54 protein-coding genes and 1 pseudogene (2 of these 55 only partly in view) are annotated in these 55,608 nt (G+C 71.8%); 25 read left to right on the top strand and 30 right to left on the bottom strand.

Features of this window, described 5'->3' with window-relative positions:
• The 4 genes and pseudogenes from IEZ27_RS24640 to IEZ27_RS55295 all read left to right on the top strand — a co-directional run.
• Window positions 1-770, top strand: partial view of a thioesterase family protein gene (locus IEZ27_RS24640; protein WP_189649397.1) — the 3' portion only. The gene continues 40 nt to the left of window position 1, outside the view; 770 of the gene's 810 nt are visible here — the last part of the coding sequence; its start codon lies beyond the left edge, outside the window; its stop codon occupies window positions 768-770.
• An 85-nt stretch (window positions 771-855) separates the two neighbouring features.
• Entirely contained in the window at window positions 856-2,694 is a 1,839-nt protein-coding gene (gene ilvD / locus IEZ27_RS24635; RefSeq protein ID WP_189649396.1) for a dihydroxy-acid dehydratase, read from the top strand.
• Window positions 2,695-2,769: 75 nt separating this feature from the next.
• Entirely contained in the window at window positions 2,770-3,267 is a 498-nt protein-coding gene (locus IEZ27_RS24630; RefSeq protein WP_125636413.1) for a helix-turn-helix transcriptional regulator, read from the top strand.
• Window positions 3,268-3,330: 63 nt separating this feature from the next.
• Window positions 3,331-4,089 (top strand): annotated as a pseudogene (locus tag IEZ27_RS55295) (hypothetical protein); the annotation flags it as partial.
• Between the two features lie 102 nt (window positions 4,090-4,191).
• On the opposite strand, the gene IEZ27_RS24625 reads toward IEZ27_RS55295, so the two are convergent.
• The 3 genes from IEZ27_RS24625 to IEZ27_RS24615 are packed head-to-tail and all read right to left on the bottom strand — an operon-like array spanning window position 4,192 to window position 5,798.
• Complete coding sequence (locus IEZ27_RS24625; RefSeq protein WP_189649395.1) at window positions 4,192-4,407, bottom strand: FmdB family zinc ribbon protein; 216 nt, start codon at window positions 4,405-4,407, stop codon at window positions 4,192-4,194.
• A gap of 10 nt (window positions 4,408-4,417) precedes the next feature.
• The gene (locus IEZ27_RS24620) at window positions 4,418-5,245 is read right to left on the bottom strand and encodes a GNAT family N-acetyltransferase (RefSeq protein WP_189649394.1); all 828 of its coding nucleotides are present in this window, start codon (window positions 5,243-5,245) and stop codon (window positions 4,418-4,420) included.
• Between the two features lie 43 nt (window positions 5,246-5,288).
• Window positions 5,289-5,798, bottom strand: a complete 510-nt coding sequence (locus IEZ27_RS24615; RefSeq protein ID WP_125636410.1) for an HNH endonuclease — start codon at window positions 5,796-5,798, stop codon at window positions 5,289-5,291.
• Between the two features lie 280 nt (window positions 5,799-6,078).
• Between IEZ27_RS24615 and IEZ27_RS24610 the strand changes: the two genes are divergently transcribed.
• The 3 genes from IEZ27_RS24610 to IEZ27_RS24600 are packed head-to-tail and all read left to right on the top strand — an operon-like array spanning window position 6,079 to window position 9,294.
• The gene (locus IEZ27_RS24610) at window positions 6,079-8,136 is read left to right on the top strand and encodes a prolyl oligopeptidase family serine peptidase (protein WP_189649393.1); all 2,058 of its coding nucleotides are present in this window, start codon (window positions 6,079-6,081) and stop codon (window positions 8,134-8,136) included.
• Between the two features lie 10 nt (window positions 8,137-8,146).
• Window positions 8,147-8,947: a helix-turn-helix domain-containing protein gene (locus tag IEZ27_RS24605; protein WP_189649392.1), complete on the top strand. Its 801-nt coding sequence runs from the start codon at window positions 8,147-8,149 to the stop codon at window positions 8,945-8,947.
• Entirely contained in the window at window positions 8,944-9,294 is a 351-nt protein-coding gene (locus IEZ27_RS24600; RefSeq protein ID WP_189649391.1) for a VOC family protein, read from the top strand. The genes IEZ27_RS24605 and IEZ27_RS24600 overlap by 4 nt, the downstream gene beginning before the upstream one ends.
• A gap of 18 nt (window positions 9,295-9,312) precedes the next feature.
• Here the strand turns inward: IEZ27_RS24600 and purU are convergent, their stop codons facing one another.
• The 4 genes from purU to IEZ27_RS24580 are packed head-to-tail and all read right to left on the bottom strand — an operon-like array spanning window position 9,313 to window position 14,576.
• Entirely contained in the window at window positions 9,313-10,167 is an 855-nt protein-coding gene (purU, locus tag IEZ27_RS24595; RefSeq protein WP_189649390.1) for a formyltetrahydrofolate deformylase, read from the bottom strand.
• Window positions 10,164-12,548: a GcvT family protein gene (locus IEZ27_RS24590; protein WP_229824290.1), complete on the bottom strand. Its 2,385-nt coding sequence runs from the start codon at window positions 12,546-12,548 to the stop codon at window positions 10,164-10,166. The genes purU and IEZ27_RS24590 overlap by 4 nt, the downstream gene beginning before the upstream one ends.
• Window positions 12,545-13,468 (bottom strand): LysR family transcriptional regulator, encoded by a 924-nt coding sequence (locus IEZ27_RS24585; RefSeq protein ID WP_125636405.1) that lies wholly within the window; start codon window positions 13,466-13,468, stop codon window positions 12,545-12,547. The genes IEZ27_RS24590 and IEZ27_RS24585 overlap by 4 nt, the downstream gene beginning before the upstream one ends.
• A gap of 7 nt (window positions 13,469-13,475) precedes the next feature.
• Window positions 13,476-14,576: a pyridoxal-phosphate-dependent aminotransferase family protein gene (locus tag IEZ27_RS24580; RefSeq protein ID WP_189649389.1), complete on the bottom strand. Its 1,101-nt coding sequence runs from the start codon at window positions 14,574-14,576 to the stop codon at window positions 13,476-13,478.
• Between the two features lie 139 nt (window positions 14,577-14,715).
• Between IEZ27_RS24580 and IEZ27_RS24575 the strand changes: the two genes are divergently transcribed.
• On the top strand, window positions 14,716-15,666 hold the full coding sequence (locus tag IEZ27_RS24575) for an inorganic phosphate transporter (protein ID WP_229824289.1): 951 nt from the start codon (window positions 14,716-14,718) through the stop codon (window positions 15,664-15,666).
• Window positions 15,663-16,295: a DUF47 domain-containing protein gene (locus IEZ27_RS24570; RefSeq protein ID WP_125636403.1), complete on the top strand. Its 633-nt coding sequence runs from the start codon at window positions 15,663-15,665 to the stop codon at window positions 16,293-16,295. The genes IEZ27_RS24575 and IEZ27_RS24570 overlap by 4 nt, the downstream gene beginning before the upstream one ends.
• A gap of 3 nt (window positions 16,296-16,298) precedes the next feature.
• Here the strand turns inward: IEZ27_RS24570 and IEZ27_RS24565 are convergent, their stop codons facing one another.
• Together IEZ27_RS24565 and IEZ27_RS24560 are read right to left on the bottom strand one after the other, a co-directional pair.
• Window positions 16,299-17,258, bottom strand: coding sequence for an SDR family NAD(P)-dependent oxidoreductase (locus IEZ27_RS24565; protein WP_189649388.1), 960 nt, complete (start codon window positions 17,256-17,258; stop codon window positions 16,299-16,301).
• A 56-nt stretch (window positions 17,259-17,314) separates the two neighbouring features.
• Window positions 17,315-18,196, bottom strand: a complete 882-nt coding sequence (locus IEZ27_RS24560; RefSeq protein ID WP_189649387.1) for an LLM class F420-dependent oxidoreductase — start codon at window positions 18,194-18,196, stop codon at window positions 17,315-17,317.
• 33 nt (window positions 18,197-18,229) lie between these two features.
• On the opposite strand from IEZ27_RS24560, the gene IEZ27_RS24555 reads away from it, so the two are divergent.
• Together IEZ27_RS24555 and IEZ27_RS24550 are read left to right on the top strand one after the other, a co-directional pair.
• The gene (locus IEZ27_RS24555; protein ID WP_189649386.1) at window positions 18,230-18,586 is read left to right on the top strand and encodes an ArsR/SmtB family transcription factor; all 357 of its coding nucleotides are present in this window, start codon (window positions 18,230-18,232) and stop codon (window positions 18,584-18,586) included.
• Window positions 18,587-18,616: 30 nt separating this feature from the next.
• Entirely contained in the window at window positions 18,617-19,090 is a 474-nt protein-coding gene (locus IEZ27_RS24550) for a TspO/MBR family protein (RefSeq protein WP_189649385.1), read from the top strand.
• Window positions 19,091-19,130: 40 nt separating this feature from the next.
• Here the strand turns inward: IEZ27_RS24550 and IEZ27_RS24545 are convergent, their stop codons facing one another.
• Window positions 19,131-20,696, bottom strand: a complete 1,566-nt coding sequence (locus IEZ27_RS24545; protein ID WP_189649384.1) for an alkaline phosphatase family protein — start codon at window positions 20,694-20,696, stop codon at window positions 19,131-19,133.
• 113 nt (window positions 20,697-20,809) lie between these two features.
• Here IEZ27_RS24545 and IEZ27_RS24540 point away from each other — a divergent pair, with 113 nt between their 5' ends.
• The gene (locus tag IEZ27_RS24540; protein ID WP_189649383.1) at window positions 20,810-21,277 is read left to right on the top strand and encodes an NUDIX domain-containing protein; all 468 of its coding nucleotides are present in this window, start codon (window positions 20,810-20,812) and stop codon (window positions 21,275-21,277) included.
• Here IEZ27_RS24540 and IEZ27_RS24535 read toward each other — a convergent pair.
• From IEZ27_RS24535 to IEZ27_RS24525, 3 genes are read right to left on the bottom strand one after another with little or no spacing between them, the layout of a single operon-like run.
• Window positions 21,264-22,004 carry an MBL fold metallo-hydrolase gene (locus tag IEZ27_RS24535; protein ID WP_189649382.1) on the bottom strand — a complete coding sequence of 247 codons (741 nt, stop codon included), beginning with the start codon at window positions 22,002-22,004 and terminating at the stop codon, window positions 21,264-21,266. The genes IEZ27_RS24540 and IEZ27_RS24535 overlap by 14 nt on opposite strands.
• Before the next feature lie 10 nt (window positions 22,005-22,014).
• Window positions 22,015-22,794: a hypothetical protein gene (locus tag IEZ27_RS24530; RefSeq protein WP_189649381.1), complete on the bottom strand. Its 780-nt coding sequence runs from the start codon at window positions 22,792-22,794 to the stop codon at window positions 22,015-22,017.
• Window positions 22,795-22,809: 15 nt separating this feature from the next.
• Complete coding sequence (locus tag IEZ27_RS24525) at window positions 22,810-23,436, bottom strand: TetR/AcrR family transcriptional regulator (protein ID WP_229824288.1); 627 nt, start codon at window positions 23,434-23,436, stop codon at window positions 22,810-22,812.
• Between the two features lie 82 nt (window positions 23,437-23,518).
• Here IEZ27_RS24525 and IEZ27_RS55290 point away from each other — a divergent pair, with 82 nt between their 5' ends.
• A complete protein-coding gene (locus IEZ27_RS55290; RefSeq protein WP_189649380.1) occupies window positions 23,519-25,264 on the top strand; it encodes an NmrA family NAD(P)-binding protein in 1,746 nt (581 codons plus the stop codon).
• A 7-nt stretch (window positions 25,265-25,271) separates the two neighbouring features.
• On the opposite strand, the gene IEZ27_RS24515 is transcribed toward IEZ27_RS55290, so the two are convergent.
• From IEZ27_RS24515 to IEZ27_RS24495, 5 genes are all read right to left on the bottom strand, one after another.
• A complete protein-coding gene (locus tag IEZ27_RS24515; RefSeq protein WP_189649379.1) occupies window positions 25,272-26,423 on the bottom strand; it encodes a pyridoxal phosphate-dependent aminotransferase in 1,152 nt (383 codons plus the stop codon).
• Window positions 26,424-26,517: 94 nt separating this feature from the next.
• Window positions 26,518-27,336 (bottom strand): citrate/2-methylcitrate synthase, encoded by an 819-nt coding sequence (locus tag IEZ27_RS24510; protein WP_125636392.1) that lies wholly within the window; start codon window positions 27,334-27,336, stop codon window positions 26,518-26,520.
• Window positions 27,333-28,118 (bottom strand): CoA-transferase subunit beta, encoded by a 786-nt coding sequence (locus IEZ27_RS24505; protein WP_125636391.1) that lies wholly within the window; start codon window positions 28,116-28,118, stop codon window positions 27,333-27,335. The genes IEZ27_RS24510 and IEZ27_RS24505 overlap by 4 nt, the downstream gene beginning before the upstream one ends.
• Window positions 28,115-29,011 (bottom strand): CoA transferase subunit A, encoded by an 897-nt coding sequence (locus tag IEZ27_RS24500; protein WP_229824287.1) that lies wholly within the window; start codon window positions 29,009-29,011, stop codon window positions 28,115-28,117. Before IEZ27_RS24500 ends, IEZ27_RS24505 begins: the two co-directional genes overlap by 4 nt.
• On the bottom strand, window positions 28,996-30,453 hold the full coding sequence (locus IEZ27_RS24495; protein WP_189649377.1) for an aldehyde dehydrogenase family protein: 1,458 nt from the start codon (window positions 30,451-30,453) through the stop codon (window positions 28,996-28,998). The genes IEZ27_RS24500 and IEZ27_RS24495 overlap by 16 nt, the downstream gene beginning before the upstream one ends.
• 230 nt (window positions 30,454-30,683) lie before the next feature.
• Between IEZ27_RS24495 and IEZ27_RS24490 the strand changes: the two genes are divergently transcribed.
• Genes IEZ27_RS24490 through IEZ27_RS24475 form a run of 4 tightly spaced genes read left to right on the top strand, consistent with a single transcriptional unit; the run spans window position 30,684 to window position 34,523 of the window.
• Window positions 30,684-31,769, top strand: coding sequence for an ABC transporter substrate-binding protein (locus IEZ27_RS24490; RefSeq protein WP_189649376.1), 1,086 nt, complete (start codon window positions 30,684-30,686; stop codon window positions 31,767-31,769).
• Window positions 31,766-32,686 carry an ABC transporter permease gene (locus IEZ27_RS24485; RefSeq protein ID WP_189649375.1) on the top strand — a complete coding sequence of 307 codons (921 nt, stop codon included), beginning with the start codon at window positions 31,766-31,768 and terminating at the stop codon, window positions 32,684-32,686. Before IEZ27_RS24490 ends, IEZ27_RS24485 begins: the two co-directional genes overlap by 4 nt.
• Window positions 32,683-33,507 (top strand): ABC transporter permease, encoded by an 825-nt coding sequence (locus tag IEZ27_RS24480; protein WP_189649374.1) that lies wholly within the window; start codon window positions 32,683-32,685, stop codon window positions 33,505-33,507. The genes IEZ27_RS24485 and IEZ27_RS24480 overlap by 4 nt, the downstream gene beginning before the upstream one ends.
• Window positions 33,504-34,523 carry an ABC transporter ATP-binding protein gene (locus IEZ27_RS24475; protein ID WP_189649373.1) on the top strand — a complete coding sequence of 340 codons (1,020 nt, stop codon included), beginning with the start codon at window positions 33,504-33,506 and terminating at the stop codon, window positions 34,521-34,523. The genes IEZ27_RS24480 and IEZ27_RS24475 overlap by 4 nt, the downstream gene beginning before the upstream one ends.
• 6 nt (window positions 34,524-34,529) lie before the next feature.
• Here IEZ27_RS24475 and IEZ27_RS24470 read toward each other — a convergent pair whose 3' ends face one another.
• From IEZ27_RS24470 to IEZ27_RS24450, 5 genes are all read right to left on the bottom strand, one after another.
• Entirely contained in the window at window positions 34,530-34,982 is a 453-nt protein-coding gene (locus tag IEZ27_RS24470) for a hypothetical protein (protein WP_189649372.1), read from the bottom strand.
• 18 nt (window positions 34,983-35,000) lie between these two features.
• Complete coding sequence (locus IEZ27_RS24465) at window positions 35,001-36,641, bottom strand: tetratricopeptide repeat protein (RefSeq protein WP_229824286.1); 1,641 nt, start codon at window positions 36,639-36,641, stop codon at window positions 35,001-35,003.
• 249 nt (window positions 36,642-36,890) lie between these two features.
• Window positions 36,891-38,162, bottom strand: coding sequence for a DMT family transporter (locus IEZ27_RS24460; RefSeq protein WP_268246080.1), 1,272 nt, complete (start codon window positions 38,160-38,162; stop codon window positions 36,891-36,893).
• Between the two features lie 384 nt (window positions 38,163-38,546).
• Complete coding sequence (locus IEZ27_RS24455; RefSeq protein WP_125636382.1) at window positions 38,547-39,035, bottom strand: GNAT family N-acetyltransferase; 489 nt, start codon at window positions 39,033-39,035, stop codon at window positions 38,547-38,549.
• Complete coding sequence (locus tag IEZ27_RS24450) at window positions 39,032-40,588, bottom strand: helix-turn-helix transcriptional regulator (protein WP_189649369.1); 1,557 nt, start codon at window positions 40,586-40,588, stop codon at window positions 39,032-39,034. The genes IEZ27_RS24455 and IEZ27_RS24450 overlap by 4 nt, the downstream gene beginning before the upstream one ends.
• A gap of 342 nt (window positions 40,589-40,930) precedes the next feature.
• Between IEZ27_RS24450 and IEZ27_RS24445 the strand changes: the two genes are divergently transcribed.
• The 4 genes from IEZ27_RS24445 to IEZ27_RS24430 all read left to right on the top strand — a co-directional run bounded on the left by IEZ27_RS24445 (window position 40,931) and on the right by IEZ27_RS24430 (window position 44,490).
• Window positions 40,931-41,143: a hypothetical protein gene (locus tag IEZ27_RS24445; RefSeq protein WP_229824284.1), complete on the top strand. Its 213-nt coding sequence runs from the start codon at window positions 40,931-40,933 to the stop codon at window positions 41,141-41,143.
• Window positions 41,144-41,687: 544 nt separating this feature from the next.
• Window positions 41,688-42,575 (top strand): mechanosensitive ion channel family protein, encoded by an 888-nt coding sequence (locus tag IEZ27_RS24440; RefSeq protein WP_229824283.1) that lies wholly within the window; start codon window positions 41,688-41,690, stop codon window positions 42,573-42,575.
• Between the two features lie 9 nt (window positions 42,576-42,584).
• Window positions 42,585-42,965 (top strand): globin, encoded by a 381-nt coding sequence (locus tag IEZ27_RS24435; protein ID WP_185844744.1) that lies wholly within the window; start codon window positions 42,585-42,587, stop codon window positions 42,963-42,965.
• A 16-nt stretch (window positions 42,966-42,981) separates the two neighbouring features.
• Window positions 42,982-44,490: a glycoside hydrolase family 13 protein gene (locus IEZ27_RS24430; protein ID WP_189649367.1), complete on the top strand. Its 1,509-nt coding sequence runs from the start codon at window positions 42,982-42,984 to the stop codon at window positions 44,488-44,490.
• Here IEZ27_RS24430 and IEZ27_RS24425 read toward each other — a convergent pair.
• The 3 genes from IEZ27_RS24425 to IEZ27_RS24415 form a co-directional block, all read right to left on the bottom strand.
• Window positions 44,485-45,639 (bottom strand): MFS transporter, encoded by a 1,155-nt coding sequence (locus IEZ27_RS24425; RefSeq protein WP_268246081.1) that lies wholly within the window; start codon window positions 45,637-45,639, stop codon window positions 44,485-44,487. The genes IEZ27_RS24430 and IEZ27_RS24425 overlap by 6 nt on opposite strands.
• Window positions 45,640-45,689: 50 nt before the next feature.
• Window positions 45,690-46,073, bottom strand: a complete 384-nt coding sequence (locus IEZ27_RS24420; protein WP_125636469.1) for an acyl-CoA thioesterase — start codon at window positions 46,071-46,073, stop codon at window positions 45,690-45,692.
• Between the two features lie 77 nt (window positions 46,074-46,150).
• The gene (locus IEZ27_RS24415) at window positions 46,151-47,584 is read right to left on the bottom strand and encodes an MFS transporter (protein WP_189649365.1); all 1,434 of its coding nucleotides are present in this window, start codon (window positions 47,582-47,584) and stop codon (window positions 46,151-46,153) included.
• A 76-nt stretch (window positions 47,585-47,660) separates the two neighbouring features.
• Between IEZ27_RS24415 and IEZ27_RS24410 the strand changes: the two genes are divergently transcribed.
• Both IEZ27_RS24410 and IEZ27_RS24405 read left to right on the top strand, forming a co-directional pair.
• Window positions 47,661-48,560, top strand: coding sequence for an SDR family oxidoreductase (locus IEZ27_RS24410; protein WP_189649364.1), 900 nt, complete (start codon window positions 47,661-47,663; stop codon window positions 48,558-48,560).
• Window position 48,561: 1 nt separating this feature from the next.
• Window positions 48,562-49,386, top strand: a complete 825-nt coding sequence (locus IEZ27_RS24405) for a MaoC family dehydratase (RefSeq protein WP_189649363.1) — start codon at window positions 48,562-48,564, stop codon at window positions 49,384-49,386.
• On the opposite strand, the gene IEZ27_RS24400 is transcribed toward IEZ27_RS24405, so the two are convergent.
• Window positions 49,373-49,984, bottom strand: coding sequence for a TetR/AcrR family transcriptional regulator (locus IEZ27_RS24400; RefSeq protein WP_189649362.1), 612 nt, complete (start codon window positions 49,982-49,984; stop codon window positions 49,373-49,375). The genes IEZ27_RS24405 and IEZ27_RS24400 overlap by 14 nt on opposite strands.
• Before the next feature lie 106 nt (window positions 49,985-50,090).
• On the opposite strand from IEZ27_RS24400, the gene IEZ27_RS24395 reads away from it, so the two are divergent.
• Window positions 50,091-51,245, top strand: a complete 1,155-nt coding sequence (locus tag IEZ27_RS24395; RefSeq protein WP_189649361.1) for an acyl-CoA dehydrogenase family protein — start codon at window positions 50,091-50,093, stop codon at window positions 51,243-51,245.
• 3 nt (window positions 51,246-51,248) lie between these two features.
• Window positions 51,249-53,399: an acetate--CoA ligase family protein gene (locus IEZ27_RS24390; RefSeq protein ID WP_189649360.1), complete on the top strand. Its 2,151-nt coding sequence runs from the start codon at window positions 51,249-51,251 to the stop codon at window positions 53,397-53,399.
• A gap of 50 nt (window positions 53,400-53,449) precedes the next feature.
• Here IEZ27_RS24390 and IEZ27_RS24385 read toward each other — a convergent pair whose 3' ends face one another.
• The 3 genes from IEZ27_RS24385 to IEZ27_RS24375 form a co-directional block, all read right to left on the bottom strand.
• On the bottom strand, window positions 53,450-53,929 hold the full coding sequence (locus IEZ27_RS24385) for a hypothetical protein (protein ID WP_125636369.1): 480 nt from the start codon (window positions 53,927-53,929) through the stop codon (window positions 53,450-53,452).
• Window positions 53,930-54,101: 172 nt separating this feature from the next.
• Window positions 54,102-54,353 (bottom strand): SCO4226 family nickel-binding protein, encoded by a 252-nt coding sequence (locus tag IEZ27_RS24380; RefSeq protein ID WP_125636368.1) that lies wholly within the window; start codon window positions 54,351-54,353, stop codon window positions 54,102-54,104.
• A gap of 134 nt (window positions 54,354-54,487) precedes the next feature.
• Window positions 54,488-55,608, bottom strand: the 3' portion of a protein-coding gene (locus IEZ27_RS24375) for a thiolase C-terminal domain-containing protein (RefSeq protein ID WP_189649359.1). 7 nt of this gene lie beyond the right edge of the window; 1,121 of the gene's 1,128 nt are visible here — the last part of the coding sequence; the start codon falls outside the window, past its right edge; its stop codon occupies window positions 54,488-54,490.

Below are 55,608 nucleotides of genomic sequence, written 5' to 3'. Positions count from 1 at the left end.
GCGGGGGCGACTTCGGCGCCACGCTGGACGCCCAGTGGAGCGTGGGGACCAAGCTGCACGGCGGCTACCTGCTGGCGGTGCTGGCCCGAGCCGCCTGCGAGAGCAGCGCGGGCGAGCGGCACCCGCACGTGACGGCCGTGAGCGGCGCCTTCGTCGAGCCGCCCGAGCCGGGGCCGGCCGACGTGCGCGTGGAGCCGCTGCGGATCGGCAAGAGCGTGGCCCAGGTCAGGGCCACGCTGGCCCAGGAGGGCCGGACCCTCCTGGAGGCGCACGTCACGCTCGGCGTCCTGGACGACGCCGACCCGTGGTGGTCCTCGCTGCCGACGGTCGAGCTCCCGCCCGAGGAGGACTGTTTCCTCGCGCCCACCGACCCGCCCGGCGCCGATTTCCCCGTGCCGCTGATGGGCGTCGTCGAGGAACGCATCGATCCCGCCCACCTGGCCTTCGCGTTCGGGGCGCCGAGCCGGCGGGGCGAGATCGCGAGCTGGCAGCGCCTCGCCGACGGCTCCGACTGGGACCCGCTGAGCCTGCTCGTCGCGCTCGACCCCGTGCCGCCGGTCGCGTTCGACCTGGGGCTGCCGGGCTGGGTGCCGACGCTCCAGCTCTCCGCCTACGTCCGGCGGCTGCCCGCGCCCGGCCCGATCAGGGTCCGCCTCACGGCCACGGACGTCGGAGGCGACCGTATGGACGAGGTGGCCCACGTATGGGACTCCAAGGGGCGGCTGGTGGCCCAGGCGACCCAGCTCGCGGCCGTACGGGTTCCGGACTGAGGTGTCCGGTGAGTGGACACGTGTCTCAGCCGCCGGGCGGGTGGCCGTAACATGTGAAGACTCACCTCATGATGGGAGAAGCACAATGCCGGCCCTCAGGTCACGTACGGTCACCCACGGCAGGAACATGGTCGGTGCCCGGGCCCTGCTCCGGGCGACCGGTGTAGCCGGCAGCGACTTCGGCAAACCCATCATCGCGGTGGCCAACAGCTTCACCCAGTTCGTCCCGGGTCACGTGCACCTGCGCGAGGTCGGCGACGTGGTCTCGGCCGCGATCCGCGAGGCGGGGGCGATCCCGCGCGAGTTCAACACGATCGCGGTCGACGACGGCATCGCGATGGGCCACGGCGGCATGCTCTACTCGCTGCCGTCCCGCGAGCTGATCGCCGACGCGGTCGAGTACATGGTCAACGCCCACTGCGCCGACGCGCTGATCTGCGTCTCCAACTGCGACAAGATCACCCCCGGCATGCTGCTGGCGGCCTTCCGGCTGAACATCCCCACGGTCTTCGTCTCCGGCGGCCCGATGGAGGCCGGCAAGACGCCCACTCGCAAGCTCGACCTCGTCGACCCGATGATCGCCGCGGCCGACGACTCGGTGTCCGACGCCGAGCTGCTGGAGATGGAGGAGAACGCCTGCCCGACCTGCGGCTCCTGCTCGGGCATGTTCACCGCCAACTCCATGAACTGCCTGACCGAGGCCATGGGCCTGTCGCTGCCGGGCAACGGCACGATCCTGGCCACCCACAAGCGGCGCAAGCAGCTCTTCGAGGACGCCGGCCGCCAGCTCGTCGAGATCACCCGCCGCTACTACGAGGACGGCGACGAGTCGGTGTTGCCGCGCTCGATCGCCACCCGCGAGGCGTTCGAGAACGCGATGGCCCTCGACGTGGCGATGGGCGGCTCGACCAACACGATCCTGCACATCCTGGCCGCGGCCCGCGAGGCCGAGGTCGACTTCGGCCTCAAGGAGATCAACGAGATCTCGCTGCGGGTGCCGTGCCTGTGCAAGGTCGCCCCGGCCACGAACAAGTACCACGTCGAGGACGTCCACCGCGCCGGCGGCATCCCGGGCATCCTGGGTGAGCTCGACCGGGCCGGGCTGCTCCACCGCGACGTGCCCACCGTCAACGGCGGCACGATCGCCGACACGCTGGCCGCCTGGGACGTCAAGTCGCCGTCCGCGTCGCCCGAGGCCCAGGAGTTGTGGCACGCGGCCCCGGGCAACGTGCGCACGGTCAAGCCGTACTCGCAGGACAACCGCTGGGACTCCCTCGACCTCGACCGCGCCGAGGGCTGCATCCGCGACCGTGAGCACGCCTACAGCGCCGACGGCGGGCTGGCCGTGCTCTACGGCAACATCTCGCGCGACGGCGCGGTGGTGAAGACCGCGGGGGTCGACGAGTCGATCTGGAAGTTCAGCGGGCCCGCGGTGGTGTTCGAGTCGCAGGAGCAGGCCGTCGAGGGCATCCTCGGCGGGCAGGTCAAGGAGGGCGACGTGGTGGTCATCCGCTACGAGGGCCCCAAGGGCGGCCCCGGCATGCAGGAGATGCTCTACCCGACCTCGTTCCTCAAGGGCAGGGGCCTGGGCAAGGCGTGCGCGCTGGTCACCGACGGCCGCTTCTCCGGCGGCACGTCCGGGTTGTCGATCGGGCACGCCTCGCCCGAGGCGGCCGAGGGCGGCGCGATCGCGCTGGTCGAGGACGGCGACATCATCGACATCGACATCCCCGGCCGCTCGATGGAGCTGCGGGTGCCGGAGGCCGAGCTGGCCGCGCGGCGCGAGCGGCTGCTGGCCGACCTGGGCGGCTACCGGCCGCGTGACCGCAACCGTCCGGTGAGTGTGGCGCTGCAGGCGTACGCGGCGATGACCACGTCCGCCTCGACCGGCGCCTCGCGCGACCTGTCGCAGCTGTCCCGATAGTTAGTGTGCGGGTGGACCCTCGGTCCACCGCACAGATTTTCGAAAATTGTCGGTGGTCGTCCCTATTCTTGGGGTATGACGACAGTCGTGAAGGACGAGACTCGCCCGCTGACGACCGCCGAGATCGCCGCCATCGCCCTCTCCCTCGCCCACCTCGGGGCGGGCCCGCAGGCCGTCACCGCACGGCGTGCCCTGCAACACGCGCTCGAACACCTGGAGCTCGACGACGACGTCATCGCGACCACGCTCGCGACGCTGACCGAGCCGCTGCCCGTGGACGTCGCCTCCCGGGCCAGGCTCATCGCCGACGCCATCACCAGCCGTCTCATGATCCGTCTCCACTACCGCGACGCCTCGGGGACCGTCACCTCCCGCGACGTCGAGCCGGTGACCTGCCTGGTCCACCGCGAGTTCTGGTACCTGGTCGGCGTGTGCAGGCTGCGCCGGGGCATCAGGGCGTTCAGGTTCGACCGGATCATCGCGGTCGAGCCCACGCTGACCCCGTCGCGGCCGCACCTCGCCGACCGGTTCCTGCCGTTCCAGCGCCGCCGCCGGCGTTCCAGGGCGGCATAAGCTGCCGGAAGCTTGACCCTCGGGCCCCCGGGCGTTGGTGCGGGGCGTGACAGGCTCGCGCACATGCGCGTCCGGGGGATCTCGCTCATCGCCGCCCTGCTGCCCGTCGTCGTGTCCGCCTGCTCGGCGGCCGTGCCCGTGGCCTCACGCCCGGTCGTGGCGCACCGGGAGGCCAGGGCGATGACCGTGGACAGCCTGCTGCCGGCCACGCGGCGGGCGCTCGACCGGGCGCTGGAGCGCCGCCTGCGCGGCCGTCCGGGGCGGGCGGCCCTCGCGGTGTACGACCGCACGACCGGCGTGCGGTACGCCTACGGCGAGGGCAGGCCATTCGTGCTGGCCAGCGTGGCCAAGGTGGACATCCTGCTGGCGTTGCTGCTGCTCAGGCAGAGCGAGCACCGGCGGCTCAGCGCGTACGAACGCAGGCTCGCCTCCCGGATGATCCGCGAGAGCGACAACGAGAGCGCGCACGAGCTCTACATGACCGTCGGCGGCCAGTACGGGCTCACCCGCGTCCTCCAGGGCCTGGACGTGTGGCACACCGAGCCGGGATCGGGCCTGTCGTGGGGAATGACCCTCAGCCACCCGTCGGACCAGGTGAAGGTGCTGGAGAAGCTCACCGACCCCGCCGGGCCGGTGTCGTCCGCGAGCCGCCGCTGGGCCCTCGGGCTCATGTCGTCGGTGAAGGAGGAGCAGGCGTGGGGCGTCAGCGCCGCCGGCGGCGAGGTCGCGCTCAAGGACGGCTGGCTGCCCGTCGGGGCGCACGGCGGTCGGTGGACGGCCAACAGCGTGGGCCGGATCGTGCTGAACGGGCACGAACTGCTGATCGCCGTGCTGTCGGAGCGCAGCCCGGACCTGAGCACGGGCGTGACGACCGTGGAGGAGGCGGCGCGGGCCGCGGTGGAGGTGCTCACCCGCGCCCGGCGGTCAGGACGAGCAGCAACCGCCGCCGCAGCAGCCCCCGCCGCCACCACCGGTCGCGCGGGGAGCGGCGGCGCCACCGGTCACGGAGACCGTGGACAGCAGCTTGACCGTGTCGCCATGGCCATCCGGGCAGGTCGCCGGGTCGTCTGAGGCCGACATGGGACGGGAGACCTCGAACGTGGAGCCGCAGGCGCGGCAGCGGAAGTCGTAACGCGGCATGCCGACAAGCCTAACCCGCGGCGGGCGGTCGGCGGGAGCCGTCGTAGGCCAGGTGCGCATGGTCGGAGACGGGCACGTAGCCGATCGAACGGTAGACGGCGTTGCTCGTCGGGTTGTCCAGGTCGGTGAAGAGCACGACCTGGTCGCACCGCTCGGCCAGGCCCACCCCGCTGGCGTACGCGGTGACGGCGGCGCCGTAGCCCTTCCTGCGGCACGACGGGGGCGTGTAGACCGGGCCGACGCGGCACACCCCGCCGGCGGCGTGGCCCAGCCCGGCCAGCGAGACCGGCGCTCCGCCGGCTTCCCAGACGAACAGCTCGCGCCCGGCCACCCGCTGGGCGACCCGCTCGGCGACGTCGTGCGCCTCGCCGAGGCCGACCTCGTCCCCGAACGCCTGGTACCAGCTCACCATCAGCGGGAAGTCGCCGGGCCCGGCGAGCCGGCCGCGGCCGGGCACCGAGGGGACGGCGAGCGCGCCGAGGCGGTAGAGCCGTTCGGACACCACCCGGGAGGGCTCCCCGAGCAGTTCTACCACCTCGGACGTCACCTCCACCGGCCCCACCACCCGGGGCAGGTCGCCGTTCAGCGCCTCGACCAGCGGGGCGACGGCCTCGGCGGGCATGCGGGTGAGGGCCACGGGGGCGGGCGGGGTACGGAAGGCGGCGCCGCACACCCGGCCGCCGGCGCTCCACCAGGCGAAGAAGGCGTCTTTGGCGGGCCGGCCTGCGCGCAGCTCGGCGAGGACGGTCAGCGGGACCGTGTTGCCGACCGGGTCGCCGAGCAGGAACGGCTCGGCGACCTCGGCGAATTCCTCCGGATCAGAGGTGAAGGTCCACATACCCGTCATGGTGACAGGCCGCGGCCTCCGGCTTCAAAGGCGTTCAGGCCGCCGCCTCCAGGTAGGGCGCCCATTGAGGATCGCCCACCAGCGAGGCGCCGATGAGCCGCCAGTGGGCGCCCCTCGGCACCGCCGGGCTGACGCGCAGCGTCCAGCCCAGCTCCTCCAGGTATTTGTCGGCCTTGCGGTGGTTGCAGGTCGTGCACGAGGCGACGCAGTTCTCCCACGTGTGGGTGCCGCCGCGCGACCTCGGGATGACGTGGTCGATGGTCTCGGCCCGCAGCCCGCAGTAGGCGCAGCGATAGTCGTCGCGTCGCATGAGGGCGGCCCTGGTCAGCGGGATGCGAGATCGGTAGGGGATGCGGACGTATCTGCGGAGCCGGATCACCGAGGGCACGTCGAGGGTGCAGCTCGCCGAGCGGAGCTGGGCGCCCCGCCCGTCGCGGTGCACGACGTCGGCCTTCTCCCGCAGCACGAGCACGATGGCCCGGTGGAGCGAGAGGGTGGTGAGCGGCTCGTAGGTGGCGTTGAGCAGCAGGACTTGGCGCGTCATCGAGCCTCTCCCTGCTGCGCGCGTATCAAAGGGGACATGCCGCGGCATGTCCCGCCTGTCGGGCCCTCCTGGGGCACTGGTGCTTCCGTCACATGGACCTCCGCCGGACGGTCCAGCGGATGGTCACCACGGCACCGTCCTGTCACCAAGTCTGGCGTTAGCCGGAGCGTCCCCGCCACCCCATAATCTTCAAGCCGGAATGACCAGAGGGACACACGTTACGTTTTATGCCCGCTTCACCAGCGCTTTACGCCCCCACCTTGGCAGTAGGGTTCCTGGCATGACGCGAGAGCCTTATCCGACGGCACGCCGCGAAGACGTCGTCGACATCCTGCACGAAACGCCCGTTCCAGACCCGTACCGGTGGCTGGAGGACCCTGACGGTCCGGACACCAAGGAATGGCTGCTCGCGCAGGCCGAGCTGTACGGCGCCCAGCGCGGCGAGCAGCGGTTCAAGGACCGCATCGCCGAGCTGCTGCGGTCCGGCTCGGTGGGGCCCCCGGCCTGGCGCGGCGGCCGGCAGTTCTTCAGCCGCCGTACGCCCGACCAGGAGCACGCGGTCTACTACGTCGTCGAGCCCGACGGCACCGAGCGGCCGCTGATCGACCCGATGGAGATCGACCCGTCCGGTCTCACCACGCTCGACGCCGCGCAGCCCGACAAGGAAGGGCGGCTGCTGGCGTACCAGATCTCGGTGGGCGGCGACGAGGAGTCGATCCTCTACGTGATGGACGTCACGACCGGGCTGCGCGTCGAGGGCCCGATCGACCGCTGCCGCTACTCCCCCATCGCCTGGCTGCCGGGCGGCGAGGCGTTCTACTACGTGCGCAGGCTGCCGCGCACCGAGGTGCCGGAGAACGAGGCGCAGTTCCACCGCCGCGTCTACCTCCACCGCGTCGGCACCTCGACCGAGGACGACACGATGATCTTCGGCCAGGGGCTGAAGATGACCAACTACTACGGCGTGTCCGTCTCGCGCGACGGCCACTGGCTCCAGGTCTCGGCGCACGAGGGCACCGCGCCGCGCAACGACCTGTGGGTGGCCGACCTGACCGCCTCCCCGGCCGACGACCCCGACCTGAAGGTCGTCCAGGAGGGCGTCGACGCGCAGACCGCCCTGGTGTTCGGCCGCGACGGCCGGCTCTACGTGCACACCGACCGGGACTCCCCCCGCGGCCGGGTGTGCGTGACCGACCCGGCCGACCCCGGCTACGAGACCTGGCGCGACCTGATCCCCGAGGACCCCGAGGCGGTGCTGTCCGACTTCGCGATCCTCGACGACCTCGAACGCCCGGTCATGCTGGTGGGCTGGACCCGCCACGCGATCAGCGAGATCACCGTGCACGACCTGGCGACCGGCGAGCGCCTGAGCACGGTGCCGACGCCGGGCCTGGGCACGATCGGCGGCATCTCCGAGCGTCCCGAGGGCGGTTTCGAGGCCTGGTTCGGCTACACCGACAACACCACGCCGCCGACGATCCAGCGCTACGACGCCAGGACGGGCGAGACCACGCTGTGGGCCGCCTCCCCCGGTGCGGTCGAGGTGCCGCCGGTGCGTACGTCGCAGGCGGTCTACCGGTCGAAGGACGGCACCGACGTCCGCATGCTGATCATCGCCCCCGACGACGACACCCCCGGCCCCCGGCCCACCATCCTGTACGGCTACGGCGGCTTCGGCCTGTCCATGACCCCCGGCTACTCGGCCTCGATCCTGGCCTGGGTCGAGGCGGGCGGCGTCTACGCCATCGCCAACCTGCGCGGCGGCGGCGAGGAGGGCGAGGACTGGCACCGCGCGGGCATGCTGGCCAACAAGCAGAACGTGTTCGACGACTTCCACGCGGCGGCCGAGCACCTCGTCGAGACCGGTGTCACCACCCGCGACCGGCTCGGCATCTCCGGCGGCTCCAACGGCGGCCTGCTGGTCGGCGCCGCGCTGACCCAGCGCCCCGACCTGTACGCGGCCGTGGTCTGCTCGGCGCCGCTGCTCGACATGATCAGGTACGAGAAGTTCGGCCTCGGCGCCACCTGGAACGTCGAGTACGGCAGCGCCGACGACCCCGAGCAGTTCGGCTGGTTGTGGGACTATTCGCCCTACCACCGCGTCGAGGAGTCGGTGTCCTACCCGGCGACGCTGTTCACCGTCTTCCAGTCCGACACGCGTGTGCACCCGCTGCACGCCTGGAAGATGTGCGCGGCGTTGCAGCACGCCTCGGCGGGCGGGCGGCCGGTGCTGCTGCGCAACGAGACCGAGGTGGGCCACGGCGCCCGGTCGGTGAGCCGTACGGTCGATCTGTCGGCCGACACGCTGACCTTCCTCGCCGAGCACACCGGTCTGTAGTGTCGATGGCATGAGCGCGCCGGGGCCGGTCATGGTGGAGGCCGTCCCCAGCGCTGCGCTGCGGCCGTACGTCACGAGGTTGTGCGCGTACAGCGAGCACTATCCCGCGCCCGTCACGCGCACCGAGGCGGCGATGCCCGGCGCGGTGCTCATCCTGGGCGTCGGCGCGCCCATGGAGGCGGGCGGGGAACGGGTCAGGGCGTTCACGGGCGGGCTCTCCGACCGGTCCACGCTCACCCGCGTCACCGGGCCGTGCGAGGGCGTGGAGGTGGTGCTCACGCCGTTCGGGGCGCGGCGGCTGCACGCGTTGCCGATGCGGCACCTGACGAACCGGGTGATCGCCGTGGAGGCGGTGCTCGGGCCGTGGGCCGGGGAGTTGCTCGACCGGCTGGCCGCGACGCCGTCCTGGCGGGAGCGGCTGGCCCTGACCGACCGGCTGCTGACCCGGCGCATCCTCGCCGGGCCCGAGGTGGGGCCCGAGCTGCCGTGGGCGTGGGCGCGGCTGCTGGAGTCGGGCGGGCGGCTCGCCGTGTCGTCGCTGGCCGAGTCGCTGGGCTGGAGCCACCGCCATCTCGTGGCGCGCTTCCACGACCAGGTCGGGCTGCCCCCGAAGGCGGCGGCCCGGGTGATCAGGTTCGGCCGCGCGGCGGGGTTGCTGCGTTCGGGCCGGTCGATCGCCGCGGTCGCGGCCGAATGCGGCTTCTACGACCAGGCCCACATGAACCGGGAGTTCCGGGCGCTCGGTGGCGCCACGCCCGGTCAGATTCGTCCAAGACCCGCGGGCGACCCCGCGGGCATCCTGAACCCATGAAACGCACTGTCTACGCACTGGCCCGCTACGAGGACGCGCGGGCGGCGATCGACTTCCTGTCCGAGGCGTTCGGGTTCCGCCTGCACGAGTCGTCGAAGGACGCCGACGGCGTCGTCAAGCACGCCGAGCTGTTCGTCGGGGACGACCTGATCATGATCGGCCGCGGCGACCCGGGCGGGCCCGGCGTCTACATCGCGGTCGACGAGGTGGACGCCCATCACGATCGCGCCAGGGCCGCGGGGGCCGTGATCACCATGGAGCTCACCGACCAGTCGTACGGCTCGCGCGAGTACGCGTGCGAGGACCCCGAGGGCAATCGCTGGTTCTTCGGGACCTATCGCCCGTAGTCGCGGGCCGGCGGGCCGTCAGCGGGGGAAGACGACGGTCTTGTGGCCGTCGAGCAGGACACGCTGCTCGGCGTGCCACTGGACCGCGCGGGCCAGCGCGACACACTCCACGTCACGGCCGATCCGCACCAGGTCGTCGGGCGAGTGGCTGTGGTTGACCCGGGCGACCTCCTGCTCGATGATCGGCCCCTCGTCGAGGTCGGAGGTCACGTAGTGGGCGGTCGCCCCGATCAGCTTGACACCCCGGTTGTGGGCCTGGTGGTACGGCTTGGCGCCCTTGAACGACGGCAGGAACGAGTGGTGGATGTTGATCGCCCGCCCGGCCAGCTTCTCGCACAGGTCCTCCGAGAGCACCTGCATGTAGCGGGCCAGCACCACCAGGTCGACCTGGTAGTGCTCGACCAGCGCCAGCACCTCGGCCTCCTGCCTGGGCTTGGTCTCGGGCGTGATCGGCAGGTGGTGGTAGTCGATGCCGTAGGACTGGGTGAGCGGGCGCAGGTCGGGGTGGTTGGAGGCGACCGCGACGATCTCGATGTCGAGGGTCTTCGACCTGACTCGGTAGAGCAGGTCGTTGAGGCAGTGGTCGAACCGGCTGACCATGATCAGCACGCGCGGCTTCCGCGCCACGTCGCGCAGCCTGAACTCCATGGCGAAGTCGGGGGCGAGGGCGGCGAAGGCGGCGCCCAGCTCGTCGTGGCCGAGGGGGCCGGAGAACTGCACGCGCATGAAGAACCGCTGGGCGACCCGGTCGCCGAACTGCTGGCTCTCGATGATGTTGCACCCGTGCCCGGCGAGCAGGCCGGAGACGGCGGCCACCACGCCGGGGCGGTCGGGGCAGGACAGGGTCAGGATGTACTCGGCGTGGCTGCTCATGCCTTCACTCTCGCGGAGGTGGGATCGTAGGGCGCCTTGAGGCTGATCTGGGCAGAGTACAGGTCGCCGGCCACGTCCACCTCCACCTTCTCCAGCGTGCGGCCCTCCGGTGAGAGCTCGGTGACCAGGCCGAGCGCCACGGACCTGCCGAGCGTCGGGCTGTGGGCGGCCGAGGTGACGTAGCCCACCGGGGCGCCGTCGGACAGCAGGGACTCGCCGCCCCACAGGTGTGCGGCGGGATCGTCCAGCACGATCGAGACTACCCTGCGTGACGGGGTCTCCAGGGCGTGCCGCGCGCCGCGGAAGCCGCCGCTCTTCTTGCAGGTGAAACGCAGTCCGGCGGCGGCGGGGGTGATCTCGGGGCCCAGTTCGCGGCCCCACGCGCGGTAACCCTTCTCGATGCGCATGGCCTCGATGGCGTAGTGGCCGGCCTGGGTCAGCTCACCGGTGCCCATGAGGGTCTCGTGCACGGTGACGGCGAACTCGGCGGGCACGTACAGCTCCCAGCCCAGCTCGCCGACGTAGGTGACGCGGGTGGCTCGTACGGTGGCGTGGCCGAGGTCGACCAGGCGGGACGTGCCGAAGTCGAAGGCGGAGAAGTCGGCCCTCGACACCGACCGCAGTATCGCCCGCGAGGACGGGCCCATCACCCCGAAGACGGCGTACGCGCCGGTGACATCCACCAGGACCGCCCGCCGGTCGCCGAGGCCCTTGGAGATGTGGTCGAAGTCCTTGGTCGTCTGGGCCGAGCCCGTCACGATCAGGTACTCGTCGGCGGCCACCCGGGTCACCGTCAGGTCCGACTCGTAGCCGCCCCGGTCGTTGAGCAGGCCGGTGTAGACGACGCGGCCGACCTCGACGTCCACGTCGGCGGTGCAGAGCCACTGCAGCGCCTCCATGGCCTCGGGGCCCTTGAGGACGAACTTGGAGAAGGCCGTCTGGTCGAACAGCGCCGCCGCGTTCCGGCAGGCCGCCACCTCGGCGTCCACGTACGGCTGCCACTCGGGCCGCCCGAACGTGTGCGGTGTGGCGGGCCCGAAGTAGTTGACCCGCTCCCAGCCCATCTTCGACCCGAAGCACGCGCCCGCCCGTTCCAGCAGGTGGTGCACCGGGGAGCGGCGCAGCGGCCGGGCCGTCCGCAACTCTCTGTCCGGCCAGGACATCGCGTAGTGCAGCCCCAGCGTCTCGGTGACGCGGTCGCGCAGCCAGGTGTCGTTGTCGGCCCAGCGGGCGAAGCGCCGGACGTCGGCGGGCCACAGGTCGCCGGTCGGCGCGCCGTTCACGATCCACTCGGCCAGCGCGCGGCCGGCGCCGCCCGCCGAGGCGATCCCGGCGGAGTTGAACCCGGCGCCGACGAAGAGGCCGCGTACCTCGGGTGTCTCGCCCAGCAGGAACATGTTGTCCGGCGTGAAGCTCTCCGGCCCGTTGTAGAACATCCGCACCCCGGCGCTGTCCAGGGCCGGGACACGCTGGATCGCGTTCTCCATGATGATCGCGAACTGGTCCCAGTCCTCGTCCAGGAGCTGGAACTCGAACGGGTGGGGGATGCCGTCCATGCCCCACGGCTTGGCGTCCGGCTCGAAGCCGCCCACGACCAGGCCGCCGACCTCCTCCTTGAAGTAGGCGTACCCGTCGGGGTCGCGCAGTACGGGCAGGTCGGGGCGGACGCCGGGGATCCGCTCGGTCACGACGTAGTAGTGCTCGGCCGAGTGCAGCGGGACGGTCGCGCCGGCCATCCTGCCGATCTCCTTGGCCCACTGGCCCGCGCAGTTGACCAGCACCTCGGTCTCGATGTGGCCCTCGGAGGTGTCCACGCCGCGCACGGCGCCGTCGCGTACGGTGACGCCGGTGACGCGGACCCGCTCGATCACCTGCACGCCGCGCCGCTGCGCGCCCCGCGCGAGCGCCTGGGTGAGGTCCGACGGGTCGGCCTTGCCGTCGCCGGGCAGCCACACACCGCCCACCAGGTCGTCGGTGCGCATGACCGGCCACAACTCCCCGGCCTCGCGCGGGCTGACGACCTCGGCCTGGACGCCGTGGTTCCTGGCGCCGGCCGCGGTGCGCCTGAGCTGGGTCATGCGCTCGGGGGTACGGGCCACGCTGAGGCTGCCGCACTGCTTCCAGCCGGTGCCGAAGCCGGTCTCGGCCTCCAGCCGGGCGTACAGGTCGGTGCTGTACTTGATCAGTCTGGTCATGCTCTCGGTGCCGCGCAGCTGGCCGACGAGCCCGGCGGCGTGCCAGGTGGTGCCGCAGGACAGCCGGCCCTGTTCGAGCACCACGACGTCGGTCCAGCCCAGCTCGGCCAGGTGGTAGGCCACGCTGCAACCGGCGATGCCGCCACCGATGATCACGACCTGTGCCCGGGAGGGCAGGGATGTCAAGAGATGCTCCTCAAGCGATTGATCCCCGGCCAGCTCCGCACGTTGCGCAGCATGGCGATGAATGCCTGTTCGGCGGGGCCCAGCAGGCGGTCGCGGCGGTGGGCCAGCACGATGGGGCGGGGCTTGGGCGCGGGCAGCACCTCCAGGGCCGCCAGCCGCCCGTCGGCGAGCTCCTGCTCGACGCAGTGCTCGGACACCAGCGAGACGCCGAGCCCGGCGGCGACCGCCTGTTTGATCGTCTCGGGGCCCCAGATCTCGGTACGGCCCGCCTCCTCCAGCCCCCACGTCTCCAGGGCCTGCTCCTGCAGCTCGCGCGTGGAGGAGCCCGGCTCGCGGATGAGGAAGAGCTCGCCGGCCAGGTCCGCGGGCTCGGCGCGGCCCCTGCTGGACAGCCGGTGGCCCGGCTGGGTGATGAGGACGAGCCGGTCCTCCAGGATCGGCTCGCTGACGAGCTGCGCCGCCCCGGGCTCCCCGGCCAGCACCGCGACGCCGATCTCGCCGTCCACGAGCCCGCGTTCGACCCGCTGGCCGTTGCCGACCTGGATGCCGAGCTCGATGCCGGGGTGACGGTCGCGGAAGGCGGCCAGCAACGGCGGCAGGAGGTACGTGCCGACGGTGGTGGTGCCCCCCGCGACCAGCTTGCCGGTCTGCAGCCCCGAGACCTGCCGGATCGCGGCCACGGCCTCGTCGGCCAGCAGGAAGACGCGCTTGGCGTACTCCAGCATCACCTCACCCTCGGGGGTGAGCCTGATCCGGGCGCCGCTGCGGTCGATCAGCGTGGCGCGCAGCGACTGCTCAAGCTGCCTGACCTGGTGGGAGACGGACGGCTGGCTGAGGTAGAGCTTCTGCGCGGCGGCCGAGAAGCCGCCGCACTCCACGACCGTCATGAAGATCCAGAGCCGGTGCAGGTTGAGCTGCATGTCGTTGTTAACCCCTAGCTGCCTCGATCGACTCTCGGAGCGCGTCCTCAAGCTGTTCAAGCCGGTGCCAGGGGATCTCCCCCATCGTGCAGATACGGAAGAAGTCCGCCGAGAGTTGCCCCTGACCGGCGTAGACAACGTAGCCACGCTTCTTGAGCTCATCGTGAAGCGCCGCATAAGTAACGTTTTCGGGCAGATGAAGCATTGTTACGGTGTTTGACCGGAATTGTTCATCAACGAGGATTTTCAGGCCTAGTCGTGCGAACTGGCCCCGGACCAGGGCGGCCCGCTCGCGGTAGAGCCGGGTACGCGCCGCGAACCCGCCCGCCTCCTCGTACTCCTTGATCGCCTCGTCGAGGGAGTAGCAGACCTGTACGGCCGGGGTGAACGGCACGTCGCCCTTGCGCTGCCCGGCCAGGTAGCCGGCGGCGTTGAGATACAGGCTGCGCACGGGCGCCTCCTGGACACGCTCGATCGCCGCCTCGCTGCACAGGATGAACGACATGCCGGGCAGCCCGTGCAGGCCCTTGTTGGCGGTGCCGCAGATGACGTCGGCCTTGACCTCGGCCAGGTCCTGGTCCTCGATCGCGGTGCCGCTGATCGCGTCGATCACGAACAGCGCGCCGGACTCGGCCACGACCTCGCCGATCTCCTTGATCGGGTTGATCAGGCCGGTCGTGGTCTCGTGGTGCACGCAGACCACGGCGTCCACGTCGTCCCGCCCGGCCAGCGCGGCGCGGACGGCCTCGGGGTCGGCCGGGACCGTCCAGTCGCTCCTGACCTCGTCGAACGGGATGCCGTGCGCCTTGGCGATCTTGATCATCCGGTCGCCGTAGACGCCGTTGTTCACGACGAGCACGCCACGTCCCGCACGGACGGAGCTGATGACCGCCATCTCCATGGCCGCGGTTCCAGAACCGGTGACCAGCAGCGCCTCGTGCGTGCCGCCGAGGTTCAGGCACCGGGGCAGGGCCTCACGGATCCTGAACAGCAACTCCGTGAACTCGGGCTCGCGGTGGCAGAGGTCGCCGCGAAGCAGGGCGTCCTTGACCCGCTTCGACGTACATGCGGGCCCGGGATTCAACAGAATGAGCTCTTCGTCCATCATCCACTCGATCTTGGGTAGGTATCGGGCATTACGGACGCTATCCGGGGTGGCGCCGCACGGGACAGCCGCCTTTCACCTATGAGGGCCATAAGGGAATCGGGCTTGTCCGTGCTGAACCGCGCCGACTGGGATGGGGCACGTGCCGTTGGAGACCGTCGTACTGATCGTGGTGGCGGGGCTGTTCGCCGTCGTGTCCGGGATCAACGACGGCGGGGCGCTGCTCGCGACGGGGCTCAAACTGCCGGTGATCCGGCCGGTCGTCGGCATTCTCGCGCTGGTGCTGTTCGTCGCGCTGGTCCCGCTGGTCACGTACCGGGTGGCGCTGACGTTCGTGAACCGGCTGGCGGGCTTCCACGCCCCGGGCGGCCAGGCCGCGATGACGGTCGGCGTGCTCTGCGCGCTGGCGGTGGTGTTCACGCTGAGCGCCCGGGGGCGGCCGACCAGCCTCACGCTGGCCGTGGTGGGCGGGCTCACCGGGGCCGGGCTGGGGTGGGGGCTGCCGGTGTCGGGCGGCTCGGTGGCGCTCGTGCTGGCGTTCGGGCTGGCGGCGCCGTTCGTGGGGGCGTTGTTGTCGTGGGTGCTCATCCGGCTGCTCGTACGGGTGACCGACGCCCCCGGGCTGACGCGCTGGCACCGGGCCGGGTTCCTGCTCCAGACGCTCGCCTACGCGGCCAACGACGGGCAGAAGATGCTGGCCGTCTTCATGATCGCGCTCGGCTTCCAGGGTGCGCCCCTGGCGTGCACGTCGCTGGTGGCGGTGTTGTTCGGGCTCGGCGCGCTGTACGGGCTGCCCAGGGCGGGCCGTACGCTGAGCCGCGAGATCATCGTCTCCCGCCCCGCGCACGGCGTCGCGGCCGAACTGGCCGCGGGCACCGCCGTGACCGCCTGCGCCGCCGTGGGTATGCCGGTGAGCATGACCCAGGCCGTGGCCGGTGGGCTGGTCGGCGCGGGAGTGGCGCAGGGCGGCGGCCGGGTCCGCTGGTACGCCGCGGTCAAGATCGTCGTGGCCTGGCTGCTGACGCTCCCGATGAGCGCGCTGCTGGCCGCGACCGCGGCGTTCGTCCTGAAGGCACTGAGGGGGACGTGGTGAAGCGATGGCGCCGGATCCGGGACCTCATGACCGGCCGCATGGACGGCGCGCTCACGGACGCCCTGCTCGGCCAGCTCAAGGCCACCAAGGAAGGCGCCTGGCTGGCGATGTCCATGATCGGCGGCGAGGTCGGCAGGACCGGCGCGCACGAGCAGATGCGCGCGATCGAGCACCTCGGCGACGAGGAACGCGCCCGGCTGGTCGAGGAGCTCAAGACCGCCCTGGTCACGCCCATCGACCCCGAGGACCTGTTCCGCCTGTCGCGCTCGATCGACGACGTGCTGGACTCGCTGCGGGACTTCGTACGCGAGTCGCACCTGTACCGGGTGCCCGACCAGATCCGCTTCACGCCCCTGCTCGACCAGGTCATCGTGGGCATCGACGCCCTGGAGAGCGCCGTGCGCGGCCTGGCCGCCCGGCCCTCGGCGGTGGTCCAGGACGCCCTGGAGGCCAAGAAGGCCGGCGGCGCGATCCGGCGCATGTACCAGTACGAGATCTCGCGCATCTTCTCCGGCGAGGTCACCGCGAACGCCCTCAAACAGCGCGAACTGGTACGCCGGCTGGAGATCGTGGGCATGGCCATCGGCGAGGCGGCGGACGCCATCGCCGACGGCGCGATGAAACGCTGACCCTCAGGCCCGCCCGGCGAACGCGTCGACGCCGGTCAGCTCGGCCGACAGCCGCCACAGGTGGGCGGCCTGCTCGGGGTCGGTCGCGTAGGAGTAGACGCCGCCCCCGGCGCCGCCGGCCTGCTCGGCGATGTCGCAGTCCTCGCAGTAGACGCCGCCCATGTCGGCGAGCTGCGGCGAGGTGGCCGCCCACACCTGGGTGGCCGCGCCCTGCTCCGGCGTCTTGAAGCTGGTGTTGAGCTGGTTGCCCTGCTCGTCGATCCAGCCCGCCTCGACCATCTCCTGCTTGCTCAGGTGGCGCTGGAGCGGGGTGAGGATGCCGCCGGGATGCACCGCGAACACCCGTACACCCGCGTCCTTCGCCAGCGCGTCGAGGTGCACGGCGAACAACACGTTGGCGGTCTTCGCCTGGCCGTAGGCCTGCCACTTGTCGTAGCCGTGCTCGAACATCACGTCGTCCCAGCGCATGCCGGAGCGCCGGTGGCCCGCGGACGAGACGGCCACGACCCGGCCGCCGCCGCGTTCGACGGCCGGCCACAGGCGGTTGACCAGCGCGTAGTGGCCGAGGTGGTTGGTCGCGAACTGCGCCTCCCAGCCGGGGCCGACCCGCGTCTCGGGGCAGGCCATGATCCCGGCGTTGTTGATCACGAGGTGGAGGTCGCGGCCGGTGGCCAGGAACTCCTCGGCGAAGCGGCGCACGCTGTCGAGGTCGCCGAGGTCGAGCTCGCCCACCTCGACGCCGTCGATGTCGGCCACCGCCTCCGCCGCCGCGGCCGGACGCCTGGCCGGGACGATGACACGGGCCCCCGCCCTGGTGAGCGCGCGCGTGGTCTGCAGACCGAGGCCGGAGTAGCCGCCGGTGACGAGCGCGAGCCTGCCGGTGAGGTCGATGCCCTTGAGCACCTCGTCCGCCGTGCTTCTGGCGCCGAAACCCGAACCGATCTTGTGCTGAGGCGTTGTCATGGCACCGACGTTACGAATTGAAGTGCGCTCTAAGTCAAACCGACGCGCCCGGCGGCTCAGAGACCGAGGACCGGGGCCAGGCGCCGGAGTTGCCCCAGGGCGTCGTCGAGGTCGGGAGCACCCGGCGAGAGCGGCTGTACGGCCACGTGGTCGGCGCCCGCGTCGAGGTGGGCACGCAACCGCTCGGCCACCCGGCCCTCGTCGCCCCAGGCCACGACGGCGTCGGTCAGCCGGTCGCTGCCGCCGCCCGCGAAGTCGTCGTCGGTGAACCCGAGGGCCCGCAGGTTGTTGAGGTAATTGGGCAGGGTCAGGTAGTAGGCCATGTGGGTGCGGGCGATCTCGCGGGCCCTGGCCGGGTCGGTCTCCAGGACCACGGCCTGCTCGGGCGCCAGCAGCCGGTCGGGGCCGAGGATCCGGCGGGCCTGCGCGGTGTGCTCGGGCGGCACGAAGTAGGTGTGGGCGCCGTCGGCCCGGTCTCTGGACAGCTCCAGCATCCGGGGCCGCAGCGCCGCCAGCAGCCGCGGGGCCTCGGCCTCGACCAGGCCCTCCTTGGCGTCGTCCATGCCGTCGAGGTAGGCGCGCATCGCGCTCAGCGGCTTGGCGTAGTCGTGGCCGCGGCGGCCGACCAGCGGGCCGTGGCTGACGCCGATGCCCAGCAGGAAACGGCCGGGGAAGGCGTCGGCCAGCGCCACCGCACCCGCCGTCATGCCCGTCGCGTCGCGGCCCCAGATGCTGGCGATGCCGGTGGCGACCGCGATGCGGCCGGTGGCGGCCAGCAGGACGGCCGCGGTGGTGAGGGGCTCCTTGCTCTGCCAGCCCTCGTTGATCCAGACGGACCCGTAGCCCAGCCGCTCGATCTCGGCCGCCGCCCGCCGCGCCCGCTCGGCGGGGACCTTGCTGAACAGAGGGTGCCACACCCCGAAGTGCCCGGTCTCCATGACCGCTCCCCTCGACTAGAATGTTCGATCGAGATGGAACACTACACCAATGTTCGACCGCCATCGAACAGGACACGCGCCCTGACCCACACCTCTCCCGCCGAGGTCTCGCTCCAGGCCGCGCTCGACGCGCTCGGCGACCCGGTCCGCCGCCGTATCGTCCGCGAGCTGGCGCGGGAGGCCGACTGGTCCCGCGCCTGCGGCACGTTCGCCCACCTCCGGGTGGCCAAGTCCACGCTCAGCCACCACTTCGGGGTGCTGCGTCAGGTCGGCCTGCTGGAGCAGCGCGACGAGGGCACCCGGCGGCTCAACCGGCTGCGCCGCGAGGAGTTCGACGAACGTTTCCCCGGGCTGCTCACCCTCGTGATCGAGGAGCCGGAGAGCGCCTAGGCGGGCAGACCCGCGGGTAGGGGGTGGCGCATGCAGATCCGACGCCCGTTCGCCCGCAATCTGATCGCCACCACCGCCGCGGTCGCCGCCACGGCCACGCTCGGCAGCCTGGCCACCGCCTCGGGCACGGCCTGGTACCGCACGTTGCGCAAACCCCGCTGGCAGCCGCCCGCGCAGGCGTTCGGCCTGGTCTGGACCCCGATCTACGGCCTGATCGCCTACGCCGGCGCCCGCGCGCTGACCTCGGGCCACGACCGGGCGGGCCTGGCCCGCGCCCTGGGCGTGAACCTCGCGCTCAACGCCGCCTGGACACCGCTGTTCTTCCGCGCCCGCGCCCCGCGCCTGGCCCTGGCCGACATCGTGGCGCTCGACGCGGCCAACCTCGTGCTCCTGCGACGATTCCGGCGCGCCGACCGCCGCGCCGGGCTGGCCCTGCTGCCCTACGTCGGCTGGACGGCCTTCGCCACCGCGCTCAACGCCTCCATCGCCGCCCGCAACCCCTGACCGGGGCCCCGCCACGACGGACGGGGCCCAGGCCGCGCGGTCAGGAGACGCGCAGGTCGTCCACCGCCCAGTACCAGTTGTTGCTCGCGTCGAAGTAGTGGAACCTGACCTTCATCGACGTGGCCCCCGCCGGCACGCTCACCTGGAACGACTCGTTCCTGGCGACCGCGTCGGCCGGGTAGTTCCGCACCAGGGTGTCCGCGCCGCCGTCGAACGACACCAGCACCTGCGCCTTCTGGGCGCCCTCCGCCCGGTAGTGGGTGGCGTAGGACAGCGTGACGGTAGCGCGGCCGGCCACGGTGTAGGCGGGCGAGACCAGGGTCGAGTCGAACGTCCCGGTGCCGTGCGACTTGTCGTCCCATTCGTCGGAGTCGGCGACCGCGAAGATGCCTCTGGACCGGACGTTCAGCTCCCGCTGCTGGTCACGGGCCGCCCGCGACCAGAACTCGTCCGTCGTGAACGCCCAGCCGCGCCACTCCTGCACGCCCCCGGACGGCATCCTGGACACGTCCGCCGACCATCCGGACGGCGGCGTGTGCGTGTAGCCGAGCACGCCGGCCGGGATGCCGGTCTCGTCGGTCCTGCCGGACAGCGTGACGCCCTCGAAGGGATCGCCGGTCCTGGTGTCGACCCGCCTGCCGTCCACCCCGGCCGGTACGCCCAGCCGCAACCCGGTGAAGACCGCGGCCGTCACGTCCACCAGGCGGGTGTCGGCCGGCCGCGCCCCGGCGGCGATGCCGGGCCCGGACGCCAGGACGAACGTGCGGCGCTCCTCGATGGAGGAGCCCCCGTGCCCGCCCGCGTCGGTGTGGCCGTGGTCGGTGGCCACGATCACGGTCCAGCGTTCGCTCGCGTACGACGGCCTGGCCCTGACCGCCGCGAGCAGCCGGCCGATCCGGGTGTCGGCGTCGTGGACGGCCGACAGGTACGCGGCCGAGGCGGCGCCGCTGTTGTGCCCGGCGATGTCGATCGCGCCCAGGTAGACGAAGGAGGCGTCCGGGTTCCTGGTCCGCAGGACGGTCTCGGAGACCTGGGTGACACGCTCGTCCTCGGCGGGGTAGCCGGCGGCGTCGCCGTCCAGCACGACCCTGGCGTCGATCCGGGGGCCGAAGGTGCCCTGGTCGCCGAGCGGCCGCCAGTCCAGCGCGGCGTAGGTGGAGTAGGCGGCGTCCGTGTTCTCCAGCCTGGTCAGGAAGTCGGGGTACTGGTCGTAGTGCTTGCCGGCGAAGGTGTTGTCCTTCACGCCGTGCAGGTCGGGCCAGACGCCGGTGGCGATCGTGGACCAGCCGGGGCCGCTGGAGGTGGCGGCCATCGGGTTGGTGTAGAGCAGGCTGGGCCCGAACGTGCCGCCGCTGATCAGGGCGTCGAGGTTGGGGGCGTCGGCGGGGGCGATGCGGTCGTGGCGCAGCCCGTCGAGGCCGATGACCAGGACCTTGTCGGCGCTGATGCCGTTCGGGACGTCGGGGACGGGCACGGGCGCGGCCGGGGCGGTCGCGCCGTTGAAGATCTTGCCCTCGGGAACGGGTGCGGGATCGGCCAGGGCCGCCGGCGCGGGGACCAACACGGCCGCGGCCACGAGAGCGGGCAGGATGCGCCATCGATGCATGGACGTACTCCTCGCTGAGTGCTGGGATGATCCGGCTGAAGGATCTCCAGCGTCAGGTGAGCGCGTGAATAACGTCTTTCCGATGGACGCCATAGAGGAAAAAGGGGGCCCAAATGGGCAGTAGCCGGCGTCCCGCCGCCCGAGTCGTCTGCCTCGACCGCGACGGGCGGGTCCTGCTCATGCACTGGTACGACCCGGTCAGCGGCAAGGACGTCTGGGAACCGCCGGGCGGCGGCCTCGACCCGGGCGAGACCCCGCTGGAGGCGGCCAGGCGCGAACTGGCCGAGGAGACCGGGCTGCCCGGCTCGGCCGTCCGCGAGCACTGGGTGGACGTCGAGCGCGACTTCTCCTGGCTGGGTGTGCGTTACGTGAAGACCGAGCCGTTCTTCCTGGCCACGTTCGAGGAGGCGCGCCCGCGGGTGACCCCCGCCGCGCTCACCGAGGAGGAGCTCGGCGTCTACCGCGGTCACACGTGGGCCGAGGAGATGCCGTACGGCGTCGAGCCGCCGGAGCTCGCCGACGTGGTGGCCGCCCTGTGCGGCGCCGCACCGCCACACCGACTCGGCGCTACACCTCCGTGACGAGGCCCGCCGTGGCCACGTCGAGGTCGCCGTCGTAGGACTCGGCCGCCGCCGCGAGCGCGGGCTCGGGCGGGGTGCCGGGCCACAGGTGGGTGAGCAGCAGCCGGGCGACGCCCGCCGCCGCGGCGGTGCGGCCCGCGTCGAGCGCGCTGGACAGGTAGGGGGCGTCCTCGTCGGGCACCCGCAGCGGATAGGTGGCCTCGGCCACCAGCAGGTCGGCGCCCGCGGCCAGCGTCACCAGGTCGGCGGACGGCCCGGTGTCGCCCGTGTAGGCCACCACCCGGCCGCCCGCGGTCAGCCGCAGCCCGGCGTTGGGCACGTGGTGCGGCAGCGCGAACGCGTCGAGCCGGAAGGGCCCGATCTCGCGCGGCGTGCCCGGCTCCAGGTCGTGCAGGGTGAAGCTGCCGGCCAGCATGCGGGCGTTGTCGAGCGCGAGCACGGCGTCGAGCGCGCCGGGCGGCGCGTGCACGGGCAGCGCGGCCGGCGGCGCGTCGCCCAGGGCGCGGGCGCGCAGCAGCGGGTTGAGGTCGGAGCAGTGGTCGGGATGCCCGTGGCTGACCAGCACGGCGTCCACCCGCTCGGCGGGCATGAGGTCGAGCAGCCGCGGCAGCGTGGCGTAGCCGGGGTCGACGAGCACGTGGAACCCGTCGTGCTCGACCAGATAGCCGCTGCACGCCTGGCCCGCCGCCGGCCACGCCCCACATCCGCCCAGCACCGTGATCCGCACGGCGCCGACTCTAGCGTGACCGGTGGCCCAGCTCCGACAGCGTGGTGGACATGAGGCCGCGCAGCAGCGCCCCGGCCAGGCCCTCGTGCACGGACTCGACCGGCAGGCCCTTGGCGATGCGGGCGTGGTAGGTCTCGCGGTCGTGCTCGCCGGTGTAGGGCAGCGCGGTCATCGCCACGACCACGGTGGCCCGGGTGCCGCCGCGCGGGAGCACCGCCACGGCGTGGGTGCGCAGGCAGGTCTCGTCGGGGGCGCCGTACCAGCCGCACTTGACGCCGGCGTCGGGCGAGCCGAGCGCCTCGCGGGCGCCGAACGCCTGCTCCCCCGCCACCTGCCGCATCCAGTCGAGGATGGTGGCCGCCACCGGGTCGCCCGCCGCCGCGGCCTGCGCGAACACGGCGTACGCGGCGGCGACCTCGTCGGCGGCGACCTCCACCGAGCCGAAGCGCGACGGGTCGCCGCCGGGCTGGGCCCAGCGCACGCCGGTACGCCGGTAGAGGTCGTCCAGCAGGACGCGGGGGCCGATGGACAACCACAGGCTGAGCGTGTCGGCGTTCGAGGAGACGACCACGGCCGGCTCGGCGTGGCGGCGCCAGCGGCCGGCGTCGTCGATGTGGTCGGCGGCCACCCAGGCGTAGAGGGGTTTGAGCAGCGAGGCACAGCGCAGCCTGGCGGGGCCCGAGCGCACGCTCACCGTGCGGGCGGGCGGGCCGCCGTAGCCGCGCCTGATGCCCGCGGCCTGCGCGCCGGCGCTGTGGTCGAGGTCTTCCAGCAGGTCATTGAACGCCACCGTCCCACCGTAGACCTACGGGGCGCTCCCCCAGCGTCCTTCGTACCACTCCGCGCTCGGTGGCGTGCCGGGCAGCGGGGTCGTGCCGGGGGCGCGCAGGCCGTCGAGCGTGATGGCCAGCAGGCGCTGTTTGACCCGCTGGTGCTCCTCGCTGGGCGGGCCGGGGGCCGGCCTGCTGAACTGCTCGATGAGCAGCGAGACGTCGAGCGTGGTGACGTCGGGTCTGAGCGCGCCGGCCTCGCGGGCTCTCGCGACGAGCCGGTCGGCCAGCTCGGTGGCCCGCCGGGAGGTGTGCCACATCTCGTCGGTGACCTCGATCGTGCCCGCCACCGGGGCAAGCGCGCCGGAGCGGCCCTCCACGCAGGCCCGTACGTACGCCTCCAGCCCGGTCCACGGGTCGGGCTCGGCCAGGGCCGACTCCAGGGCGTCGACCACGCGTTCCATGGCGATCAGGCACAACCGCTGGAGCAGTTCCTCCTTCGTGCGGTAGCGGCGGTAGAGGCTGCCCATGCCCACGCCCGCCTGCTTGGCGATGGCCGACACCGGCGCGTCGAACCCCTGCGTCGTGAACACCTCGTGGGCCGCCTGGAGCAGGCGCAGATCGTTCCGCGCCGCCTCGGCCTGCCTGCCGCGTCCTGCCATGCCGTACAGGATATTGCGGAGCGCTGCGCTCCGATATACCGTGCTCAGTCGGAGCGTAGCGCTCCGACTAAGGAGGCTTGTCATGCGCGCGGTGGTTCTGCGGCGGTTCGGTGGTCCCGAGTCACTGGTCGTGGAGGAGGTGCCCGATCCCGTCGCGGGGCCGGGACAGGTGCTGGTCGAGGTGGCGGTCGCGGGCATCACGTTCGTGGAGACGCAGGTGCGCGCCGATCGGGGGCCGCGCCGGGCCGAGCTGCCCGCGATCCTGGGCAACGGGGTGGCGGGCACCGTCCTGGCGGTGGGCGAGGGCGTGGACGCGGCGCTGGTGGGCACCCGGGTGGTCACCACGCTCGGCGGCGGGGGCGGCTACGCCGAGCTGGCGGTGGCCGCCGCCGAGGACCTGATCCCGGTGCCGCCGGGACTGTCGGCGCGGGACGCCGTGGCGCTGCTGGCCGACGGGCGCACCGCCGTGGGGCTGGCCCGCGCCGCCGCGCCGCGGCCCGGCGAATGGGTGCTGGTGGAGGCCGCCGGAGGCGGGGTGGGCAGCCTGCTGGTGCAGCTCGCCCGCGTCGCGGGGGCGCGCGTGGTCGGCGCGGCGAGCAGCGCCGCCAAACGCGACCTCGCCGTACGCCTCGGAGCCGAGCTGACGGTCGACTACACCGCCCCGGGCTGGGCCGACGAGGTACGCGCCGCGACCGGCGGCCTCGACGTCGTCTTCGACGGTGTGGGCGGCGAGGTCGGCGCCCAGGCGCAGGCCCTGCTGAAGGACGGCGGGCGGCTCAGCGTGTATGGCATGGCCGGCGGCCCGATGACCACCCCCGATCCCCGCGTGACCGCCGTCGCCTGGCCCTCGGCCGACCCGCGCGAGCTGGCCCGCGAGGCCCTGGAGCTGGCCTCCGCCGGCCGCCTGCGTCCCACGGTCGGCAACGTGCTCCCCCTGGAGTCGGCGGCCGACGCGCACGCCGCCGTGGAGGCGCGTACGGTCCTCGGGAAGTCGTTGTTGCTGCCCGCCCGGGCCAGGACGATCCTGGTCACCGGCGCCACCGGCAACCAGGGCGGCGCGGTGGCCAGGACGCTGCTGGAACGCGGCTGGACGGTCCGCGCCCTGGTCAGGGACCCGGCCTCGGCCGCCGCCCGCGCCCTGTCCGCGCTCGGCGCCACGCTGGCGAAGGGCGACCTGGACGACCCCGCCTCGCTGCGGGCCGCCATGACGGGCGTGCACGGCGTGTTCAGCGTGCAGGCCCTCGCCCTGACCGAGGAGGAGCTGGCCCGCGAGGTGCGCCAGGGTGTCGCGGTCGCCGACCTGGCCGCCGGGCTGGGCCTGGCCCACCTGGTCTACAGCTCGGTCGGCGGTGCCGAGCGCGACACCGGCATCGAGCACTTCGCGAGCAAGTGGGCGGTCGAGCGGCACCTCGCGGAGCTGGGCCTGCGGGCCACCGTCCTGCGACCGGTGTTCTTCATGACGAACCTGCTGTACTACGCCGAGCCCGCCGGGGACGAGCGGGTCATCGCGCTGCCGTTCCGGCACATGCAGCTCGTCGCGCCCGAGGACATCGCCCACTTCGCGGCGGAGGCGTTCGAGCATCCCGACGAGTACGCGGGCCGGGCGCTGGAGCTCGCGGGCGACGAACGCACCGGCCCGGAGCTCGCCGAGATCTACCAGCGCGTCACCGGCGTCCCCACCCGGTTCGAGCAGACCCCGACCGGCGGCGAACGCATGTACGAGTGGTTCCTGGAGAGCGGCTACCGAGCCGACGTCGCCGCGCTCCGCGCCCGGCACCCCGGCCTGCGCACGTTCGAGGGTTTCCTGCGCGACCGCCTGGCCCGCTGAGCCCGGGTCAGCCGAGCGCCGCCGTGAAGCGGGCCCGCAGGTCCGACAGGCGCTCGACCGGCTCGGCGCTGTAGACGAGGCGGACGTACCGGGGGGCGACGTCCTCGCCCCAGGCCGTCATGGGGGTGGCGGCGATCCGCCCGCGCTCCAGCAGGCGGGCCGACAGGTCGGCGGCGGTCAGGCCCATGGCCTCGGCGTCCACCAGGACGGACCAGCCGCCGCCCGCCCGTACCACCGGCAGCCCGTCGAGCTGGGCGAGCACGGTGTCGTGGCGGGCCTGGTACTCGGCCGCCGCCTCCGCCACCCCCGCTCCGGCCGGGTCGGTGAGCGCGGCGGCGGCGCCGTACTGGTGGTAGCCGCTGGCCACGGTGGTGTTGTAGATGGTGGCGACCATGATCCGGGACATGATGTCGGCCGGGCCGGCGACCCAGCCGATCCGCCAGCCGATCATCCGGTACTCCTTCGACATCGACCCGATGATGATCGTGCGCTCGGCCAGGCCGTCCACCTGGCACGGGCTGATCCGCGGGTGGCCGTCGAAGACGATGCGCTCCATGGCGGCGTCGTAGATCAGGTACGCGCCCGTACGCTCGCAGACCCGCGCGACCGCCTCCCAGTCCTCCCGGTCGAGCACCACGCCAGATGGCATCGACGGGCTCATCAGCAGCAGCGCCGCCGCCGCGGGCACCTGGCCCAGCGCCTCGCGGTCCAGCCGCCAGAGCCCGCCCTCCACCCGCAGCGGCACCAGGTGCGGGCGCGCGCCCGACAACCGCACCCGCTGGAGCAGACCGGCGTACGTGGGGTCGGTGAGCACCACGGGCTCGCCCGGCTCGGTCGTGGCCAGCAACACGGGCATCACCGCCGACGTGCCGCCGGAGGTGACGCAGATCTGCCGCAGCGGGTCGTAGTCGATCCCGGTACGCGCCCGCAGCTCGGCGGCGATCGCCTCGCACAACACGGGCAGGCCGGTGAACGGCAGCCAGCTGTTGCCCGTCCCCTCCTCCAGGGACCGCCTGGTCGCGGCCACGGCGACCGGCGGGGGCGGGACGTCGGTGTCCAGGTTCTCCAGGCGCAGGACGTCGGGGTCGGCCCCGGCGGCGGACGCCACCTTGTCGATGTCGAACGGCTGCACCTGCGCGAACCGCGAGTTGGGCCGCATGACTGCACCTCCATGCTCGTTCCGTATACGGAACACCACCTTGAATCCCGGGGAACACGGGTGTCAAGGGCCGGCACGGAGGTGCCCGCGGCGGTCAGGTCAGGCTGCGGTCGGCCGGGCCGTCGTAGTGGTCCGGGCCCTGCATCGACAGGTCCAGCGGCTGGACCATGTCGGAGTTCGTGGAGGCCCGCCAGCCCTTCTCCCTGGTCGCCTCCTCGATCGAGTGCGCGCACAACGACAACGACCTGCACACGATGAACATGGCCTTGAGCTGCAGCGGCTCGTAGCCCATGTCAAGCCCGACGCAGCCCATCGAGCCGGGGCCGTTGATCCAGATCCGGCGGCCGAAGACGTCCTCGGTGGCGTCCTCCATGGCACGGGCGATCCCGACGTACCGGCCGGTGACGCCCAGTTCGTCCGAGAGCTCCAGCAGGCGGGCGGTACGCGGGTCGCGGATGTGCTGGGCGTGGTGGAATCCGGGCATACGCTCGCGGCGTTCGCGCATCTCGGCCACGACCTTGGCGGCGGCCTCCCGGTCGCTCAGCCCGTCGCGCTCGGCCCGCTCGCCGACCGCGAGGAACATCTCGGCCGGCCGGTCTGCGGTGCCGTGCAGGCGGCCGATGCCGGCGACGCCCGCCGCGACGGCCGCGTTCAGCTCGGCGCCGCCGGAGGTGGCGAAGCGGACGGTGGCCGAGGAGGGCGACATGGCGTGCTCGGCCATGTTCACCAGGATCGCCTCGGTCATCCGGCCCACTTCCGGCGTCGGCAGCTCGCCGCGCAACACCAGGTGGAAGTGCTCGGCGAAGGAGATGTTGCCGGTCAGCTCGTTGACGTCGTACCCGCGTACGACGATCCGGTCCTTGTTCTTCCAGGCGATCGCCGTCTCCCAGGCGAACGGCTTCTTGTCGGTCAACGGCCTTTCCTTTCAGGGAAGTACACGCACGCCGGGTCGATCTCCTCGCGCAGCAGGCGAAGCTCCTCGGGATCCGGCAGCACCACAATTTCCAACGAGTCCCGAAATTTCGGGGTAAAACCTGTGTTTTCCAGTACGTCCGCAACGCTCGCGCCCGGCATGAGGGCCGTCACGGTCAGCGCCGAATCCTCGGCCTCCATCACGCACAGGTCGGTGACGACCTTGACGCGCAGCGGCCCGAGCCCGGCCTTGGCCCGCTCGCCCGGCCCGCCCAGGAATCCCGGGCTGGTGACGTAGTCGCACCGGGCGGGGAACCGCCGCCGTTCGTGGTCGGTCAGGATCACCACCTGCCGGCAGTGGCTGGCGATGTCGTTGGCCCCGCCGCTGCCGGGCAGCCGCACCCGCGAGCCGTCCGGCCTCGGCACCCAGGTGGAGTTGATGTTGGCGTACTCGTCCACCTGGGCCCCGCCGAGGAACCCCGTACGGACCAGCCCGCGCTGCACCAGCCCGCCCAGCGCCTCGAACAGCGACCCGTGCCGCGCGGCGCCGTGCATCAACCGGGGATCGACGACCGAGACCGGCGTCGGCACGACCTTCGGGAACATCACCCCCGACTCGATGACGAGCTTGGCCTCCGGCGCGTGGGTGCGCTGGGCGAGCGTGGCGGCCAGCAGCGGCAGCCCGGTGCCGACGATCACCAGGTCGCCGTCGCGGATCTGCCGCGCGCCCTCGACCACCAGCAGTTCCCTGGGCAGGGCGCCCTGCTCCCCCGGCGCGCTCAAACCAGCCTCCCCATCTGCTCGGCCAGCCCGTTCCGCAGCGTCCCGGCGGGGTCGCGGGCCTTGAGGTGGTCGTCGAAGGACGCGCCCAGGTTGGCGGCGATCCACTCGCGCAGCTCGGCGTCCCCGGCCCGGCCCAGCGCCTGGTACTCCTTGATCTCCGGCTCGGCGAAGTCGTACTCGCGGTAGACGGAGGTCGGGAAGGCGCCGAAGGGCTGGCGGACGACGGCGCTCACGTACGCCTCCGGGATCGTGACCTGCTCGGGCCGGTCGGCGAACGCCCCGGCGGGCAGCACCTCCTCGGCCGACACGATCGTGGCCCGCGCGGCCCTGACCATGTCCACCTCATGGGAGGTAACCCCCTCGATCACGACATTTCCGGAAAGGTCGGCGCGGTTCGCGTGGATGATCGCCACGTCCGGCGTCATCGCCCGCAGCAGCACCACCGGCTGCCCCGTCCAGGGATCGGCCGACTCCACCGCCACCCCGGCCGCCACCAGATCGGCGAGCAGGTCGGTGCCCAGCAGACTGCGCGTCGGCAGGAAGGGCACCCCGATGGCACCCGCCGCGAAGCGGGTGGCCATCGCCAGGTGCGAGTGGTCTCCGACGCCGACCTCGCCGCGCTCCACGGCCCGGCGCCAGGCGAACAGCGTGCCGTAGCGCTCCAGGTTGCCCGTGCCCTGCTCGGTACGGACCACCAGGCCCGCCGCGACCAGCATGTCGAGCGGCAGCGACAGGTTGCAGCCGACCACGGTCAGCCCGCCGATCCCCTGCCTGATCACCTCGTGCACCAGCGCCATCGGGCAGCGGTTGATGTTCTGGCCGCCCATCCCGACGACGGCCCCGGCGGGGACGTACCGGGCGACGGCCTCTGCCGCCGTCAGTAACTTATGCACGCCGACCGCCATTCGGTGTAGAAGTCCCAGACCTGCGGCGAGCACTCGGGCGGGCCGAACTGCGACAACTTGGCGCCCATGTGCGGCAGGTGCGCGTACGCGCCGACACCCGGCCGGTTGACGTGCAGCATGCCCGCCTCGAAACGGTCCAGGGCCTCGAAGATGGTCGCCGGGTCCTGGGTGAAGATCGTGCCGCTCATGCCGTACCGGACGGAGTTGGAGATGCGCATGGCGTCGTCGAAGCCGTCGCAGTCCACCACGGACAACACCGGGCCGAAGATCTCCTCCTGGGCGATCTCGCTGTCCCAGGGCACGTCGCGCAGCACGGTCGGCTGCACGTAGCAGCCATCGGGCACGCCCTCGGTGTGCCGTTCGCCGCCGATGGCGACCTTGGCGCCCGCCTCCTGCGCCGCCTTGACCGCGTCCAGGCAGGCGCGCATGCGGGTCTCGTTCACGACCGGGCCGATCGTGGCCTCGCCGGACAGCCCCGGTCCCACCTTGAGCCCGGCCACCTCGGCGACCAGCTTGGCCAGGAACTCCTCCTTGACCGCGCGGTCCACGATCACCCTGGAGGTGGCGCTGCACCGCTGCCCCGACTGCCCGAACGCGCCGAACACGGTGGCCTTGACCGCCTTGTCCAGGTCCGCGTCCGCGAGCACCAGGACCGCGTTCTTGCCGCCGAGTTCGAGCTGGGTGCGCAGCAGGCGCGGCGCTCCGGCCTGGTGGATGGACAGGCCCACGGGCAGCGAGCCGGTGAAGCTGATCCCGGCCACGCGCGGGTGCGCCACGAGCGCCTGACCCGCCGCGACGTCGCCCTGTACGAGGTTGAGCACCCCGGCGGGCACGCCCGCGTCCACGAACGCCTCCACCAGCAGCGCGGAGGTCAGCGGCGTGAACGGCGACGGCTTGAGCACCGCCCCGCATCCGGCCAGCAGCGCCGGGGCGACCTTCCACATGGGGATGGCCAGCGGGAAGTTCCACGGCGTCACCAGCCCGACCACGCCGATGGGCGCCCGGAAGGTGTAGGAGAACGTGCGCGGCTCCTCGGCGGGCAGCGTCTCGCCCTTGAGCCTGCGTCCCTCGCCCGCCGTGAAGTCGAGGATGGCGAGGGCGCGCTTGACCTCGCCGCGTGCCTCCTTGATGAGCTTGCCCTGCTCGCGGGTGATCGCCTGGGCGAAGTCCTCGGCCCGCTCCTCGATCAGGCGTTCGGCGGCGCGCAGGTACTCGGCGCGCTTGATCGGCCCGAGTCCCTTCCACTCCGGCATCGCGGCGGCGGCGGCCTCCACGGCCAGCTCGACGTCCGCGCCACCGGACTCGGCGAAGTCCCCGATGTGGTCGGAGAGGTCGCCGGGGTTGATGTTCGGCCGGGTCTGCCCGCTCTCGGGGGCACGCCATTCGCCGCCGATGTGGTTGAGCAGGTAGCGACTCGGGATCGTCGCCATCGGGTTCCTTTCCGGTCAACTTCTAGTACGGCAAAGCCTCACGGGCCGGGATGTTCCGGACAAGGGGGATAAGACCGATGCCCCCGATAGACAGCCGTTATATGAGTCTGCCTATGGCGGCGATAGGCAAATCACACGTTGGCCGAACCGTTCCTCTGCACTAGACATGCCGGGGAAAAGACCTGCTCACGGCACTTGTCGAATTCACCCGGAATTAACCGAGGGTCCATATGAAGCATCGCACATGGGCGGTAATTGCCGCCTCATCCCTTTTCGCCCTCACCGCGTGCGGCAGTTCGGCCGGCGCCGGTGAATACGACTGGTCCGCCGCCCCGGACACCGCCAAGATCGCCGCCCAGGGCAAGGAACTGCCGACCTACGGCCTGGCTCCCGACTGGGCCAATTACGGCGAGGTCGTCAAGACGTTCTGCGCCAAGTACCAGGGCACCTGCGCCCACAAGGACACCGACATGTCCTCCTCGGAGGAGATCGTCAAGTTCGACGCCGAGAAGGACAACCCGATCGGCACGGCCAGCGACATCGGCCTCATGTGGGGGCCGGTGGCCGAGGCCAAGGGCGTGGTCCCGGCGTACCTGCCGCCGTCGGCGGGCAAGCTCAAGGACTGGCAGAAGGGCAAGGGCGGGTGGGTCGCCACGTTCGTGGGCGCGCCCGCGTTCGTGGTCAACACCGACAAGGTGACCAACCCGCCCAAGAGCTGGCAGGACCTGCTCAAGCCCGAGTACAAGGGCCAGATCGCCATCAAGAACCCGGCCTCCTCCGGCACCGGCCAGGCCATGGTCGTGGCCGCCGCGGTCGCGGGCGGCGGCTCGGTGGACGACCTGACCCCCGCCTACGCCTACTTCAAGAAGCTCAAGGACGCCGGCAACCTCAGCGACGTCAAGATGAGCGAGGAGACCCTGGAGAAGGGCGAGGCCCCCATCCAGATCAACTACGACTTCAACGGCCTGGCCCAGAAGTCCGCCCTGAAGGCCAAGAACGTCAACGTGGACGTGATCATCCCCTCCGACGGCTCGGTCTGGTCGCCGTCCGGAATGATGATCAACAAGTACAACACCGCCAAGGGCGACTTCCTCAAGGGCCTGCTCGACTACGTGCTCTCCGACGAGGCCCAGACCCTGTTCGCCAAGTTCGGCGCCCGGCCGATCCGCGCGCTCAACGGCGACCTCCAGCTCCCGGCCGAGGCCAAGGCCAACTGGCTGCCCGAGGAGTCGTACGCGCCGGTCAAGGAGATCGAGATCACGAAGGTCAATCCCGAGCAGATCGTCGCCGACTGGGAGGCCAAGGTCCTCGCGTGACTTCCTCAGTACCCCAGCCCGTGACGGTGGAGAGAGCGGTCTCTCCGCCGTCCGCGGCGCGCCGCCGCAGGCCGCCGGCGAAGCTCCTGGCCGCCTGGGGACCGGCCCTGCCGCTGCTGCTGTTCACGCTGGCCACGCTGGTGCTGCCGGCGCTGCGGCTGCTGCACGACACCTTCGCCCTGCCCGGCGGCGGCTACGGCTTCGACCACATCGTCAAGGTGGCCGGGAACCCGGTGGACCGCCAGGCCATCGGCGGCTCGCTCGCGCTCGGCCTCACCCAGGCCACGCTGGCCACCGCGCTCGGCGCCCCCGCGGCGTGGCTGATCACCCGGATGCGCCTCGGCGGCCGGGCCTTCTGGTTGTCGCTGATGAACGTGGCCTCCAACTTCGCCGGCATCGGCCTGGCCTTCGGGTTCGTCGCGCTGATCGGCTCGACCGGCATGCTGACGCTCGTGCTCAAGGGCCTGTTCGGGATCGAGGACAACCCGTTCCCCTCGCTCGGCTCCTTCAACGGCATGAACATCGTCTACCTGTACTTCAACATCCCGATGTTCGTGCTGCTCACGCTGCCCGCGCTGAGCGTGCTCAAGGACGACTGGCAGGAGGCCGCCGCGGTCTGCCACGCCACCAGGTGGCAGTTCTGGCGGTACGTCGGCCTGCCGGTGCTCGCGCCGTTCGTGCTCGCGGGCTGGCTCCTGGTCTTCACCTGGACGATCGGCGTCTACGCCGTCGCGTACGCCATCGGCTCCTCCCCCAGCGCGACCAAGCTCATCACCCTGCAGATCGGCACCACGCTGGAGACCTCGGTGTTCGGCCTCGGCCGCGCCGCCGTGTTGTCGGTGCTGCTGATGATCCTGGCCGTCGGGGCGACCGCGCTCTACCGGCTCTCGCTCAGGCGCGCGGCGAGGTGGCTGTGAGACGTCGTGTCTTCCTCGGCCTGCTCGCCGTCTACTTCGGGCTGCCGCTGCTGGCCGCCCTGCTGTACTCCCTGGCCACCCGATGGACCGACACGCCCCTGCCCGACGGCTACACCCTGGCCCACTGGACCGGCGTGTTCGCCAAGCCGGACGTCATGGCCGCGCTCGGCCGCTCGCTCGTGCTCTCGGCGGTCGTCGTGGTGATCGAGATCGTGCTGGTCGTGCCTGCGGCGTACTGGTCGGTCGTGCACAACCCGCGCATCGGGTCGATCGTCCAGACGATCTCGGTGATCCCGTTCGCCATCCCGTGGGTGGTCGTCGGCGCGGGCCTCCAGCTCGTCACCAAGTCGGTCGCGCCCGAGCTGTTCGGCACGTTCTGGCTGCTGGCCGCCGCGACCGCGGCGGTCGCGTTCCCGTTCATGTACCGGGCGGTGGAGAGCTCGCTGCTGGCGGCGGGGGCCGTCCGGCTCAGCGAGGCCGCCGCCACGTGCGGCGCCGGGCCCGCCGCCACGCTGGTCCGGGTGATCTTCCCGGCGATCCGCGGCGGGGTGGTCTCCGGCGCGCTGCTCGTGATCGCGACCGCCATGAACGAGTTCGCGCTCGCCAAGATCCTCACCGGCGTCAGCTACGAGACGCTGCCGCTCTGGTCGGCCCGGCAGTTCGTCTCCAGGACGCTGGGCGACCCCAACGCGCTGGCCGTCGTCACCATCTTCACCTTCGGCCTGCTGTTCGCGCTGTCCGCGCTGGTCGTCTGGCTCGGCCGCGGCCGGGTGAGCGCGTCCATGGCCACCGCTCCGGTCCAGAAGGGCACCACTCCATGAGCCACGTCGTACTCGACCGCATCACCAAGCGCTACGCCGGCCACACCGCGCTGAACGGCGTGAGCGTCAGCGTCGAGCAGGGTGAGCTGCTGGCCCTGCTCGGCCCGTCGGGCTGCGGCAAGACCACGCTGCTGCGCTGCATCGCGGGCCTGACCGGGTTCGACGGCGGGCGGCTGACGATCGGCGGCGCCGACATGGCCGGCGTGCCGGTGCGCAAGCGGCCCATCGGCATGGTCTTCCAGTCGTACGCGCTGTTCCCCAACCTCACCGTACGCGGGAACGTCGCCTTCCCCCTGACCGTCAGGAAACGGCCGAAGGAGGAGGTCAGGGCCCGGGTGGCCGAGATGCTGGACCTCGTCGGCCTGGAACACCTCGGCGACCGCCTGCCTAACCAGCTCTCCGGCGGCCAGCAGCAGCGCGTCGCCCTCGCCCGCGCGCTCTCCCCCCGCCCCGAGGTGCTGCTGCTGGACGAGCCGCTGTCCGCCCTGGACGCCCAGGTACGCCACCGCCTGCGCGACGAGGTGCGCCGCATCCAGCACCAGGTCGGCATCACCACCGTCTTCGTCACCCATGATCAGGCCGAGGCCCTCGCCATTTCCGACCGGGTGGCCGTGATGAACGCCGGCGACATCGAGCAGTGCGGCCCGCCCGCCGAGATCTACACCGCGCCCTCGACCCGCTTCGCCGCCGGCTTCGTCGGCAACCGCAACACCCTCGAACTCGACGCCGTGGCGGGCCGCGTCACCGCGGGCGGCGCGTTCGACGTCGAGGCGCCCGCGCCGCGCGTCCTGTGCATGTTCCGCCCCGAGGACGTCGAACTCGCCAAGGACGGGCCGGGCGCGCGGGCGGTCGTCGACGTAACGGTGTTCCTGGGCGCGACCACCCGCGTGTACGCCCAGGCCGGCCCTTCGGTGATCTTCGCCGACGTGCCGTCCAGGGCCGCCGCGGGCCTGTCCCCCGGGGACGAGGTACGCCTGCGGGTCGCCGCCGACCACGTCCAGGTGTTCCCCGCCTGACCGCCCTCAGCCGCCGATCCCGAACCAGGCCGCGGCGAGCACGCCGACCGGCACGCCGGTCAGGGCCAGCGCCGTCGGCACCTTCCACCACAGCGAGGGCCCCGGCCCGGTCACGAACGCCGCGACGGCCCCCGATGCGGCGAAGACCGCCGCCGCGCCCACGGCGTGCGCGGCGGTGGACGGCCACGACGGCAACGTCTTCCCGGCGGCCCAGAACGCCACCGCCGCCCAGGCGGTCGCCGGCGCCGCCCGCCACCCGGGCCGCACGTCCACACGTTCCAGGGCGAACGCCGTCCCGGCGAGCATGACCAGGCTGATCGCCAGGAGGGTGCCGAGGGCCGGGGCCAGGCAGTCCCAGTCCGAGCAGCCGACGCCCGCCCACACCAGCCGGACGGTGGCCCACCACAACAACCCCAGTGCCCCGCACACCGCTGCGGCTCGCCCCATACGCCCCGTCATGCATCAATCGTGCCACCATCAGGACGAACGGGCCGCGCGGCGGTCGTCCGCCTCGGCTTCTGCAATCCTGCCGAGGGCGCGCAGGGCGACGGCGCGGTTGGCGTACAGGTCGGGTTGCCGGTCCAGCTCGATGGCGCGGGTCAGGTCCGCGACCGCGCCTTCCACGTCGCCCGTGGCGTGGCGCAGCACTCCCCGGTTGCCCCAGGCGGCGGCCAGCTCGGGGGCGTGCTCCACAGCCAGGTCGAGTGCCGCCCCGGCCTCCTCGAAGCGGCCCGCCGCCGTCTCCAGCTGGCCGAGCACGGTGAGCAGGTGCGGGTTGCCCGGCGCGCGGGCGAGCCCGGCCGTCACGTCGGCCCTGGCCTCCTCGTCCCGTTCGGACGCCGCCAGCAGCCCGGCGCGGTTGATGTAGGCGTCCAGGCAGGAGGGGTCCAGCTCGATCACCGTGCCCAGGTCCGCGAGCGCCCCCTCGACGTCCCCCCGCACCGTACGCAGCTCCGCCCGGTTGTAGTACGCCTCGGGCAGCGGCGGCCCGGCTCGCATGGCCCGTTCGTAGTCGGCCAGCGCCTCCTCGGTCCGGCCCAGCCCGAACAGCAGGTTCCCGCGTTCGAGGTAGGTGTCGGGGAAGGCCGGGTCGATGGCGACGGCGGCGGCGTAGTCCTCCAGGGCCTCCTTGGCGCGGCCGAGCGCGGCGAGGAGCTGGGCCCGGTTGGTCAGCAGCACCATCCGGTGCAGCGGGTGCCGCTCGCCCAGCTCGCCGGCCAGCTCGACGGCCGACTCGACCAGTGACAACGCCGCTTCCAGGCGTCCGTGCCGCAGCTCGATCAGGGCCAGGCCGTTTCGGTCGAAGCCGAGTTTGAAGGCCCGTTCCAGGGGGTCGGGCAGCAGGCCGGAGATGGCGATGGCCTCGTTGATCCAGCGCCGGGCCCGGCCCAGGTCACGGCGGGCCGGGTCGGGGTGGCGGGCGTCGAGCATGGCCGTCCCGTACGCGGCGGCGGCGTGCACGACCGGGTCCTGGCTGGCCGCGCGTACCCGGTGCCACAGCGCCCGCGCCTCCCGGACGCGGCCGAGCCCGCCGAGCGCGGTGGCGGTGCGCTGGGCGAAGGGCCACCACAGGGCCTCACCGGGCTCGGTCCGGGCCAGGCCGAGCTGCCCCAGCTCGACGGCGGCGGGCAGGAAACCCTCGCGCATGCATCGGTCCACCAGGGGCCACAGGTCGTCGGGGGTGCGCTCGTCGGCGGGCGGCTCGGGGCCGTCCGCGTAGATCATGATCGTGAGCGTGCCGGGCGGGACGCGCCGCGTCATGACGTCCAGCAGCTCGGTGTCGGTGGGGTCGGCGTGCGCGCCGTTGCACACCGCGAGCGCCGCGCCGGGCCGTACGGCGTCGCGGACGAACTCGGCGATCCCGTTGGCCAGCCTCAGCGTACGGCGGGGCGCCGGCACCAGGATGCGTTCCTCGTCGGGCAGCGCGGCGTCGAGGGTCACCCGCCGGGCGGGCACCCGCCCGGCCAGGTCGGGCGCGGCCGCCCGGATCTCGATGTCGTGCGCCGCGACCAGCTCGGGCGGTGCGGCCGGCACCAGGTGCCGCAGCAGGGCGGCCCCCATGGAGTAGGGGCCGCGCGGCCGGCGATGCGCGTCTATGACCGGCATCAGCAGCCGCACGGCCCCCCATCGGACAGGTGGCCCGCCCCGGACCGCGAGGTGGGCCCTCGCCTCTGTCACCCCTTGTGGATGACGCTGGAGGTCCCTGTGAGCCGCGCGGTGCCAGGCTTGCGAACGACGATGCGCTTCATGACGCGCCCCCTCCATTGGGTTAGATTCACCATTATTCGGACACCCAACCGAATATCAAGATTTATGGTGAATTACATGGCGGTATAGCGAATAAGAAGCACCTGACATTTGGCCGCGTCACTCAGCCTGTTGAGACCGAAACCAGTGCTCCACCGCCGCGACCCGCGTCTGTTCGGATTCCTCCATCAATGCGCACAGACACCGCCCGACCAACGTGACGGACTGACAACAGCCGGGCCCCGGCAACTTCTTGGCCCGTACGATCGCGGTCGCCCGCCCGATCAGCCGCTCCAGGCTCGGCTCCCCGCCGCCCTTCAGCGCGTGGGCGTTCCACGGGCACGCCTCGACGTCCCGGCACGCGCTCTTGGCGATGAACGGCGCGGGCCCGGCCTCGAACCGCAGCCGGTCCTCACGTTTGATCCGCAGGTCGGCCAGGACGAGGGCCGCGCGCCGGGAGACCGCCAGCAGGTCGCGCCTGCCCGACCGGTCCGGTGTTCCCTTGGCGGCGCCCCGCTCCGGCAGGGCCAGCAGCATCGCCACCGCCATCAGGCCGCCGCCCGTCACCATGCTCCAGCCCACCTGCTCGTTGAACCAGATCACCGCGATGGCGGCCACCCAGATGGGCTGCGAGGACATCATGATCGCGCTCGGCACGGCCGGTACGTGCTTCTGCCCGTACGAGCGGGCCAGGAACCCCAGGGCGCACGACACCACGGCCAGGTGCGCCAGGATCACCCAGTCGGGCAGGCTGGACGGCAGCGTGATCCCGCCGCGCAGCGCGAACACCCCGGTGAGCATCCCGATCGTGAAGAGCTGGATCACGGTCAGCGCGTACGCGGGGAACCGCTCGCCCGTTCCGGAGAGCTGGGCGAGCATGAGCGTGTGGCCCGAGTAGAGCGCCGCGGCCGAGAGCGTGACGCCGAGCGCGAGCAGCGAGACCTCGTGGTCCTCGATCCCGCGCAGCAGCGTGAACACGGTCATCCCCGCCATGGCCAGCACCACGCCCGCCCACACCCGCCGGGGCGCCCGGCTCCTGAACATCACCAGGGCCATGACGGGCGTGATGAGCACGCTGCACCCGACGGCGAACCCCGACACCGCCGAGGGCAGGCTGTGCAGCGCCAGCGCCTGGGCGGTCTGCCCCACGCCGAACAGCAGCCCCAGCACGACCCCGTTGATCCACGTCCGGCGCGACAGCCTCCGTAGGCAACCGGGCCGGATGAGCAGCAACGTGACCGCCGCGATGAGATAGCGCTCGGCGAGCAGATCCTCTACGGGTAACCGGAGGATGAGATCCTTCATCAGCGGAAACGCCGACCCCCAAGCGGCGCTGACGAACAACAGAAGCACGGCTCCCAGGAGGGGTCGGGGAGCGGGCACGACTGCCATGGAGGAGAGCATGCCACTACTAAGAGCATCCGCCAGAGCACGCGGCGAAGCTGGTGAGGTTCCTGTTCCACTCAGTGGTAAGAGCCTCATTCGCGGGTTCGAACATCCATACCAGCGGCGGCGAAATGGGCTCTCTACAGCGGTTACTGCCTAGTACAGCAGAGGATCTCCCCATTCGCACCGCGTACGGACACGATCGCGTACGGTGCGAACGCGCATGGAAGGCCGTCACTCACAGCGAGCGCCGAGGCGGTGTGGCCACGCCTGAGCGTAAGGGGCGCGGGAGCCGGCCGGGGGCCGAAAGGGCGAACAAGCCAAGAGCCCCAGGAGGGGGTGGGGCACGGCCTCGGACCGGCGACCAGCCGGACCCGGTACTTCGTGGATCTAGAACTCCAGAGCCGGCGCGGGCTCCAGCCGTTTCTCGCCGTACACGACGACGAGATCGCCCACCTGGCTGCGTGACAGCTCACGCCAGCCCTGGCGGGCGTACAGGGCGAGGGCGGCGCCCTGGTTGAGCGTGGTGTCGCCTCTCAGGCTGTTGAAGCCGAGCTCCAGCGCACGCTCTTCGAGGGCCGAGAGCATGGCGGCGCCGAAGCCGCGCCGCTGGAACTCCGGATGCACCCTCAGCCTGCAGACCTCCACCGTGTCGCGGTCGACGGGCTTCAGCCCGCCCATGGCGACCACCCGCGAGGCGCTCTCGCCCACGAGGAAGTCACCGCCGCAGGCCAGGTAGATCTCCTGGATACGGGGGAAGTCGTCGTCGTAGTAGACGCCGTCGCCGGGCGACAGGCCCACCTCGGCGAGGCAGATCCGGTGTAGCGCGAGGATGGTGTCGAGATCGGACCAGCGGTACCGCCGGATCTTCAACGTCATCCACCGCTCCCTTCCTTCTGGGCCGTCCTCCGGCGCCGCAGCTGGGCGCTGTAGTCCGGCAACATGGGATGTTTGTCGACCTTTTTCATGATCGCCTGCTCCAGGGCGAGCGCCGGGCGGATGATGAGGTCCGTAAGGTATTCATCCCCCAACATGCGCAAGGCGTTCGTGCCGATGGTGAGGGCTTCAGCGATGTCACCTTCCAGCAGGCGGCACTGGGCCTGGTCGAGCCTGATCAGGGTCTGGTCGAGTACGTGGTCCTCGTACTTGCCGAGCGCCTGGTCGAGCACCACCTCGGCCTCCAGGGTCTGGCCCAGCTTGGTGAGCACGTCGCCCTGGTAGAAGTAGAGCTGCTTCTCGGTGTAGCCGAAGGCCATGTCCTCCTGCTCATCGCTGCGCATGGCGGAGAAGGCGTTCCTGGCCCGGGCCAGCGCGCGCTTGGCCTGGTCGACGACCTCCTTCTTGCTGTCGGTGCCGGAGAGCATCGCCAGCGCCCGCGCCTCGACGACCGGCGCCATGGCCTGGGCCACGCACGGCGTGGCACCCGCCAGGTCGCGGCTCTTCTTGGCGAGGTTGAGCGCCTCGCGGGCGTCGCCGTAGTAGAGGGGGACGAGCGACTCCCTGGCCGTGATCCACGCCCGCAGCGCGCGGTCGCCGGTCTCGTCGGCGGCGATGCGGCCGGTGCGGAAGAAGGACCGGGCCAGCCGGTGGTCACCGAGGTTGATCATCACCATGCCGCTCAGGCCGGACAGCTGCGCGGCCATGCGGCACAGCCGGTCCTGGAGGTCGATCGGCTGGCGGCGGGACAACGCCGTACGGACCGCGCTCAGCTCCAGCAGGACGTCGCACAACAGGCGCAGAGGGGGCGTCGTCGTGTACTGGCGGCCGAAGGCGAGCGTCGCCTCCTCCCACTGGTCGAGCATCCCGCCCGAGACGGTGGCCGACACCAGCGTCTCGTCCATCCGCCGCCGGATGCCCTCGCACGCCCCCACCACCGGCCCGTCGAACTCCTGGCGGTGCGAGGCGTCGGTGTTGTTGAGCAGATTTAACAACGTGCGCCGCAGGATGTTCTCGTCCTCCTGGGCGTCGGCCTCGGCGACCATCGGATGGATGACCAGATCGCGGTGGATCGACGCCGAGCCCTTGCGAAGGGCGGGCTCGCCGAGCACACCGGAATTGCGGTGGCCGTGGCCGCAGATGCAGGGCCCGTCGAAGCCGAGCTCGACGGGCTCGACCCGGTAGACCGTGCACAGGTAGTGCAGGTACTCGGGCCCCGGACGCTTGAGCCCGCTCTCGTACGCCGACAGCAGGGTCTCGCCGATGCCCGGCGGCGCCTTCGCGTCCCGTTCGAAGAGTGCCCGCACCTGTTCGATCACGTCCGCGAGCGCGATGCCGTAGGAGAGGCGATGCGCCTTGATGCGGGTCGTGCTGAACTGCGGTGAACACGCCTCGTGGATCTCTTCAGCTATCTGGGCGGACGTACGCCCGGTGGCAAGGCCTTTGGCCCTGATCCGCCGGGCGATCTCCGTTTCCCTGTGCTGTCTGCCGGACATCCCGGCCCCTCTCCCGATGTCTGACGGGTCGCGACTGGTGACTCAGCGTAGCCCTCAGGTAGCTCTTCGCCTAGAGATGACTATGAAGCAGTGAGGACCGTTTGGAAACGTGCTCATCAAGCCTACGGTTAAGGATCGTCCTCCGAGGGACTGATTCTTACAACCCATGAGGAAATAGCCACTCCCCGTGATCGACGGAGCGGATTGCGCGCGCTGCTGACTTGGGCCATGTTTGGCCCACCAGCAACGATTCCCAGGGAGGACGAGAAGGTGGCGGACGACAAGATCGGACATCTACAGCGCCTCGTATCCGAGCTCGGCGCTCGCGGTCTGCTCGCACGAGTGGTCCAGACCCAGAGCGGCCGGCAGTTCGTACGCGTCATCAACCCGAAGGCGACGAGCCTGTCCGAGAACGTCACCTGCCGGCCGGCGGCCGCGTCCGAGCTGCCCGACTGGTGGTACTGCTGGTCCTGGGGCGAACCCATGCACACGGCCGACGACCCGGCCGGTGCCGCGACCAAGGTCGCACGCGTGCTCGCCGCGGTGGGAGAGTGACGGCGCGGTGATCCGGGTGGAGCGCAGCCACCACGGCTCACCGCCCCCCACGGCGGCCTCACGGGGCCGGCGGGACGATCGGTGCGGAGGGCGTCCGGGATTCCGGAGCCCTGATCGTCCCGCCGGTTCCGGCCCTTTCGCACGGGCGGGCGCCCGTGCGCGCACAGCGGCCCGGCGGGTACGCCCGCCGGGTGTCGGGGGGATCACCTCCCCCCTCGGAACCGGAACGGGACACGCTTCCGGGTGCGTGTCCCCTCCGAGCCGTCCGTCATCGGAGCGTCCGGTCTCTCCCTCCGCGGCCCAGAGACCGGGCGACCCCGTCTTCCCCGGCGTGATGTGACGGCGGCCGGTTCGGTCGGCGGTATTTTTAGATCCAATTGGACTAATTTGCCGCTGACCGAACCGCTTCCTGAGGGGGATCCACCCAGTGTTCCTGTTGGTGACATCAGGGCCATCACCGACGCCGACGCCGACGGATACGTCGCTCGTGCAGGACTTGGACAAGATGAGTGCGCAGATGGCGCAGGCATGCCAGGGTGACACCGTGATCTGCGGTCCCCTGGTCGACTGGCTGAACAACGCCTCGTGGGCGCCGTTACTGGCCAGCGTGATCACGATCGCCCTGATCCTTGTGTTCGGGTTCATCGTGCGCAACGTCGCCCACCGCGTGATCACCAAGGTGGTCAACCGCGCGGCCACCGGCGGCTCGCTGGCCAGCAGGTTCCGCCGGGGCACCGCCACCGACGGCATCGACGCGCTGCTGCACGAACGCCGCAAGCAGCGGGCCGAGACCATGGGCTCGGTGCTCAAGCACGTCGCCTCGATCGTCATCCTCGGCACCGCCGTGCTCACCGTGCTCGACCGGCTGACCATCCCCATCGCGCCCCTGCTGACCAGCGTCGGCATCCTCGGCGTGGCGATCGGCTTCGGCGCCCAGGAGCTGGTCAAGGACTTCATCGCCGGCATGTTCATGCTCCTGGAGGACCAGTACGGCGTCGGCGACGTGATCGACGCGGGCGCCGCCGTCGGCACCGTCGAGGCGGTCACCCTGCGCGTCACCCGCCTGCGCGACGCCGACGGCCGCGTCTGGTACGTGCGCAACGGCACGATCACCCGCGTCGGCAACGAGTCGCAGGGCTGGTCGCGGGCCTACTTCGACGTCCCGGTGGCCTACGACGCCGACATCACCGCCGTGCGCGCGGTGCTGGAGATCGTGGCCGAGGAGATCTGGGCCGACCCCGAGTACCGCGAGAGCGTGATCGTGGAGCAACCTCAGGTGTACGGCGTGGAGCAGCTGTCCGACAGCGCGCTGGTGTTCCGCATCACCGCCAAGACGCTGCCCTCCCGCCAGGCCGAGGTCGCCCGGGAGATCCGGCTCAGGGTGAAGTCGGCCCTGGATGCCGCCGGTATCCCCATGGTCGCGCTTGCATAAGCTGTGACCGTGACAGAGACCTCCTTCTACGACGCCGTCGGCGGCGAGGAGACCTTCCGCCGCCTTGTCCACCGCTTCTACGAAGGTGTCGCGGAAGACCCCCTGCTGCGGCCGCTCTACCCCGAGCCCGACCTGACGGGAGCCGAGGACCGGCTGCGCGGGTTCCTCATCCAGTACTGGGGCGGCCCCAACACCTACAGCCAGGAACGCGGCCACCCCAGGCTGCGCATGCGCCACGTGCCGTTCGTGATCGGGGAGGCCGAGCGTGACGCCTGGCTGCGCCACATGCGTGACGCGGTCGACTCGCTCGACCTGCCCGAGGAGCAGGCCACCAGGCTTTGGGACTACCTGGTCTACGCGGCCCAAAGCTTGGTGAACTCGCCAACATAACGGGCATGACGCCCACATGGATATCCCCTGGTGGCGTGATGCCGTCGTCTACGAAATCTACGTTCGGAGCTTCGCCGACGCCTCAGGAGACGGCGTCGGCGACCTGGCCGGGGTGCGGGAGCGCATCCCGTACCTGAAGAGGCTGGGGGTCGACGCCGTCTGGCTGACGCCCTTCTACCCCTCCCCCATGGCCGACGGCGGCTACGACGTCGCGGACCACCGCGGCGTCGATCCGCTGTTCGGCACGCTGGAGGACTTCGACGCGCTGGTGGCCGAGGCCCACGGGCACGGGCTGAAAGTGCTCGTGGACGTCGTGCCCAACCACAGTTCCTCCGGGCATCCCTGGTTCCAGGCCGCGCTGCGGGGCGAGGGACGCGACCGCTACATCTTCCGCGACACGATCAACAACTGGCAGTCCACGTTCAGCGGTCCGGCGTGGACCCAGGTCCCCGACGGGCAGTGGTACCTGCACCTGTTCGCCCCCGAGCAGCCCGACTTCAACTGGCGCAACCCCGAGGTGCACCAGGAGTTCCTGGACGTCCTGCGGTTCTGGCTCGACAAGGGCGTGGACGGGTTCCGCATCGACGTGGCCATGGGCCTGTACAAGGCCGAGGGGCTGCCGGACGTCGGCGACCAGTCGTTCAAGTCGGTCTCGCCGGTCTGGGGGCAGCCCGAGGTGCACGGCGTCTACCGCGCCTGGCGCGAGGTACTCGATGCCTACCCGGGCGAGCGCATGGCCGTCGGCGAGGTGTGGACGGACAGCGCGGAGGACCTCGCCCTGTACGTCCGCCCCGACGAGCTGCACCAGAGCTTCAACTTCGCCTGGTTGCAGGCGCCGTGGTCGCCGACCGCGTTCAGGAAGGTGATCGACGACACGCTGTCCTCGGTGCCGTACGCGACGTGGGTGTTGTCCAACCACGACGTCGTACGCCATCGCACCCGGTACGGGACCGCCGATCCCGGAACGGGCCTGGCACGGGCCAGGGCGGCGCTGCTGACGATGCTGGCCCTGCCCGGGTCCGCCTACCTCTACCAGGGTGAGGAGCTGGGCCTGCCCGAGGTGGTCGACCTGCCCGACGAGGCCCGGCAGGACCCGGTGTTCTTCCAGTCGGAGGGCAAGCTGCCGGGACGCGACGGCTGCCGGGTGCCGCTGCCGTGGTCGGCGGAGTCCCCTTCGTACGGGTTCTCGCCGCCGGGGGTCCGGCCGTGGCTGCCGCAGCCGGCCGCCTTCGCCGAGCTGACGGCCGAGAAGCAGGAGGGCGACGCGGACTCGACGCTGGAGTTTTACCGCCGGGCCCTGGCCTGCCGCCGCGACCTGGCGGGTGCGATTCCTTACACCCTGGAGTGGCTGGACTCTCCCGAGGGAGCACTTTTCTTCACCCGCGGCCCGCTGATCTGCGCGATCAACTGCGGCATGGAGACGGTACGGCTGCCGGACCACGACGGCCTGCTGCTGTCCAGCGGCCCGGTCCAGTCGGGGCTGCTGCCGCCGGACACCGCCGTGTGGCTGCGACGCGAGTCATGACCGGGAGCCGGCCCGCCGCTCACCGCGGACGGGGATGACGGGCAGCGAGATCAGCGCGCAGGCCAGGCCCGCCGCGTACGCCGCCCAGTACCCCGTCCCGGTGATCAGCGTGCCGGCCAGCGGGGTCACGGCCACGGCGACGACGTTCTGGACGGTGTTGTGGGTGCCCAGCACCTTGCCCGCCCAGGCGGGTCCGGCCAGCTCGCCCGCCGTCAGGTAGGCCAGCCCGTTGCCGGACACGGTGAGCACCGACGCCGTGGCGAGCGCGACCGGCCCGAGCCGCCCGCCCGTCGCCGTACCCACGACCAGCAGGGCGAGCACGACCAGGCAGGCGCAGGTGAGCATCATCAGGGGACGCATCCGCAGGCCGACCCGGTCCGACCAGCGGCCGACGGCCACGCGGACCACGGCCCCGGCGACGGCCGACAGGCCGAAGAGCTGCCCGGCGGCGACGGTGTCCCAGCCGTACAGGCCGACCAGGCAGGTGACGCCGTACGTGCTGACCACGATCTGCGGCACCGCGTGCAGGCCGCTGGTCACGTGCACCCGCCACAACGCCGGCTGCCGGTACGGCGACCGTGCCGGCTCCGCGCCCGCCCCGGAGATCGAGTGCGGCGGCTCGGCCAGGAACAGCGCGGCCAGGACGGCGGCCAGCAGGCTCACGGCGGCGCAGACGAGCAGCACGCCGGGCAGCCCGTGCGCCCGCGCGACCGGCGGCAACACGAACGCCGCGACGGCCATGCCGAGGGTGTAGGAGACCTGGCGCAGGCCCATGGCGACCCCGCGCTCGGGCGGCTGGAACCAGCGCAGCACGATCCGGCCGCCGCCGACCATGGCCGCCGAGCCGGCCGCGCCCGCCAGCGCGAGCAGCGCGATCACGGCCCAGGCGGGCCCGGCGAACGCGACGGCGGCGAGCAGTACGGCCGCCAGGCCCACACCGATGCCGAGCACGATGCGCTCGCCGTGCCGGTCGGCCAGCGCGCCCCAGGCGACGAGTGCCACCAGAACCCCGATTCCCGGGGCATTCCCAATGATTCCGGCCACCGCCAGCGGAACACCGAAATGTCGCTCAATTTCTGGCATGACGAGCGGCAGGCCGAAGAGTCCTAAGGCGACGCTCGCGTGGGCGTTGACGCCCAGCCCGAGCATCACCCAGCGCTTCCTGCCGGGGCCGGAGGAACGCTGTGGTTCCGGGGCGGTCAGTTCTGAACCGCGTAACGCTTGAGCAGGACGAGCTCGTCCTCGGCGAGCCGGCGCGGCGCGGCCCGCTCGACGTCGTAGGCCACGATCACGGAGGTGGCGGTCACGTAGACCTCGTCGTCGTCGCGGATCTCGTAGGCCAGCGTGAAGCGGACCGGCCTGATCTGCGTCACCCAGGTCTCGACCCGGACCGGCTCGGCGCGCAGGCCGAGCGGACGCCGGTAGTCGATCTCGTGGCGGGTCACCACGAGCCCCCCGAAGGGTTTGTCTCCCGCCCTGGCCGGATCGATCGCGAACATGCCGAAGCGGGCGTCCTCCAGGTAGTCGAGGAAACGCACGTTGTTCACATGCCCTTGGGAGTCGATGTCGGCGAATCTGACCATGCGGGGGAAGACATGCCGGTACGCCGGGGAGGGTTCTGCCACGTCCGCCACCGTACCCGTACCGCTCGACCCGCTGGTCACCGGGCCTTGCGGCGGGCCAGGCAGGCCAGCACGGTCAGCACCGAGATGGCGGCCATGCAGGCCAGCGCCCAGCGGTAGCCGGTGACGAGCAGGCCGACCGCCTCGCCGGAGACCTGCGAGAGCGTGCCGGCGAAGACACGCTGGTGCAGCCCGGCGGGCAGCGGCGCGGTGATGACGGACAACACCAGCCCGGTGCCGACCACGTTGCCGGTGTTCTGGAGCATGAGGCGCATGGCGTTGACGATGCCGAGGCGTTCGGAGGGCAGGCCGTCCAGGATGGCGGTGGTGTTGGAGGGCAGGAAGACGCCCGAGCCGAGTCCGATGAGCACGAGCCCGGCCGTCACCGCCACGTACGGCGTGTCCGGCGACATCGTGGCGAGCAGGACCAGCAACCCGCAGGTCGTGGTGGCCGCCCCGGCCACCGCCAGGGTGCGTGCGCTGGTCAGCCGCTGGACGAAGCCCGACGTCGCCGAGGCGATCATGGCCGCCACCGCCAGCGGCAACACCTTCAGCCCCGCCTGTACGGGATCGTCCCCCCGTACGGCCTGGAAGTAGAGCGCGACGAGGAAGACCATGCCCATCCGCGCCACGGCGTTGAGGAAGGAGGCCAGCGTGCCGAAGGCGAAGGCGCGGTCGTGGAACAGGCGCAGGTCCACGACCGGATGGGCGGCCCGCCTCTCCCTGGCCAAGAACAGCGGCAGCCCGACCGCGAACGCGGCGAGCCCGGCGAGCACGGCCGGATGCCCCCAGCCCAGCCTGCCGAACTCCGACAACGCCAGCAGCAACCCGCCCAGCGTGACCAGTACGAGCACGCTGCCCGGCAGGTCGAGCCCGCGTTCGCGCCCGGCCGGTTCGACCCGCCGTAGCGTGACGGCGCCCCACGCCAGGCAGATCAGCCCGATGGGCACGTTGAACCAGAACACCCAGCGCCAGCCGAGGTTCGCGGCGAGCACGCCGCCGAGCGTCGGCCCGATCAGCCCGGCGATGGAGAAGGAGGCCACGTAGACGCCCATGCCCTCGCCCAGCCGCTCGCGCGGGAAGGCGTCGCTGACCAGGGCGGCGCTGTTGGTGAGCAACATCGCGGCGCCGACGGCCTGTACGACCCGCAGGGCCACGATCACCCACGCGCCGGGCGCGAACCCGGCCGATAACGCCGCCCCGGTGTAGACCGCCAGCCCCAGCAGGTACATCCTGCGCCTGCCGAACATGTCGGCCAGACGACCGAACACCACCATGAGGACGGTCGTGGTCAACTGGAAACCCAGCAGGATCCAGCCCGCGGCCGTGGCGTCGGCCCCGGTGTGCCGGGCGATCTCGGGCAGCGCGACGTTGATCGAGCTGCCGCCGAGCCCGGTCAGCACACTGGCCAGGCTCACGACCGACAGCGTGCGCCAGGCGTGGCCGGCGGAGGCGGTGGTGGTCGTCGTCACCAAGGGCCTGTCCTTTCTAGATTTTAATACTAGAATCCAATTCAAGACGTCGGCCGGTCAAGGATCGAGGTGTCGGATGAGCGGGATTGTCGAAGGTCGCGTGGTGATCGTCACGGGTGCGGCCAGGGGCATCGGGCGGGGACACGCGCTGGAGTTCGCCAGGCAGGGCGCGAAGGTGGTGGTCAACGACCTGGGCGCGGAGGTGGACGGCACCGGGTCGTCCGGGGCCGCCGCCGAGGTGGTGGCCGAGATCGAGGCCATGGGCGGCCAGGCGATCGTCAACGGCGAGGACGTCTCCGACTTCGACGGCGCCGAGCGCCTGATCAGGTCGGCCGTCGAGCATTTCGGCGACCTGCACGTCCTGGTCAACAACGCCGGGATCCTGCGGGACCGCATGCTGGTCAACATGACCGCCGACGAGTGGGACGCGGTGATCAGGGTGCACCTGCGTGGCACGTTCGCGCCCCTGCGTCATGCCGCCGCGTACTGGCGGGCCAGGGCGAAGTCCGGCGAACGGCTCGATGCCCGGATCATCAACACGACGTCGTCCTCCGGCATCTACGGCAACCCGGGGCAGGGCAACTACGGCGCGGCCAAGGCGGGCATCGCGGGGCTGACCGTGATCGCCGCCAGGGAGCTGGAGCGCTACGGCGTGACCGTCAACGCCGTCGCCCCCGCCGCGCTCACCCGTATGACGGAGAACCTGATCCCGGCCGGGACGACCGGCGCCGACCCCGACGACATCGCACCGCTGGTGGTCTGGCTGGCCAGCGCCGAGGCGCGGGGCGTCACCGGACGGGTCTTCAACGTGCGCGGCGGCGCGATCAGCGTGGCCGAGGGCTGGCACGCCGGTCCGGGTGTGGACAAGGGCGGCCGCTGGGACCCGGCCGAGCTGGGCGCGGTCATCCCCGCCCTGGTGGACAAGGCCGCCCCGAACGCCCTCACCAACGGCCGCGTTCCCGGACGGGAGGACTGACATGCCGCTCGACCATTCGCTGATCGGCGTCGAGGGCCCGGCCCACGAGCGTACGTGGACCGCCGAGGACACCATGTTGTACGCGCTCGGCGTCGGCTCGGGCCTGGAGGAGCTGGAGTTCGCCACCGAGAAGGGGCAGCGGGTGTTGCCGACGTTCGCGGTGCTGGCCGCGCAGTCGCCGGGGCGGCGGCTCGGCGACTTCGACCCGGCCCTGCTGGTCCACGCCGAGCAGGGCTTCGAGCTGCACCGGGAGCTGCCGGCCGCGGGCGGCGTACGGACCGTGTCGAAGGTGACCGGCATCTACGACAAGGGCTCGGGCGCGCTGGTGACCACCGAGGCCAGGGCCGTGGACCTGGCGAGCGGCGAGCTGGTGATCGCCTCGCGCGGCTCGGTCTTCATCCGGGGCGAGGGCGGCTTCGGCGGCGACCGGGGCCCCCGCGACGAGTGGACGGTCCCGGACCGGGCGCCCGACCACAAGGTGACCTACCCGACCCGGCCGGACCAGGCGCTGATCTACCGGCTGTCCGGCGACCGCAACCCGCTGCACAGCGATCCGGAGTTCGCCGCGCGGGCCGGGTTCGACCGGCCGATCCTGCACGGGCTGTGCACGTACGGCGTGACCGGGCGGGCGCTGCTGCACACGCTCGCCGGGTCGGACCCGTCCCGGTTCAGGGCGATGTCGGGACGGTTCAGCAGCCCGGTGTTCCCCGGCGAGCCGCTGACCGTCTCCATCTGGACGGACGGCGACGACGTGCTGTTCAGGACCGCCAAGGACGACGGGACGGTGGTGATCGACCGCGGGCGGGCGACGATCAGTCGTCGCTGAGCCCTCTGAGGGGGTCGAGGCGGTGGATGAGCTTCATCGCCGCCTCGATGATCTCCCTGGCCTCCTCCTCGGTGTCGGAGGTGGCCACCTCGCGGGCGGCCTCGCCGATGATGCTGGTCAGCGCCGCCACAGTGAACCGGTCGAGCGGGTCGCCCCCGGCGCCGAGCAGGACGGCGTTCTGGCGTACCCATTCGCGGCCGCGGGTGCGGCGGATCAGCTCGAAGCCGGGCGGGCCGTCGCCGTCGATGAAGAGCCTGACCAGGTCGCGCCGGTGCCAGGCGCCGTCGAGGTAGGCGCGGGCGCCGGCGATCAGCAGCTCGACCGGGTCGCTGACGCCGGCCTTCTTGGCCTTGGCGACGCTCGCGGCCGACGCCTGCTCGTGGGCCGCCTGGTGGTCCTCGTAGAGGGCGAGGAACAACTCGGTCTTGCCGCCGAAGTGGTGGTAGAGGCTGCCGACGCTGGAACCGGCGCGGGCCACCACCTCCGAGACGTTGGAGTCGGCGAAGCCGTGCTCGCTGAAGACCTCACGGGCGGCCTGCAACATGCTCTTGCGCGTCTGAGCCGTACGGCTCCATTCCCATGAGGACTTGCGTGCCATGACGGCCATTCTATCCCGCCGAATTCTAGAATTAGATTCTTGACAGGTCGCTGCCGGAGTTAGAATCTGTTACTAGAGAACGATTCTAGAAATTCAGGAGGCGGCCGTGGACTTCTCGCTCAGCCCGGAGGAACGGCAGATCCGCGACACCGTGCGTTCCTTCGTCGAGAAAGAGATCATGCCGCTGGAGCCCGAGGTGCTGCGCAACGAGCGCGAAGGGCGTCCGGGGCTCGACGCCGAGGTCGTACGCGATCTGCGCGCCAAGGCCAGGAAGTCCGGATTCTGGGGCATCAACACCCCCGAGGAATACGGCGGCGCCGCCCTCGGCCCGATCATGTCCGCGATCATCGCCATGGAGATGGGCCGTACGTTCGTGCCGTTCTCGTTCGGCGGCAGCGCCGACAACATCCTGTACGCGGGCACCGACGAGCAGAAGCGCCGCTACCTGATCCCCACCATCGAGGGCGAACGGCGTTCCTGCTTCGCGATCACCGAGCCGGGCGCCGGCTCCGACGCCCGCAACATCCGCGCCCGCGCCACCCGCGACGGCGCCGAGTGGGTGATCAACGGCGAGAAGACGTTCATCACCGGCGGCAGCGAGGCCGACTTCGTCATGGTCTTCGCGGTCGCCGAGGGCCACGGCGTGACCTGCTTCCTGGTCGACCGGGACATGGGCTGGAAGTCCGAGCCGATCCCGACCATGGGCGAGTGGGGTCCGGCGGCGCTGGTGTTCGAGGACGTACGGGTGCCGGAGGAGAACATCCTGGGCGAGCTCGGCAAGGGTTTCGAGCTTGCCATGCAGTGGATCGGGCAGGGCCGTTACATGATCCCGGCCCGCGCCATCGGCTCCGCCGAGCGCATGCTCCAGATGGCGATCGACTACGCCAAGATGCGCAAGTCGATGGGCCGGACGATCTCGGAGTACCAGGCCATCCAGTGGATGATCGCCGACTCCCAGGTGGAGATCGAGGCGGCCAAGTGGCTCACGCTGTACGCGGCCTGGCAGGTGCAGCAGGGCATGGACGCCCGGCACGCCGCCTCCATCGCCAAGCTCAACGGGGCCCTCATGGCCAACCAGGTCGTGGACCGGGTGCTGCAGATCCACGGCGGCATGGGCTACACCAAGGAGCTGCCGGTCGAGCGGTGGTACCGGGAGCTGCGCCTGCTGCGCATCTTCGAGGGCACCGACGAGATCCAGCGCCGTACGATCGCCCGCAACCTCATCAAGGGCCACGCCAGGCTCGGCCTGATCGGAGAGTGATCCATGTCGGTCGAGGCACTGTTCAACCCGCGCTCGATCGCCCTGGTGGGGGCCACGGACAAGTCGGGCTGGTCGGTCAGCACGCTGCTGAACCTGCGTACCCACGGCTTCTCCGGGCCCGTCCACCTGGTCAACCCCAGGGGCGGGGTCGTGCACGGCTCCCCCGCCGTCCGCAGCCTGGGCGAGATCCCCTCCCCGGTCGACCTGGCCTACGTCATGGTGCCGACGGCGGCCGTGCTCGGCGTGCTGAAGGAGGGAGCCAAGCTCGGGATCCGCTGTTACGTGATCCTCACGGCGGGGTTCGGGGAGGCGGGCGAGGAGGGCGCGCGGCTGGAGTCGGAGATCGCCGCCTTCGCCCGCGAGAACGGCCTGACGATCCTCGGGCCGAACGGCAACGGCTACATCAACGCCGCCGCCGGCGTGACCCCGTACGGGCTGCCCATCCCCGAGCCGCTGCTGCGCGGTTCGGTCGGCGTGGTGCTGCAGAGCGGCGCGCTGGCCAGCTCGGTGCTGGCCTTCGCCCAGGCCCGCAACGTCGGCGTCAGCCTGCTGACCTCGATGGGCAACGAGTCGGTCGTCACGGTCACCGACGTCGTCGACCACCTCGTGGACGACCCGGCGACCAGGGTCATCGCGCTGTTCCTGGAGACCGTCAGGAACCCGGCCGAGTTCTCCCGGGTCGCGCGCCGGGCGCTGGCCGCGGGCAAGCCGATCGTGGCACTCAAGATCGGCCGCAGCAGGCTGGCCTCGCACACCGCGCAGGCCCACACGGGCGCGCTGGTGGGCGACGACGACGTCATCGACGCGGCGATGCGCCAGCTCGGCGTGATCAGGGTGCGCTCGCTGGAGGACCTGATCATCACGTCGGGGCTGCTGGCCGCCACCGGGCCGCTGCCCGGCCGTCGTGTGGGCGTGGTCACCCCGTCCGGCGGGGCCTCAGAGATCATCGCCGACCGCGCCGAGGACGAGGGCCTGGAGCTGCCGCCGTTCGCGCCCGCCACGGTCGAACGCCTGGCCGCGATCGTGCCGTCGTTCGGGACCGTGCAGAACCCGCTCGACGTCACCGGCTACGTCCTCGTCGACCGCACCCTGCTCGGCCGGGCCCTGGAGGCGGTGACCGCCGATCCCGGCATCGACCTGGTCATGCTCCTGTCGGAGCCGCCCAGGGCCGCGCCGCCCGACCCGGCGCCCGTCCTGGCCATGTACCGGGCCAGCAGCCGGCGCATCGCCGAGTCACCGGTGCCGGTCGTGGTGGTGAGCAACGTACTGACCGACGTCACGGAGTTCGGGCGGCGGGTGCAGCGGGAGACCGGCTTCCCGTACGTGGCGGGCGGGATCGAGCACGGCCTGACCGCCATCGGCGCGGCGGTGCGCTGGTCCGAGGCCCACCGCCGGGCCGCGACCGCGGCCCCCGCCGCGCCCGGGACGGCGCGGGGTGTGTGGGCCGAGGGCACCGGCGCGCCCGGGGTGGCGCGTGGCGCGTGGGCCGGAGCGCCCGAAGGTGCGCGCGGTGTGTGGGCCGAGCGGCGCGCCGCCGCTCTGCTCGCCGCCGCCGGGCTGCCCGTGGTGCCGTCCGAGACGGCCGCGGACGAGGCGGCGGCCGTGGCCGCGGCCGAGCGCTTCGGCTATCCGGTGGTGCTCAAGGCCTCCGCCGAAGGGCTCGGGCACAAGAGCGACATCGGCGGGGTGCGGCTCGGGTTGTCCGGCCCCGAGGAGGTACGGCGGGCCTACCGGGAGGTGGTCGCCGCGGCGCGGGCGCACGCCCCCGACGCCGGCGCCCTGATCCAGCCGCAACGCCACGGCGGGATCGAACTGCTCGTCGGCGTGGTACGCGACCCGGCCTGGGGGCTCACCCTGGCCGTCGGGCTCGGCGGCGTCTGGGTGGAGGTCCTGCGCGACGCGGCTCTGCGCGTGCTGCCGGTGGACGCCGCCGAGGTCCGCCGGGCGCTGTCCGAACTGCGCGGCGCGGCCCTGCTGAACGGCGCCAGGGGCACCCAGCCCGCGGACCTGGACGCGGTGGCCGACGTGGTGACCGGGATCGCCGCCTTCGCGGAGAGCCTGGGCGACAACCTGGAGTCCCTGGAGGTCAACCCACTGCTGGTCACCGGCTCCCACATCGAGGCCCTGGACGCCCTGATCACCTGGACGCGCTGACCGCCTGTACCCCTTGATCACCCGAACCGCCCTGGTATGAGACCCGCCGTTCAGTGCACGAACTCCTTGAGCACGATCATCACGGCCCCCAGAGCACCCGCCCCGGCTCCGCACAGCAACCGGATCCAGAGCCGGTCCGTCTTCGGCACCGCCGCGAAGAAGCCGAGCACGGTGAGCAGGACGATCGATACCCCGATCTCCACGTTCACCGACACGTCCAGCGACATCACGCCCGTCATCGCCAGGCACAGGATCACCGTAAGCGGGACCAGCCCCCACAACATGCCCGTGGACCGCGTCACCGCGCCCTTCACCGCCCGGCGCACGTCCGGCGACCGGTCTCCGACGATCTCCGCGAAGGCGTGCGCGATCCAGAACACGATCACCGTGCCGATCGAGGTCAGCAGCAGCTCAGAAGCGTCGTCGATGAAGTGCGAGAGCCCGGCCACGACCCCGGCCGTCAGAATGGTCCCGTAGACGGCCTCGCCGTTGACGAACCGCCCCAGCCACTGCGCGGCCCCCGCTCTCACCCGGCAAATCTAGTACGCCCCCCACCCACGCCGGCTCCCCCGACGCGCCCACCTGGACAACCTTTGGCGGCGCCCCGGCACCGGGTCGTCGAGGCCCGGGGCGCCTCGGGGACGGCGCCCGCGTCCGCAGCCGCGCGGGCGCCGCCCCCGGGTCAGGACGTCACCTCAAGGGCTACTCGACCTCGATCGGCAGCTCGTAGACCTCCGTCGTGGGGTGACCGGCCTTCTCGTGCACCCGCATCACCGCCTCCTTCGACGGCCCCGAGGACAGGCAGAACACCTTGCCCGAGTCCGGATCGAGCCAGGCCCGCTCGAAATGCACCCCTTCGGCGCCCTCGACCGCGAGATCACGCTCGTGCGCCTCACGCAACTGCTCCTCGGTGACACCGACGAAACCACTGTGCACGTCCATGAACTTCGGCATCGCCGTCTCCTCTCCTCATGGTGTTTCGGTTCCGATGGAGAGGCGTTCCATTCCGTTCCATCCCGTTCCACCAGCCGTCCGGGCTCGCCTGCCCGGAGTGCGAACGGGAAACCTCCGCGGGTCGCCGCCGGCCGCTACGGCAACCGGGAGGCCAGGACGAGCGTGGCGGCGGAGGCGAACATGCCGCCGTTGCCCAGCACCACGCTCACCTCCACGTCCGGCACCTGGGCCGCCGCCTCCCCGCGGAGCTGGCGCACCGACTCCTGGATGGCGAACATGCCGTACATGCCGGTGTGGGTGTAGGACAGGCCGCCGCCGTTGGTGTTCATCGGCAGCCGGCCGCCGGGCGAGGTGTGCCCCTCGGCGATGAACGCGCCCGCCTCGCCCCGGCCGACGAACCCCAGGTCCTCCAGCCCGTAGATGGGCACGTGGGCGAAGGCGTCGTACACCATCAGGTGGTCGACGTCCTCGTGCGAGATCTTGGCCTCGGCGAAGGCGGCCTCGCCGGACAGGCGGAAGCCCTTGGAGGTGGTGAAATCCTCCATCTGCGAGATCATCGGGGCGTCCATGGCCTCGCCGGAGCCCAGCACGTACACCGGCGAGCGGCGCGACAGCTCCTCCGAGGTGACGATCAGCGCGCCGCCGCCGTCCGTCACCAGGCAGCATTCCAGCAGGTGGAAGGGGTAGGCGACGAGTTTCGACGCGAGCACGTCCTCGACCGTGAGCAGGTCGCGGTACATCGCCCTGGGGTTCCGGTGCGACCAGCGGCGCTGCGCCACCGCCACCTCGGCCAGTTGCTCGTGAGTGAGGCCGGTCTCCTTCATGTGACGCAGGGCCGTGATCGTGAACGACGTCGGCGGCCCGGCCACCCCGTACGGCAACTCGAACTGCCCGAGCAGCGAGTCCGCGCCCAGCCCCCAGCGGCCCGCGCCGACGCGCGACCGCCCCGACTCGCCGTGGGTGATCAGCACGGTACGGCACAGACCCGCCCGGACGGCGGCGGCCGCGTGCCGTACGTGGAACAGGAACGACGACCCGCCCACCCCGGTGCCGTCGAGCCAGGAGGGCGTGATGCCCAGGGCGTGGGCGATGTGGATCGGGCCGGGCGTGCCGACCGTGGCGATGCCGTCGATGTCGTGCTTGGTCATGCCCGCGTCGGCGAGGGCGTTGCGCGCGGCCTCCAGGTGGAGCTGCACGGTGGAGCGGTCCGGCAGGCGGCCGATCTCGTCGGTCTCGGCCGCGCCGGCGATCACGA

Source organism: Nonomuraea spiralis, assembly GCF_014648435.1.
GTDB classification, from domain to species: Bacteria; Actinomycetota; Actinomycetes; order Streptosporangiales; family Streptosporangiaceae; genus Nonomuraea; species Nonomuraea spiralis.
The sequence above is the reverse complement of the archived record's forward strand: the minus strand, read 5'-3'. Positions and strand labels throughout refer to the sequence as shown.

Coding starts and splice junctions, on each gene's coding strand:
- IEZ27_RS24460 (WP_268246080.1), bottom strand. CDS start 38,162: ATGGCAGTCGTGCCCGCTCCCCGACCCCTCCTGGGAGCCGTGCTTCTG.
- IEZ27_RS24580 (WP_189649389.1), bottom strand. CDS start 14,576: ATGATGGACGAAGAGCTCATTCTGTTGAATCCCGGGCCCGCATGTACG.
- IEZ27_RS24610 (WP_189649393.1), top strand. CDS start 6,079: ATGACGCGAGAGCCTTATCCGACGGCACGCCGCGAAGACGTCGTCGAC.
- IEZ27_RS24630 (WP_125636413.1), top strand. CDS start 2,770: ATGACGACAGTCGTGAAGGACGAGACTCGCCCGCTGACGACCGCCGAG.
- IEZ27_RS24585 (WP_125636405.1), bottom strand. CDS start 13,468: ATGCAGCTCAACCTGCACCGGCTCTGGATCTTCATGACGGTCGTGGAG.
- purU (WP_189649390.1), bottom strand. CDS start 10,167: ATGAGCAGCCACGCCGAGTACATCCTGACCCTGTCCTGCCCCGACCGC.
- IEZ27_RS24545 (WP_189649384.1), bottom strand. CDS start 20,696: ATGCATCGATGGCGCATCCTGCCCGCTCTCGTGGCCGCGGCCGTGTTG.
- IEZ27_RS24600 (WP_189649391.1), top strand. CDS start 8,944: ATGAAACGCACTGTCTACGCACTGGCCCGCTACGAGGACGCGCGGGCG.
- IEZ27_RS24425 (WP_268246081.1), bottom strand. CDS start 45,639: ATGCTCGGGCTGGGCGTCAACGCCCACGCGAGCGTCGCCTTAGGACTC.
- IEZ27_RS24565 (WP_189649388.1), bottom strand. CDS start 17,258: ATGACAACGCCTCAGCACAAGATCGGTTCGGGTTTCGGCGCCAGAAGC.
- IEZ27_RS24615 (WP_125636410.1), bottom strand. CDS start 5,798: ATGACGCGCCAAGTCCTGCTGCTCAACGCCACCTACGAGCCGCTCACC.
- IEZ27_RS24455 (WP_125636382.1), bottom strand. CDS start 39,035: ATGACGTTGAAGATCCGGCGGTACCGCTGGTCCGATCTCGACACCATC.
- IEZ27_RS24495 (WP_189649377.1), bottom strand. CDS start 30,453: ATGGCGACGATCCCGAGTCGCTACCTGCTCAACCACATCGGCGGCGAA.
- IEZ27_RS24450 (WP_189649369.1), bottom strand. CDS start 40,588: ATGTCCGGCAGACAGCACAGGGAAACGGAGATCGCCCGGCGGATCAGG.
- IEZ27_RS24380 (WP_125636368.1), bottom strand. CDS start 54,353: ATGCCGAAGTTCATGGACGTGCACAGTGGTTTCGTCGGTGTCACCGAG.
- IEZ27_RS24470 (WP_189649372.1), bottom strand. CDS start 34,982: ATGACGGGGCGTATGGGGCGAGCCGCAGCGGTGTGCGGGGCACTGGGG.
- IEZ27_RS24410 (WP_189649364.1), top strand. CDS start 47,661: ATGAGCGGGATTGTCGAAGGTCGCGTGGTGATCGTCACGGGTGCGGCC.
- IEZ27_RS24560 (WP_189649387.1), bottom strand. CDS start 18,196: ATGGAGACCGGGCACTTCGGGGTGTGGCACCCTCTGTTCAGCAAGGTC.
- IEZ27_RS24620 (WP_189649394.1), bottom strand. CDS start 5,245: ATGTGGACCTTCACCTCTGATCCGGAGGAATTCGCCGAGGTCGCCGAG.
- IEZ27_RS24405 (WP_189649363.1), top strand. CDS start 48,562: ATGCCGCTCGACCATTCGCTGATCGGCGTCGAGGGCCCGGCCCACGAG.
- IEZ27_RS24625 (WP_189649395.1), bottom strand. CDS start 4,407: ATGCCGCGTTACGACTTCCGCTGCCGCGCCTGCGGCTCCACGTTCGAG.
- IEZ27_RS55290 (WP_189649380.1), top strand. CDS start 23,519: ATGCGCGCGGTGGTTCTGCGGCGGTTCGGTGGTCCCGAGTCACTGGTC.
- IEZ27_RS24475 (WP_189649373.1), top strand. CDS start 33,504: ATGAGCCACGTCGTACTCGACCGCATCACCAAGCGCTACGCCGGCCAC.
- IEZ27_RS24490 (WP_189649376.1), top strand. CDS start 30,684: ATGAAGCATCGCACATGGGCGGTAATTGCCGCCTCATCCCTTTTCGCC.
- IEZ27_RS24515 (WP_189649379.1), bottom strand. CDS start 26,423: ATGCGGCCCAACTCGCGGTTCGCGCAGGTGCAGCCGTTCGACATCGAC.
- ilvD (WP_189649396.1), top strand. CDS start 856: ATGCCGGCCCTCAGGTCACGTACGGTCACCCACGGCAGGAACATGGTC.
- IEZ27_RS24420 (WP_125636469.1), bottom strand. CDS start 46,073: ATGGTCAGATTCGCCGACATCGACTCCCAAGGGCATGTGAACAACGTG.
- IEZ27_RS24430 (WP_189649367.1), top strand. CDS start 42,982: ATGGATATCCCCTGGTGGCGTGATGCCGTCGTCTACGAAATCTACGTT.
- IEZ27_RS24550 (WP_189649385.1), top strand. CDS start 18,617: ATGCAGATCCGACGCCCGTTCGCCCGCAATCTGATCGCCACCACCGCC.
- IEZ27_RS24525 (WP_229824288.1), bottom strand. CDS start 23,436: ATGGCAGGACGCGGCAGGCAGGCCGAGGCGGCGCGGAACGATCTGCGC.
- IEZ27_RS24605 (WP_189649392.1), top strand. CDS start 8,147: ATGAGCGCGCCGGGGCCGGTCATGGTGGAGGCCGTCCCCAGCGCTGCG.
- IEZ27_RS24555 (WP_189649386.1), top strand. CDS start 18,230: ATGGAACACTACACCAATGTTCGACCGCCATCGAACAGGACACGCGCC.
- IEZ27_RS24390 (WP_189649360.1), top strand. CDS start 51,249: ATGTCGGTCGAGGCACTGTTCAACCCGCGCTCGATCGCCCTGGTGGGG.
- IEZ27_RS24400 (WP_189649362.1), bottom strand. CDS start 49,984: ATGGCACGCAAGTCCTCATGGGAATGGAGCCGTACGGCTCAGACGCGC.
- IEZ27_RS24540 (WP_189649383.1), top strand. CDS start 20,810: ATGGGCAGTAGCCGGCGTCCCGCCGCCCGAGTCGTCTGCCTCGACCGC.